At 60.0% G+C, this 55,429-nt stretch carries 53 protein-coding genes, 2 tRNA genes, 1 pseudogene and 1 riboswitch (1 of these 57 cut by a window edge); of the genes and pseudogenes, 41 read left to right on the forward strand and 15 right to left on the reverse strand.

The window, feature by feature from the left end:
- The first annotated feature begins 205 nt into the window (after window positions 1-205).
- Complete coding sequence (locus ACKXF9_RS12215; protein WP_418266382.1) at window positions 206-1,471, forward strand: plasmid recombination protein; 1,266 nt, start codon at window positions 206-208, stop codon at window positions 1,469-1,471.
- Between the two features lie 17 nt (window positions 1,472-1,488).
- The gene (locus ACKXF9_RS12220) at window positions 1,489-1,665 is read left to right on the forward strand and encodes a hypothetical protein (protein ID WP_243139235.1); all 177 of its coding nucleotides are present in this window, start codon (window positions 1,489-1,491) and stop codon (window positions 1,663-1,665) included.
- A 98-nt stretch (window positions 1,666-1,763) separates the two neighbouring features.
- Here ACKXF9_RS12220 and ACKXF9_RS12225 read toward each other — a convergent pair whose 3' ends face one another.
- Both ACKXF9_RS12225 and ACKXF9_RS12230 read right to left on the reverse strand, forming a co-directional pair.
- A complete protein-coding gene (locus ACKXF9_RS12225; RefSeq protein ID WP_418266383.1) occupies window positions 1,764-2,015 on the reverse strand; it encodes a DUF6061 family protein in 252 nt (83 codons plus the stop codon).
- A 152-nt stretch (window positions 2,016-2,167) separates the two neighbouring features.
- Window positions 2,168-2,252 (reverse strand) — tRNA-Tyr (locus tag ACKXF9_RS12230).
- A gap of 258 nt (window positions 2,253-2,510) precedes the next feature.
- A riboswitch (cobalamin riboswitch) is annotated at window positions 2,511-2,722 on the forward strand.
- Between the two features lie 164 nt (window positions 2,723-2,886).
- On the opposite strand from ACKXF9_RS12230, the gene ACKXF9_RS12235 reads away from it, so the two are divergent.
- The 22 genes and pseudogenes from ACKXF9_RS12235 (at window position 2,887) to ACKXF9_RS12340 (ending at window position 23,278) form a co-directional block, all read left to right on the forward strand.
- Window positions 2,887-4,119, forward strand: a complete 1,233-nt coding sequence (locus ACKXF9_RS12235) for a sirohydrochlorin cobaltochelatase (RefSeq protein ID WP_418266384.1) — start codon at window positions 2,887-2,889, stop codon at window positions 4,117-4,119.
- Window positions 4,120-4,236: 117 nt separating this feature from the next.
- The gene (locus ACKXF9_RS12240) at window positions 4,237-5,085 is read left to right on the forward strand and encodes an iron transporter (protein ID WP_418266385.1); all 849 of its coding nucleotides are present in this window, start codon (window positions 4,237-4,239) and stop codon (window positions 5,083-5,085) included.
- Between the two features lie 134 nt (window positions 5,086-5,219).
- Window positions 5,220-6,359, forward strand: coding sequence for an ABC transporter substrate-binding protein (locus ACKXF9_RS12245; protein WP_418266386.1), 1,140 nt, complete (start codon window positions 5,220-5,222; stop codon window positions 6,357-6,359).
- A 30-nt stretch (window positions 6,360-6,389) separates the two neighbouring features.
- On the forward strand, window positions 6,390-7,406 hold the full coding sequence (locus ACKXF9_RS12250) for a FecCD family ABC transporter permease (protein WP_418266387.1): 1,017 nt from the start codon (window positions 6,390-6,392) through the stop codon (window positions 7,404-7,406).
- Window positions 7,403-7,903: pseudogene (locus tag ACKXF9_RS12255) on the forward strand (ABC transporter ATP-binding protein); the annotation flags it as partial. The gene ACKXF9_RS12250 and the pseudogene ACKXF9_RS12255, both read left to right, overlap by 4 nt.
- A 168-nt stretch (window positions 7,904-8,071) precedes the next feature.
- Window positions 8,072-9,352, forward strand: coding sequence for a cobalt-precorrin-5B (C(1))-methyltransferase CbiD (cbiD, locus tag ACKXF9_RS12260; protein WP_418266688.1), 1,281 nt, complete (start codon window positions 8,072-8,074; stop codon window positions 9,350-9,352).
- Window positions 9,340-10,044, forward strand: a complete 705-nt coding sequence (cobI, locus tag ACKXF9_RS12265; protein WP_418266388.1) for a precorrin-2 C(20)-methyltransferase — start codon at window positions 9,340-9,342, stop codon at window positions 10,042-10,044. The genes cbiD and cobI overlap by 13 nt, the downstream gene beginning before the upstream one ends.
- A 4-nt stretch (window positions 10,045-10,048) precedes the next feature.
- Window positions 10,049-10,810: a precorrin-4 C(11)-methyltransferase gene (gene cobM, locus ACKXF9_RS12270; protein ID WP_339395781.1), complete on the forward strand. Its 762-nt coding sequence runs from the start codon at window positions 10,049-10,051 to the stop codon at window positions 10,808-10,810.
- Window positions 10,807-11,805 (forward strand): cobalt-precorrin 5A hydrolase, encoded by a 999-nt coding sequence (locus ACKXF9_RS12275; RefSeq protein WP_418266389.1) that lies wholly within the window; start codon window positions 10,807-10,809, stop codon window positions 11,803-11,805. The genes cobM and ACKXF9_RS12275 overlap by 4 nt, the downstream gene beginning before the upstream one ends.
- Window positions 11,798-12,580, forward strand: a complete 783-nt coding sequence (gene cobJ, locus ACKXF9_RS12280; RefSeq protein WP_418266390.1) for a precorrin-3B C(17)-methyltransferase — start codon at window positions 11,798-11,800, stop codon at window positions 12,578-12,580. Before ACKXF9_RS12275 ends, cobJ begins: the two co-directional genes overlap by 8 nt.
- Window positions 12,577-13,323 (forward strand): precorrin-6A reductase, encoded by a 747-nt coding sequence (cobK, locus tag ACKXF9_RS12285; protein ID WP_418266391.1) that lies wholly within the window; start codon window positions 12,577-12,579, stop codon window positions 13,321-13,323. Before cobJ ends, cobK begins: the two co-directional genes overlap by 4 nt.
- Window positions 13,311-14,507, forward strand: coding sequence for a precorrin-6y C5,15-methyltransferase (decarboxylating) subunit CbiE (gene cbiE, locus ACKXF9_RS12290; protein ID WP_418266392.1), 1,197 nt, complete (start codon window positions 13,311-13,313; stop codon window positions 14,505-14,507). Before cobK ends, cbiE begins: the two co-directional genes overlap by 13 nt.
- On the forward strand, window positions 14,504-15,850 hold the full coding sequence (locus tag ACKXF9_RS12295; protein ID WP_418266393.1) for a cobyrinate a,c-diamide synthase: 1,347 nt from the start codon (window positions 14,504-14,506) through the stop codon (window positions 15,848-15,850). Before cbiE ends, ACKXF9_RS12295 begins: the two co-directional genes overlap by 4 nt.
- Before the next feature lie 5 nt (window positions 15,851-15,855).
- Complete coding sequence (cobT, locus tag ACKXF9_RS12300; protein WP_418266394.1) at window positions 15,856-16,920, forward strand: nicotinate-nucleotide--dimethylbenzimidazole phosphoribosyltransferase; 1,065 nt, start codon at window positions 15,856-15,858, stop codon at window positions 16,918-16,920.
- Complete coding sequence (locus ACKXF9_RS12305; RefSeq protein ID WP_418266395.1) at window positions 16,914-17,435, forward strand: bifunctional adenosylcobinamide kinase/adenosylcobinamide-phosphate guanylyltransferase; 522 nt, start codon at window positions 16,914-16,916, stop codon at window positions 17,433-17,435. The genes cobT and ACKXF9_RS12305 overlap by 7 nt, the downstream gene beginning before the upstream one ends.
- Window positions 17,432-18,184, forward strand: a complete 753-nt coding sequence (locus ACKXF9_RS12310; protein ID WP_418266396.1) for an adenosylcobinamide-GDP ribazoletransferase — start codon at window positions 17,432-17,434, stop codon at window positions 18,182-18,184. Before ACKXF9_RS12305 ends, ACKXF9_RS12310 begins: the two co-directional genes overlap by 4 nt.
- The gene (locus tag ACKXF9_RS12315; RefSeq protein ID WP_418266397.1) at window positions 18,181-18,501 is read left to right on the forward strand and encodes a bifunctional adenosylcobinamide kinase/adenosylcobinamide-phosphate guanylyltransferase; all 321 of its coding nucleotides are present in this window, start codon (window positions 18,181-18,183) and stop codon (window positions 18,499-18,501) included. The genes ACKXF9_RS12310 and ACKXF9_RS12315 overlap by 4 nt, the downstream gene beginning before the upstream one ends.
- On the forward strand, window positions 18,495-19,094 hold the full coding sequence (locus tag ACKXF9_RS12320) for a histidine phosphatase family protein (protein ID WP_005943240.1): 600 nt from the start codon (window positions 18,495-18,497) through the stop codon (window positions 19,092-19,094). Before ACKXF9_RS12315 ends, ACKXF9_RS12320 begins: the two co-directional genes overlap by 7 nt.
- A complete protein-coding gene (gene cbiB / locus ACKXF9_RS12325; RefSeq protein WP_418266398.1) occupies window positions 19,091-20,044 on the forward strand; it encodes an adenosylcobinamide-phosphate synthase CbiB in 954 nt (317 codons plus the stop codon). The genes ACKXF9_RS12320 and cbiB overlap by 4 nt, the downstream gene beginning before the upstream one ends.
- Window positions 20,041-21,108 (forward strand): pyridoxal phosphate-dependent aminotransferase, encoded by a 1,068-nt coding sequence (locus ACKXF9_RS12330; protein ID WP_418266399.1) that lies wholly within the window; start codon window positions 20,041-20,043, stop codon window positions 21,106-21,108. The genes cbiB and ACKXF9_RS12330 overlap by 4 nt, the downstream gene beginning before the upstream one ends.
- Entirely contained in the window at window positions 21,105-22,607 is a 1,503-nt protein-coding gene (locus ACKXF9_RS12335) for a cobyric acid synthase (protein ID WP_418266400.1), read from the forward strand. The genes ACKXF9_RS12330 and ACKXF9_RS12335 overlap by 4 nt, the downstream gene beginning before the upstream one ends.
- Window positions 22,604-23,278 (forward strand): precorrin-8X methylmutase, encoded by a 675-nt coding sequence (locus ACKXF9_RS12340; RefSeq protein ID WP_418266401.1) that lies wholly within the window; start codon window positions 22,604-22,606, stop codon window positions 23,276-23,278. The genes ACKXF9_RS12335 and ACKXF9_RS12340 overlap by 4 nt, the downstream gene beginning before the upstream one ends.
- Before the next feature lie 173 nt (window positions 23,279-23,451).
- On the opposite strand, the gene glgP is transcribed toward ACKXF9_RS12340, so the two are convergent.
- A complete protein-coding gene (glgP, locus tag ACKXF9_RS12345; protein WP_418266402.1) occupies window positions 23,452-25,713 on the reverse strand; it encodes a glycogen/starch/alpha-glucan family phosphorylase in 2,262 nt (753 codons plus the stop codon).
- A gap of 292 nt (window positions 25,714-26,005) precedes the next feature.
- Between glgP and ACKXF9_RS12350 the strand changes: the two genes are divergently transcribed.
- On the forward strand, window positions 26,006-26,863 hold the full coding sequence (locus ACKXF9_RS12350; protein ID WP_249237267.1) for an AraC family transcriptional regulator: 858 nt from the start codon (window positions 26,006-26,008) through the stop codon (window positions 26,861-26,863).
- A 60-nt stretch (window positions 26,864-26,923) separates the two neighbouring features.
- On the opposite strand, the gene ACKXF9_RS12355 is transcribed toward ACKXF9_RS12350, so the two are convergent.
- Window positions 26,924-27,949, reverse strand: coding sequence for a LacI family DNA-binding transcriptional regulator (locus tag ACKXF9_RS12355; protein WP_418266403.1), 1,026 nt, complete (start codon window positions 27,947-27,949; stop codon window positions 26,924-26,926).
- A 286-nt stretch (window positions 27,950-28,235) separates the two neighbouring features.
- On the opposite strand from ACKXF9_RS12355, the gene ACKXF9_RS12360 reads away from it, so the two are divergent.
- From ACKXF9_RS12360 to malQ, 3 genes are read left to right on the forward strand one after another with little or no spacing between them, the layout of a single operon-like run.
- Entirely contained in the window at window positions 28,236-29,918 is a 1,683-nt protein-coding gene (locus ACKXF9_RS12360) for a PTS transporter subunit IIBC (RefSeq protein WP_418266404.1), read from the forward strand.
- 6 nt (window positions 29,919-29,924) lie between these two features.
- Window positions 29,925-30,743 (forward strand): endonuclease/exonuclease/phosphatase family protein, encoded by an 819-nt coding sequence (locus ACKXF9_RS12365; protein ID WP_418266405.1) that lies wholly within the window; start codon window positions 29,925-29,927, stop codon window positions 30,741-30,743.
- A gap of 16 nt (window positions 30,744-30,759) precedes the next feature.
- A complete protein-coding gene (gene malQ / locus ACKXF9_RS12370; RefSeq protein ID WP_418266406.1) occupies window positions 30,760-32,262 on the forward strand; it encodes a 4-alpha-glucanotransferase in 1,503 nt (500 codons plus the stop codon).
- Window positions 32,263-32,665: 403 nt separating this feature from the next.
- On the opposite strand, the gene ACKXF9_RS12375 is transcribed toward malQ, so the two are convergent.
- Together ACKXF9_RS12375 and ACKXF9_RS12380 are read right to left on the reverse strand one after the other, a co-directional pair.
- Window positions 32,666-32,905 carry a hypothetical protein gene (locus ACKXF9_RS12375; RefSeq protein ID WP_418266407.1) on the reverse strand — a complete coding sequence of 80 codons (240 nt, stop codon included), beginning with the start codon at window positions 32,903-32,905 and terminating at the stop codon, window positions 32,666-32,668.
- 152 nt (window positions 32,906-33,057) lie between these two features.
- Window positions 33,058-33,561: a CarD family transcriptional regulator gene (locus ACKXF9_RS12380; protein ID WP_418266408.1), complete on the reverse strand. Its 504-nt coding sequence runs from the start codon at window positions 33,559-33,561 to the stop codon at window positions 33,058-33,060.
- Window positions 33,562-33,866: 305 nt separating this feature from the next.
- On the opposite strand from ACKXF9_RS12380, the gene ACKXF9_RS12385 reads away from it, so the two are divergent.
- Both ACKXF9_RS12385 and ACKXF9_RS12390 read left to right on the forward strand, forming a co-directional pair.
- Complete coding sequence (locus ACKXF9_RS12385; RefSeq protein ID WP_418266409.1) at window positions 33,867-35,267, forward strand: MATE family efflux transporter; 1,401 nt, start codon at window positions 33,867-33,869, stop codon at window positions 35,265-35,267.
- Complete coding sequence (locus ACKXF9_RS12390) at window positions 35,267-35,845, forward strand: AAA family ATPase (RefSeq protein WP_418266410.1); 579 nt, start codon at window positions 35,267-35,269, stop codon at window positions 35,843-35,845. The genes ACKXF9_RS12385 and ACKXF9_RS12390 overlap by 1 nt, the downstream gene beginning before the upstream one ends.
- Before the next feature lie 362 nt (window positions 35,846-36,207).
- Here ACKXF9_RS12390 and ACKXF9_RS12395 read toward each other — a convergent pair.
- Window positions 36,208-36,294 (reverse strand) — tRNA-Leu (locus ACKXF9_RS12395).
- 340 nt (window positions 36,295-36,634) lie between these two features.
- On the opposite strand from ACKXF9_RS12395, the gene ACKXF9_RS12400 reads away from it, so the two are divergent.
- Both ACKXF9_RS12400 and ACKXF9_RS12405 read left to right on the forward strand, forming a co-directional pair.
- Window positions 36,635-37,009 carry a DUF3592 domain-containing protein gene (locus ACKXF9_RS12400; RefSeq protein WP_418266411.1) on the forward strand — a complete coding sequence of 125 codons (375 nt, stop codon included), beginning with the start codon at window positions 36,635-36,637 and terminating at the stop codon, window positions 37,007-37,009.
- Window positions 37,010-37,023: 14 nt separating this feature from the next.
- Complete coding sequence (locus ACKXF9_RS12405; RefSeq protein ID WP_418266412.1) at window positions 37,024-37,977, forward strand: FKBP-type peptidylprolyl isomerase; 954 nt, start codon at window positions 37,024-37,026, stop codon at window positions 37,975-37,977.
- A gap of 57 nt (window positions 37,978-38,034) precedes the next feature.
- On the opposite strand, the gene ACKXF9_RS12410 is transcribed toward ACKXF9_RS12405, so the two are convergent.
- Window positions 38,035-39,810, reverse strand: coding sequence for an ABC transporter ATP-binding protein (locus ACKXF9_RS12410; protein ID WP_418266413.1), 1,776 nt, complete (start codon window positions 39,808-39,810; stop codon window positions 38,035-38,037).
- The gene (locus ACKXF9_RS12415) at window positions 39,807-41,546 is read right to left on the reverse strand and encodes an ABC transporter ATP-binding protein (protein WP_418266414.1); all 1,740 of its coding nucleotides are present in this window, start codon (window positions 41,544-41,546) and stop codon (window positions 39,807-39,809) included. Before ACKXF9_RS12415 ends, ACKXF9_RS12410 begins: the two co-directional genes overlap by 4 nt.
- Window positions 41,547-41,824: 278 nt before the next feature.
- Here ACKXF9_RS12415 and ACKXF9_RS12420 point away from each other — a divergent pair, with 278 nt between their 5' ends.
- Window positions 41,825-42,925, forward strand: coding sequence for an SseB family protein (locus tag ACKXF9_RS12420; protein ID WP_249237248.1), 1,101 nt, complete (start codon window positions 41,825-41,827; stop codon window positions 42,923-42,925).
- A gap of 84 nt (window positions 42,926-43,009) precedes the next feature.
- On the forward strand, window positions 43,010-44,827 hold the full coding sequence (gene dnaK, locus ACKXF9_RS12425) for a molecular chaperone DnaK (RefSeq protein WP_418266415.1): 1,818 nt from the start codon (window positions 43,010-43,012) through the stop codon (window positions 44,825-44,827).
- A 199-nt stretch (window positions 44,828-45,026) separates the two neighbouring features.
- Here dnaK and ACKXF9_RS12430 read toward each other — a convergent pair whose 3' ends face one another.
- The 4 genes from ACKXF9_RS12430 to ACKXF9_RS12445 all read right to left on the reverse strand — a co-directional run bounded on the left by ACKXF9_RS12430 (window position 45,027) and on the right by ACKXF9_RS12445 (window position 48,305).
- Complete coding sequence (locus ACKXF9_RS12430; RefSeq protein ID WP_418266416.1) at window positions 45,027-45,791, reverse strand: amino acid ABC transporter ATP-binding protein; 765 nt, start codon at window positions 45,789-45,791, stop codon at window positions 45,027-45,029.
- Entirely contained in the window at window positions 45,781-46,545 is a 765-nt protein-coding gene (locus ACKXF9_RS12435) for an amino acid ABC transporter permease (RefSeq protein ID WP_348585018.1), read from the reverse strand. The genes ACKXF9_RS12430 and ACKXF9_RS12435 overlap by 11 nt, the downstream gene beginning before the upstream one ends.
- Window positions 46,546-46,664: 119 nt before the next feature.
- Window positions 46,665-47,501, reverse strand: coding sequence for an amino acid ABC transporter substrate-binding protein (locus ACKXF9_RS12440; protein WP_418266417.1), 837 nt, complete (start codon window positions 47,499-47,501; stop codon window positions 46,665-46,667).
- A gap of 228 nt (window positions 47,502-47,729) precedes the next feature.
- Complete coding sequence (locus ACKXF9_RS12445; RefSeq protein WP_418266418.1) at window positions 47,730-48,305, reverse strand: nitroreductase family protein; 576 nt, start codon at window positions 48,303-48,305, stop codon at window positions 47,730-47,732.
- A gap of 202 nt (window positions 48,306-48,507) precedes the next feature.
- Here ACKXF9_RS12445 and ACKXF9_RS12450 point away from each other — a divergent pair, with 202 nt between their 5' ends.
- From ACKXF9_RS12450 to ACKXF9_RS12460, 3 genes are all read left to right on the forward strand, one after another.
- A complete protein-coding gene (locus tag ACKXF9_RS12450) occupies window positions 48,508-48,633 on the forward strand; it encodes a hypothetical protein (RefSeq protein ID WP_418266419.1) in 126 nt (41 codons plus the stop codon).
- Window positions 48,634-48,877: 244 nt separating this feature from the next.
- The gene (locus tag ACKXF9_RS12455; RefSeq protein ID WP_418266420.1) at window positions 48,878-49,462 is read left to right on the forward strand and encodes a twin-arginine translocation signal domain-containing protein; all 585 of its coding nucleotides are present in this window, start codon (window positions 48,878-48,880) and stop codon (window positions 49,460-49,462) included.
- A gap of 218 nt (window positions 49,463-49,680) precedes the next feature.
- Window positions 49,681-50,037 (forward strand): twin-arginine translocation signal domain-containing protein, encoded by a 357-nt coding sequence (locus ACKXF9_RS12460; RefSeq protein WP_418266421.1) that lies wholly within the window; start codon window positions 49,681-49,683, stop codon window positions 50,035-50,037.
- A gap of 85 nt (window positions 50,038-50,122) precedes the next feature.
- Here the strand turns inward: ACKXF9_RS12460 and ACKXF9_RS12465 are convergent, their stop codons facing one another.
- The gene (locus ACKXF9_RS12465) at window positions 50,123-50,572 is read right to left on the reverse strand and encodes a threonine/serine exporter family protein (protein ID WP_418266422.1); all 450 of its coding nucleotides are present in this window, start codon (window positions 50,570-50,572) and stop codon (window positions 50,123-50,125) included.
- Complete coding sequence (locus ACKXF9_RS12470) at window positions 50,569-51,360, reverse strand: threonine/serine exporter family protein (protein WP_418266423.1); 792 nt, start codon at window positions 51,358-51,360, stop codon at window positions 50,569-50,571. The genes ACKXF9_RS12465 and ACKXF9_RS12470 overlap by 4 nt, the downstream gene beginning before the upstream one ends.
- A gap of 535 nt (window positions 51,361-51,895) precedes the next feature.
- On the opposite strand from ACKXF9_RS12470, the gene ACKXF9_RS12475 reads away from it, so the two are divergent.
- The 4 genes from ACKXF9_RS12475 to ACKXF9_RS12490 all read left to right on the forward strand — a co-directional run.
- The gene (locus ACKXF9_RS12475) at window positions 51,896-52,816 is read left to right on the forward strand and encodes a MetQ/NlpA family ABC transporter substrate-binding protein (RefSeq protein WP_249237238.1); all 921 of its coding nucleotides are present in this window, start codon (window positions 51,896-51,898) and stop codon (window positions 52,814-52,816) included.
- Window positions 52,817-53,003: 187 nt separating this feature from the next.
- Window positions 53,004-54,017 carry a methionine ABC transporter ATP-binding protein gene (locus tag ACKXF9_RS12480; protein ID WP_418266424.1) on the forward strand — a complete coding sequence of 338 codons (1,014 nt, stop codon included), beginning with the start codon at window positions 53,004-53,006 and terminating at the stop codon, window positions 54,015-54,017.
- The gene (locus ACKXF9_RS12485; protein ID WP_097773982.1) at window positions 54,014-54,670 is read left to right on the forward strand and encodes a methionine ABC transporter permease; all 657 of its coding nucleotides are present in this window, start codon (window positions 54,014-54,016) and stop codon (window positions 54,668-54,670) included. The genes ACKXF9_RS12480 and ACKXF9_RS12485 overlap by 4 nt, the downstream gene beginning before the upstream one ends.
- Window positions 54,671-54,925: 255 nt before the next feature.
- Window positions 54,926-55,429, forward strand: partial view of an O-acetylhomoserine aminocarboxypropyltransferase/cysteine synthase family protein gene (locus ACKXF9_RS12490; RefSeq protein WP_005946495.1) — the 5' portion only. 771 nt of this gene lie beyond the right edge of the window; only the first 504 of its 1,275 coding nucleotides appear in the window; its start codon is at window positions 54,926-54,928; its stop codon lies beyond the right edge, outside the window.

Consider the following 55,429-nt stretch of genomic DNA (forward strand, 5'->3'; position numbering starts at 1 on the left):
CCCCACTGGGGCTTTCATTGCTTCGCAAACGTGAACTCGATTAACTCTCCCGCAGGAGACGTTCCCCCTCGGAGAGTCCTCGAAGAGCCCACTACACTTTGCAGACCATAGGGATGAAAGTGTCATAGTGGGTTATTACACTTCCGCAGAAGTGCATCTCCGTTCCCCGTCACCTCTCGATGAACCTTGAAAGGAGGGATGCCCTTTGGCAAGAAACGATGGCGTTGACCGCACCAGTGTCCGAAATCTCGCCGTTTCGGACAAGGCCGTTGGCAACACCCAGCAGCACAATGAGCGTGAAAAGGACAGCTATCGGAACCCCGATATTATCCCCCAGCGCGCTGCATGGAACGTCCACTTCAAAAAGCCAACCGCCAGCTACACTGACCTGTTCGCCCAACTGGAAACCGCTGGTACGATTTCCACGCGCGGCCTGAAGCCGGATGCCACCCATTATTGCGAGCTTGTCTTTGATGTCAACTCGGCCTACTTTGACAACCACGGCGGCTACGAGTTCGCCAAGCAGTTCTATGAGGATGCCTACCAAGCTGCCGTTCAAATCGTGGGCGGTGAGCAGTATATCCTCTCGGCAGTCATGCACGCCGATGAGATCAACCGTGCCATGACCGAAGCATTAGGCCGTGAAGTCTACCACTATCATCTCCATGTGGTCTATGTGCCTGTGGTGGAAAAGCAGATCCTCTGGTCGAAACGCTGCAAGGACAAGGCACTGGTCGGCACCGTCAAGGAGACCGTCATGCAGGTCAGCCGGAGCAAGAAGTGGGCATCCAAGCCCCTGCTGGACGATGCCGGAAAGCCTGTTTTGCAAAAGAACGGCAAGCCAGTCCTGAAGAAGTCGTACAGCATCTTGCAGGACGATTTTTTCAACTATATGCGCGCTGCCGGGTACACCGATGTGGAGCGCGGCGAGCGTGGCAGCACCGAAGAACACCTGACCGTCACCCAGTTCAAAGTTCAACGGGAGCAGGAACGGCTGGACAGCCTGACCGCCCAGATTGACCAGAAAGAGCAGCACCTCACCCAAACCAACAAAACCCTCTCCAAGACCGAAAAGGAACTTGCTGCTGTGCAGAAAAAGGCCACGCTCACAAAAGAAGCCCTCATTCATGTGCGCGATTTGGATTATATCGGCAAGCGCACCTTTCTCGGTAACTACTCGCTGACCGAAGAAGAATTTTCCAAGCTGAAAAAGCAAGCCGACCACGGCTATATGATGGACGTGGAGAACCGTCGCTTGAAAGAAGAACTTTCCACCGCCAAGAAGGAAGCTGCTCATTGGGGTCAAAAGTATCATGAGCTCTGGTATGAAGTGAAGCCCTATCTGGACGCGCTCCACCGTGCTCCTGAACTGGTGCGCGGTTTTCTGGAAAAGATTCTTGCTCCCAAGCAGGAGCGCACCATGAATGTGCCGCAGCGAAGCCGCAAGCGTGGGCAGGATATGGAACTTTGATTTTCGGAGGATACCATTTGAACAAAAAGAAGAAGTCGAACAAATCCGGCTACCCGGATGAAGCAATCAAGACCCTTGCACGTTGCTTTTATCCCTCCATAGTTGAGTTTTTCAACAGCGAGGAAGGCCAGCGTGAATATGAGGAATGGCTGAAAGAGCAGGAAGCTCTACAAGCCTTGCCTGTTGCAGCATAAAAACAGCAGGACGCTCCCGATGAAAGGAACGCCCTGCCTTACATAGATGTATCTCACCGAGGTGTGTCCAGTTGGGCACACCTCTTATTTTTTTGTCCTTAATCTTCTAGCCCATGGCTCCCGGCTGCATTTTTCAAATATTCCTCCGGGTCACCGTTCAGAATCAAATCGGCATAGCTCAGCGGGTCATTGTAGATAAGGTAGTCCAGTTCGGTTTGCTGTGCCATGGTCACGTCCAGCGCATCCTCAACCCCGGTACAGTCGATGGAGATTTTTCTCCCATCTTGGAGAGTCAACTCCACACACCCGGTATCCATGTTAAACTTGCAAGCTCTTGCATCGTACTTCATAATCGCATCCTCCAAATCTTGTTAGTGGCTTACGGTCTATGACAAGGTATCGGAGTTTTACGCCGTCCACGGGAGCCTTCATTGTTGTACCCGAAGAAAACGAAAAATCCGAACCCTTCTCCAATCGGAAACAGGTTCGGATTTTTCTTGTTTGGTGGGCGCGGGTGGATTCGAACCACCGAAGCTGAAAGCAGCAGATTTACAGTCTGTCCCCATTGGCCACTCGGGAACACGCCCATATTCATTTTTTTGTGCGTCCGTTCGCCGGACGACTTGCTTATTTTAGCATGGGAAATGGATTTTGTCAACTGTTTTTTACTTTTTTCTTCAAAGCTTTTTTGCACCCGTCGAAGGCGGGGTGCGGCAATGCGGATGGCTTTGTGCGAAAACGGCGGACATCCGTCTTTTTTACTGCAAAAATATTTATTGAATAAGCGGCAGATCCGGCGGCTCCGGATTGCATTCTGCGCAATTCTATGTTATAATTCCGGACGAACTGAACAGAAAACAGCAGGTGCCTTCTGCCGCTTTGCGCGGTGGGAAGGGTAAAAGGGAAGCGGGTGCAGATCCCGCACGATCTCGTCACTGTGATAAGGGAGTCCGCGTCAAGGTGCTGTGCGCACCGGCCACTGGAGCATTGCTCCGGGAAGGCGGCGCCGGGCGGCGATCTTTCAGTCAGGAAACCTGCCTGCTGTTGGTACGGGGGCCTGAGCCCCAGATCACGAGGAATTGGTTGTACCAAAAAGCCCTGAAAAAATCAGAGGTCTTTTTGTCATGCCATCCGCAGGACAAAAGGGCCTCTTTTTTACCTCACTTTCCTGTACCCTTTGTTCGGTTCGGCCGCAATTTATCCACAGGAAAGGACAAGACAATGAGAAAGATCGAAACCAAGAAGCTGGCTGCAGCCGTTACGGCTCTGGCCCTGTGCGCCGGCGTGCTCACCGGCTGCGGCGGTGCTGCTTCCAGCACTGCATCCAGCACCGCTGCGTCTGCCGCTTCCAGCGAAGTGAGCAGCGAGGAGGCTGACGAAATGGCAGCAAAGAATGTGGCAGACCTGATCGATGCCATCTATGTGCAGGAGCGCAATGATGACACCGACGCTCAGTGCGAAGCCGCCAAGGCTGCATGGGATGCTTTGACCGACACCCAGAAGGAACTGGTGGAAGGCGAGAACGCTGATCCCGACTACTTTGGCCGTGACACCGGCGATGCTTCCAAGGACGATGCCCGCAATCAGGACGACATCGGCGACAACGAGCTGCTGGTGGTCTCCTTCGGCACCTCCTTCAACGACAGCCGCGTGAAGGACATCAAGGGCATCGAGGATGCTCTGCAGGCCGCATACCCGGACTGGAGCGTGCGCCGCGCCTTCACCGCACAGATCATCATCAACCATGTGCAGGCCCGTGACGGCGAAAAGATCGACAACATGCAGCAGGCCATGGACCGCGCTGTGGCAAACGGCGTGAAGAACCTTGTCATCCAGCCCACCCACCTGATGCACGGCGCTGAGTACGACGAAATGATGGAAATGATCGACACCTACCGCGACAAGTTTGAATCTGTCGCTGTGGCTGAGCCCCTGCTGGGTGAGGTCGGCTCCGATGCCACCATCATCAATCAGGATAAGGAAGACGTTGCCAAGGCTGTCACCGCTGCTGCCGTGAAGGAAGCCGGCTACGACAGTCTGGATGCCGCTGCCGCGGACAAGGTCGCCTTTGTCTTTATGGGCCACGGCACCTCGCACACCGCAAAGGTGAGCTACAGCCAGATGCAGACCACCATGCAGACTCTGGGCTATGACAATGTGTTCATTGGCACCGTTGAGGGCGAGCCGGAGGAAACTGCCTGCGAGAACGTCATCGAGGCTGTTAAGGCTGCAGGCTACACCAAGGTGATCCTGCGCCCGCTGATGGTGGTTGCCGGCGATCACGCCAACAACGACATGGCCGGTTCGGAGGATGATTCCTGGCTGAGCATGTTCAACGCTTCCGGCGCATTTGAGTCGGTTGACTGCCAGATCGCTGGTCTGGGTGAGATCGAGGATGTCCAGAAGCTGTATGTCGCCCACACCAAGGCGGCAATCGATTCTCTGAACGGTTGATTAAACGAACCCTCTCCGTTTCGCGGCCGCTTTGCGGCATCCGGTGGAGAGGGTTCATTTTTTATCCGAACAATGGTATAATAAAAGCTGATTTTTTATAATGTAGAGGTATTTCCTATGAAACGCGTTTTTTCCTGTGTTGTCGCTGCTTCTCTGGCGCTGAGCCTGCTGGCGGGCTGCGGCGCTTCTTCCACGGCATCTTCCGCGGCGTCCGGCGCTGCCAGCTCGGAGGCTGTTTCTTCCGTAGCTTCTTCTGCCGTTGAGACCGCCGCTCTCCCGGATGGTGTGTATACCGCCGAGTTTGACACCGACAGCAGCATGTTCCACGCCAACGAAGCCTGCGACGGCAAGGGCACCCTGACCGTGGAGAATGGCCAGATGACCTTCCACGTCAGTCTGGCGTCCACCCACATCGTCAACCTGTATCTGGGCAAGGCTGCCGATGCTGCCGACCACGAGGCCGACTGGCTGCAGCCTACCACTGATACCGTCACCTACTCCGACGGCACTTCTGAGGAAGTGTACGGCTTTGATATCCCGGTCTCTGCCGTGGATGCCGACTTTGATCTGGCCATTCTGGGCACCAAGGGCAAGTGGTACGATCATGTCGTCAGCGTGCGCAACGCGGTCCAACAGGCTGGCACCGCAGCTCCCGCCGATGGCACCTACACCTGTGAGGTGACGCTGGAAGGCGGCTCCGGCCGTGCCACCGTGGAGAGCCCCGCCGCCCTGACCGTGGCAGACGGAAAAATGACCGCTGCCATCGTGTGGAGCAGCCCCAACTACGACTATATGCTCGTGGACGGCGAGAAGTATCTGCCCACCAACACCGAGGGCAATTCCACCTTTGAGATCCCCGTTGCCGCGCTGGACACTGCACTGGATGTCACCGCCGACACCGTGGCCATGAGCACCCCCCACGAGATCGAGTACACGCTGACCTTTGATTCCGCAAGTCTGAAGTGACTCCTCCAGTCACCTTCGGTGACAGCCCCCTCAAAGAGGGGGCCTTTGGCAAAAAGATAAACTTTACCGTACTGCCAAAGCCTCCCTCTATGAGGGAGGTGGCACGGCGCAAGCCGTGACGGAAGGAGTTACCTATGAAGATCACTCGCAACCAATTTCTGAAACTGATCCCCGCTGCGGCGCTGACGCTGACCGGCTGCGGCAGCAAGGCTCAGCCTGCCAATACAGAAAGTCTTGTTTTCTCCCATCATTACCAGCTGGACTATGCACAGCAGTTCACGGCGGACTGCTATGAGGGCGGCTATACCATGCTGACCATCGCGGAGTCGGATACGCGGTTCCTTGTTGTGCCGGAAGATGCTGCGGAGGTGGACAGCCTGCCCGCTGATGTGACCGTGCTGCGCCAGCCGGTGGAGAATATTTATCTGGTCTCCACCTCGGTGATGGATCTGCTTTTGCATCTGGATGCACTGGACAGCGTGGCCTTTTCCGGCACCAAGGCCGAGGGCTGGTATCTGCCCGCAGTGCAGCAGGCCATGGAAGAGGGAAAAATCGCGTATGCGGGCAAGTACAGCGCCCCGGATTACGAGCAGATCCTGGCGGCGGGCTGCCGCCTTGCCATTGAGAATACCATGATCCTGCACACGCCGGAGGTAAAGGAACAGCTGGAACACTTTGGCATCCCGGTGCTGGTAGAGCGTTCCAGCTACGAGAGCGACCCGCTGGCCCGCATGGAGTGGATCAAGCTTTACGGCATCCTGCTGGGCAGGGAAGAACAGGCAGAGCGTGTGTTTTCCGCGCAGGAGACAGCCGTTCAGCCCATCCTCTCGCAGGAACCCACGGGAAAAAGCTGCGCCTTCTTCTCGCTGACCACCAACAACCTTGCCACTGTGCGCAAGGGCAGTGACTATGTGGCCCGCATGATCGAAATGGCAGGCGGCAGCTATGTCTTTGCGGACCTGACGGACAATGGCAACAGCCTTGCTACCATGAACCTGCCGCTTGAGGACTTCTATGCAGGCGCAAAGGATGCCGACGTGCTCATCTACAACAGCGCCATCGAGGGCATGATCGCATCGGTGAGCCAGCTGACCGAGCGTTTCCCGCTGCTGAACGAGTTCAAAGCGGTGCAGAACGGTCAGGTGTGGTGCACCACCCAGAGCCTGTTCCAGCAGAGCATGGAGCTGGCAGACCTGATCGTGGACATGAACCGGGTGTTTACCAAGGGCACACCTGCCGCCGGTGAACTGAAATTCCTCACCCATGTGGATTAAAGAATGGGAATTTTACAGAAAGGAAAGCCTATGACCCGTACCAGACGCCTTGCAGCCGCCTATATTGCCCTTGCGGCAGCCGTGGCTGTGCTCTTTGCGCTGAACCTGTTCTGGGGCAGCGTATCCCTTGCGCCGGGTGCAGTGCTGGCAGCGCTGCTGGGCAAGGGCGGCGATGTGCTTGCGGGGAACATCATCCTGCAGCTGCGCCTGCCCCGCGCGGTCATGGCGGCGCTGCTGGGAGCAGCCCTCAGCGCAGCGGGATACCTTCTGCAGACCTTTTTTGCAAACCCCATTGCCGGGCCCTTTGTCATGGGCGTTTCCAGCGGCGCAAAGCTGGCGGTGGCCCTGACCATGGTGGTGTTTCTGGACCGCGGGATGCTGACCAGCTCGGCCACCATGATCGCGGCTGCCTTTGCGGGGGCCATGGCTGCCATGGCCTTTGTGCTGGCGGTGGCCCGGCGGGTGCAGCGCATGAGCATTCTGGTCATCTGCGGTGTGATGATCGGCTACATCTGTTCCGCTGTCACCGATATCGTGGTGGCCTTTGCACAGGACTCCAACATCGTCAACCTGCACAACTGGTCGCAGGGCAGCTTTTCCGGCATGACATGGGCCAACGTGCAGGCGGCGGCGCTGGTGACGCTGCCGGTGCTGGCGGCTGCCTTTCTGCTCTCCAAACCCATGGCGGCCTACCAGATGGGCGAGGAGTACGCCCGCAGTGTGGGCGTGAACGTCAGGCTTTTCTCGGCGGTGCTGGTGCTGCTTTCCAGTCTGCTGGCCGCCTGCGTCACCGCCTTTGCGGGGCCGATCTCCTTTGTGGGCATCGCGGTGCCGCACCTTGTAAAGCAGCTGCTGGGCAGCGCAAAGCCGCTGCATGTGCTGCCCGGGTGCTGTCTGGGCGGTGCGGCCTTCTGCCTGTTCTGCGACCTGCTGGCCCGCAGTCTGTTTGCGCCCACGGAGCTGTCCATCAGCTCGGTCACGGCCGTGTTCGGCGCACCGGTGGTCATCTGGCTGCTGGTGCGGCGCAGTCAGGAGGGGGCACGATGAAGGAACATTTTTTGTGCGGAGCACAGGGTCTTGCCATCGGCTACGGCAAGACACCGCTGCTCTCGGATATTTGCCTCGGGGTGCAGCCGGGTCAGATCCTGACCCTCATCGGCCCCAACGGCGCAGGCAAATCCACCTTGCTGCGCACGCTGGCGGGTCAGCTGGCCCCCATGGGCGGCACGGTGCTGCTGGAAGGCAGAAGCCTTGCCGGTTACACCGGTACCCAGCGGGCGCAGAAGCTGGCCCTCATGGCCCCGCACAGCCGCCGGATGGAGCTGACCACCTGCTTCGACTTTGTTTCGGCGGGGCGCTATCCCTACACCGGACGGCTGGGCATTTTGTCTGCCGAGGACAGGCAGCAGGTGCACAGAGCCTTGGAGCTGGTGGGCGCGGCGCAGCTGGCAGACCGGGATTTTAACCGCATCAGCGACGGCCAGCGCCAGCGCATCCTGCTGGCCCGGGCCCTGTGCCAGCAGCCGGAAGTGATCCTGCTGGACGAACCGACCTCTTTTCTGGATATCAAGGGCAAAATTGAACTGCTCACTATCCTCGGAACGCTTGCACACACCCAAAAGCTGGCGGTGATCCTGAGCCTGCACGAGCTGGAGCTGGCCGAAAAAATAGCGGACACGGTGGTGTGCGTTTCGCCCGGCGGTGTTTCCGGCGTGCTGACCCCGGAACAGGCGTTTCAGCCGGAGAACATCCGCGCTTTGTACGGCCTGACCGAACAGCAGTACACGGCTCTGTTCGGTACGCCGGAGCCGGAAGCCGAAAAGGCACCCGCCGGAAAGCCGCAGTTTGAGCATTACGTCCGCAGCGGCCAGAAGCTGCTGCGCTGCGGCTACACCACCGGCACCTGTGCCGCGCTGGGGGCTGCCGGGGCGGCGCGTCTGCTGCTGACCGGCCGCGAACCGGAAACGGTGGCCCTGCGCACGCCCAAGGGCATCGTGGTGGAGGTGGCTCCCCTCTGGTGCCGCAGAACGGACACAGGTGCCGCATGTGCCATCCGCAAGGACGGCGGCGACGATGTGGACGTGACCACGGGCCTGCCGGTGATTGCATCGGTGGTGCTGGAACCGGATGCCCCCGGCGTGCGCATCTTTGGCGGCGAGGGGGTGGGCCGGGTGACGAAGCCCGGCCTTGACCAGCCCGTAGGCGAAGCCGCCATCAACCATGTGCCGCGCCAGATGATCGCCGAGGCACTGGAACGGGAAGCTGAAAATGCTGCCTACACCGGCGGCTTTGCAGTGACCATTTCCATCGAGGGCGGTGCCGAGACCGCAAAGCGAACCTTCAACCCGCACATCGGGGTGGAGGGCGGACTTTCCGTGCTGGGCACCAGCGGCATCGTGGAGCCCATGAGCCAGCAGGCGATTCTGGATACCATCCAGCTGGAAATGAATCAGGCTGCGCTGCGGGAAAAAAATGCCCCCGGTCCTCGGCGGTTGGTGCTGGCACCCGGCAACTACGGGCTGGACTATCTGGCCTCCGCTCTGCCGCAGTTCGAGCGGTTCCCGGTGGTCAAGACCTCCAACTTCATCGGGGATACGCTGGATATGGCGGCAACGGCAGGATTTGAACAGGTGCTTCTGGTGGGACACGTGGGCAAGCTCTGCAAGCTGGCGGCAGGGGTCATGAACACCCATTCCCACACGGCAGATGGCCGTGCCGAGGTGTTCTGCGCCCATGCGGCGCTGTGCGGGGCCCGGCGCGAAGTGTGCGCTGCCCTGATGGATGCCGCCACCACGGATGCCTGCCTTGACATTCTGGACGGCGCAGGGCTGCGCGGCCCGGTGCTGGAAAGCATCCTTGCGGCCATCCAGATGCATCTGGACCGACGGGCAGGCGGGGCGTTCCGGGTGGGCGCGGTGCTGTTTTCCAACCAGCACGGCCCGCTGGGCGAGACCTGTATTGCAAAGGAGCTGATGAAGGAATGGCAGAACTGAAAGGCACCTTTTACGGCGTCAGCGTAGGCCCCGGCGACCCGGAGCTGCTGACCCTGCAGGCGGTGCGGCTGATCCGGAAATGCCCGGTACTGGCTGCGCCGCAGACTTCTTCCGGCCAGATGCTGGCGCTGGACATCGCCCGCAGTGCGCTGGGAAAAGCGCTGGACGGCAAGACCATCGTCCCGCTGCACTTTGCCATGAGCCGCGACCCGGCTGTGCTGGCGGCTTCCCACAAAGCAGCAGTGCAGGCGGTGCGGCCTTATCTGGATGCCGGGCAGGACACTGCCATGCTGAACCTTGGGGACGTTTCCATCTATGCCACCTTTGGCTATCTGCAGCGCCTTCTGGAAGCAGAGGGCTATCCCACCGCCATGGCGGCGGGGGTGCCCAGCTTCTGTGCGGCGGCGGCGCGGCTGAATGTGCCGCTGACCGGCGGCATGGATGCACCGCTCACCATTGCGCCGGGCAGCTGGGCGGGCCGCATGCTGGATACGTCTGGCACCAAAGTATTGATGAAGACCGGCAGGCAATTGCCTGCCTTGTTGGATACCCTGCGGCAGGCAGATAAGCTGAAAAACAGCGCCCTTGTGTGCAACTGCGGCCTGCCGGATGAACAGGTCTGCCCGGACCTTTCCCGCGGGCAGCCGCAGGTCCAGCCGGGCTATTTTACCACCGTTCTGGTAAAGGAGTGATGTTATGATACATTTTGTAGGCGCAGGCCCCGGCGCACCGGACCTCATCACCCGGCGGGGCGCGGCCCTGCTTCAGAAAGCCGACTGCATCATCTATGCGGGCAGTCTGGTGAACCCGGCCCTGCTGGGCCTTGCAAAGGCAGACTGCGCCATTTATAACAGCGCTGAAATGACGCTGGAGCAGGTGCTGGATGTGATGCGGCAGATGGAAGCTGCGGGTAAGATCACCGTGCGCCTGCACACCGGTGACCCCTGCCTTTACGGTGCCATCCGGGAGCAGATGGATGTGCTGGATGCCGAGGGCATTCCCTACGATGATACCCCCGGTGTTTCCAGCTTCTGCGGTGCGGCAGCGGCGCTGAACGCCGAGTACACCCTGCCCACCGTGAGCCAGACCGTCATCATCACCCGTATGGAGGGCCGCACCCCGGTGCCGGAAAAGGAAAAGCTGGCAGGCCTTGCCGCCCATGGGGCCACCATGGTGATCTTTTTGTCCATCGGCCTTGTGGAAAAGGTGCAGCAGGCACTTCTGGCGGGCGGAGCCTACACGCCGGATACCCCGGCAGCGGTGGTGTACAAGGCTACATGGCCGGAAGAACGGACCGTCCGCTGCACTGTGGGCACGCTGGCGGAAAGCGTTCATGCAGCGGGCATCACCAAAACGGCGCTCATCGTGGTGGGTGATTTTTTGGGCCGGAACTACGAGCGCAGCAAGCTGTACGACCCGGCCTTTACCACTGAGTTCCGCAGGGGGACAGACCAGTGACCCGGGCCTATCTTGCCTTTACGGCAAAGGGCCTTGCGCTGGCGGAAAAGCTGGCCGCAGAATATCCCGGCAGCGTGGCCCGCTGCGGCCATGAGCCCGGGCAGCCGGGCCTTGCGGACTGGACGGCCTGGCAGTTTGCACACAGTGATGCCCTTATTTTTGTGGGTGCGGTGGGCATTGCGGTGCGGGCCATTGCGCCCCACTGCAAAAGCAAGGCGTCTGACCCGGCGGTGGTGGTGCTGGACGAGTGCGGACGCTTTGCGGTGCCCGTTCTCTCCGGCCATCTGGGCGGGGCCAACGAGCTGGCGCGGAGGCTGGCCGCTGTGTGCGGCGCGGTGCCGGTCATTACCACTGCCACGGACGCAAACGGTGTGTTTGCGGTGGATGAATGGGCCAGACACCAGAACTGTGCCGTGCTGGAGCCGGAGCGCATCAAAAAGGTCAGCGGCGCACTGCTGGCGGGCAGAACGGTGCGGTTCGCATCCGACTGGCCCATTGCAGGCAGCCCGCCTGCGGGCCTTGCAGAAGATGCAGCGGCCCCGGAGCTTGCCCTCACCCTGTGCCCGGCGGGAGATGCTTTGCATCTTGTGCCGCGCATCGGCGTGCTGGGGGTGGGGTGCAGGCACGGCACCGGCGCCGACACGCTGGCCGAAGCCTTTGCGGCCTTCTGCGCACAGGCAGGCTTTGCCCCGCAGTGCATCGCGGCGGCGGCCAGCATCGATCTGAAGCAGAACGAAGCGGGCCTTCTGGCCTTTTGCCAGAGTCGAGGCTGGCCTGTGGAGTTTTTCACGGCGGAACAGCTGCGGCAGGCCCCCGGCAGCTTTACGCCCTCGGCCTTTGTGCAGAGCGTCACCGGCGTGGATAACGTCTGCGAGCGCGCTGCGGTGCTGGCTGCAGGCGGGCCGCTGTTTTTTCACAAATTTGCCCGCACCGGCGTGACCTTTGCGCTGGCTGCGCGGCCCTTTTCCCCGGATTGGAGGTGGCAGCATGTCTGACAGGTACGAATTTGAGATGGACGGATGGGACATGGACCGGCCCGAGAATGTTGTTTACGTGGTGGGCCTTGGCCCCGGCGATGTTTTTTATCTGACCCAGGAAGCCCAGAGCGCCCTTGAACATGCGGATGCGATCTGCGGCTACAAGCTTTACATTGACCTGATCGAGCCTGAGTTCCCCTGCGAGGAATACTATGCTACCGGCATGACGCAGGAGATTGACCGCTGCCGCTGGGCGCTGGAAAAGGCCCGCACCGGCAAGCGGGTCGCGCTGGTGTGCAGCGGCGACGCAGGTGTTTACGGCATGGCCAGTCCGCTGCTGGAGCTGGCCGAGGATTACCCGGATGTTGCCGTGGAGGTGGTGCCCGGACTCACTGCCGCCCTCAGCGGCGGGGCGGTGCTGGGCGCACCGCTGGCCCACGATTTCTGCGTGATCTCGCTTTCCGACCGGCTCACCCCGTGGGAGGTCATCGAAAAGCGGCTGGCCTGCGCCGCGCAGGGCGATTTCTGCGTGGCACTGTACAATCCCTCTTCCAAGGGCAGGCCGGACTACCTGCAAAAGGCGGTGCGCATCCTGCGCGCAAACGGCAAGGGACCGGAGACGGTCTGCGGCCTTGTGCGCAACATTGGCCGCGAGGGCCAGAGCGCCCGGGTGCTGACGCTGGCCGAGCTGGAAGACACGCCGGTGGATATGTTCACCACCGTGTACATCGGCAACGGGAACACCCGCGCCCTTTCGGGCCGGATGGTCACGCCCCGGGGGTATCGCAAATGAAAACTGTCGTGTTCAGCGGCACCACCGAGGGACGCCGCTTCTCCAAAAAGCTGGCGGCACTGGGGGCTGAGGTGACCGTGTGTGTGGCCACGCCGCTGGGAGCCGAGGAACAGGGCGAGATGGCGGGCATCACGGTCCACGCCGGGCGGCTGGGACCGGATGCCATGGCGGCGCTGCTGACGGGTGCAGACCTCTGTGTGGATGCCACCCATCCGTACGCGGTGGATGTGACCCGGAACATCCGCGCTGCGGCGGCACAGGCCGGCGTGGAATACCGCCGCCTGCTGCGGGCCCGGAGCCCGCTGCCCGAGGACTGTGTGGTGTTCGGGACCGCGGCGCAGGCGGCAGAGTACCTTGCCGGAACGAAGGAAAACATCCTGCTTGCCACCGGTGCCAAGGAGCTGGCAGCGTTTGCGCCGCTGGACCCGGCGCGGCTTTATCCCCGGGTCCTGCCCACACCGGAGGGCATCGCCGCCTGCGAGGCAGCCGGGATCCCGCACCGGAACATCATTGCCATGCAGGGGCCGTTTTCCTGCCAGCTGAACAAAGCTTTGATCGAACAGTTCCACATCCGGTATCTCGTCACCAAGGACGGCGGCGCGGCGGGCGGCTTTGCCGAAAAGGTGCAGGCCGCAGCCGAGACCGGCGTACAGCTGGTGGTGCTGCGCCGTCCGGAGGAGGTCGGCGAGACCGAGGCAGGATTATTCACGCATTGTCAGGAGATTTTGAAATGGTCACACTGATCGGTATGGGAAGCGGCAGCTGGGAGGCTTTGTCGGCACAGGCGCAGGACGCTGTGCGCAGGGCGGGCCTTGTGTTTGGCGCAAAGCGGCTGCTGGCGGGCCTCCCGCCCGAGTGCACTGCCCGGCAGTTTGCCCTCTATCAGCCTGCCGAGATCCTTGAAACGCTGGCACAGGCTCCCGGGCAGGATGCTGCCGTGCTTTACAGCGGGGACACCGGGTTTTATTCCGGCGCGTCCGGCCTGCTCACGCCCCTGCGGGCGCTGGGCATCCCTGCGCGGGTGTATCCGGGCGTTTCCAGCATTCAGCTGCTGGCGGCGGCGCTGGGCCGCCCATGGCAGGACTGGAAGCTGGTGTCGGCCCACGGCTGTGCCTGCGACCCGGTGGCGCAGTGCATGACAGAGCGCTCCGTCTTTTTCCTCACCGGCGGGGCCGAAACACCCGCCACCCTCTGCCGGAAGCTGGCCGATGCCGGCATGGGCGAAGCCCACGGCGTGGTGGGCGAAAACCTTGGCACCGGGGAAGAAGCCATTCGCTACGGCTCTGCGGCGGAGCTGGCGGGACAGAGTTTTGCACCGCTCAGCGTGCTTCTGGTGGAAAACTTCGATGTCCCGCATTTCCGCACGCCGGGCTTCCCGGACGAAAGCTTCATCCGGGGCCAGGTGCCCATGACCAAGCAGGAGGTACGCGCTGCCGCACTGGCAAAGCTGGCCGTGAAGCCTGCGGATATCCTGTGGGACGTGGGGGCAGGCACAGGCAGTGTGAGCGTGGAGCTGGCACTGGCAGCGCCTAAAGGGCGTGTGTATGCCGTGGAGTGCGATCCGGACGCCTGTGCCCTGATCCGGCAGAACCGGGCAAAGTTCCAAACTTACAACCTCACCCTCATCGAGGGCCGCGCCCCGGATGCACTGGCAGACCTGCCTGCGCCGGACGCCGTGTTCATTGGCGGAACAAAAGGCGGCATGGAAGGCGTGCTGGATGCCGTACTTGCCAAAAACCCGGACGCGCGCATCTGCATTTCCGCCATTGCGCTGGAAACGCTGAGCGCTGCGGCTGCCGCCTTTACCGCCCGGGGCCTTGCCGCCGAGGTGGTGCAGCTGGCGGTCAGCCGCACAAAGCAGGCAGGCCGTCTTCACCTGCTCATGGCAAACAACCCCATCTTCCTCATTACGGGTATACGCAAATGATGCAATTCCTCATCGCCGCGCCCCGGTCCGGCAGCGGCAAGACCACCATGACCTGCGCAGTGCTGGCGGCACTGAAAAAGCGCGGGGCCGACCCCTGCGCCTTCAAAAGCGGGCCGGACTACATCGACCCCATGTTCCACCGTTCTGCTCTGCAGGTGGACAGCCATAATCTGGATCTGTTCCTCTCGGACCGGCCCACGGTGCAGGCGCTTTACGCCCGCTGCGCCTCCGGACACGGCGCTGCCGTGTGCGAGGGGGCCATGGGCTTTTACGACGGGCAGGGCCTGACCACCCGGGCCAGCGCATGGGAGCTGGCAGACACACTGGGGCTTCCGGTGCTGCTGGTGGTGCAGCCCGGAGGGACCAGCGTAACGCTGGCGGCAGAGATCCAGGGCCTTGTGCACTTCCGCAAAAACAGCCATATTTCGGGCATCCTGCTCAATAGCTGCTCCGAAAAGCTGTATAAAATGCTCAAAGACCTGCTGGAAAGGGAGACCGGCCTGCCGGTGCTGGGCTATCTGCCCAACCTGCCGCAGGCGGCGGTGGAAAGCCGTCATCTGGGCCTGAAGACCGCAGGCGAGATCACGGACATTCAGGAAAAGATCGCTCTGCTGGCAGACCGTCTGGTGATGGACTGGGAGAAGCTGGCGGCGGTGACGGAAAGGCCGTGTCCCGAGGGCGGACGCCTTTCTCCCCGGGGAACGGCTTCCGCTTCTGTCCGCATCGCCGTGGCGAGGGACGGAGCCTTCTGCTTTACCTATGCCGAAACGCTGGACGCTTTGCGGGAGGCGGGCGCGGAGCCTGTATTTTTCAGCCCGGTGCGGGATGCTGCCCTGCCGGAGGGAGTCTGCGGGCTGTATCTGCCCGGCGGCTACCCGGAGCTGTATGCGCAGGCCCTGAGCGAAAATAAAACCATGCGGGCCTCCATCCGGGAAGCTGTGAACGCCGGTCTGCCGACAGCGGCAGAGTGCGGCGGCTTTCTGTATCTCGGGCAGAGTCTGGAGGACACCGAGGGAAAGAGCTGGCCCATGGCGGGCGTCCTGCCGGGAGCAGGCGTCCGGGCGGGCAGGCTGGTGCGGTTCGGCTATGCTGTCCTGACCGCAAAGCGGGACAGTATGCTGTTCCGCGCGGGAGAAAGCCTGCCCGTCCACGAATTTCACCACTGGGATTCCACCGCAAACGGCACTGCATTTACGGCCCGTAAAAACGAGAAAATGCAGTGGGAATGCGGCTTTGCAAACGAGAATTTCTATGCGGGCTTCCCGCATTTATACTGGGCGGGCACGCCCCTGCCGGGACGCTTTGTGCGTGCGGCAGAACGATACAGCAAAACAAAAGGATGACCAAAATGACCGAAACGGAACTGAATGCACTTTTGGCGGGTATCACCCCGGCCAACGAAGCCGCCCGCGCAGCGGCACACGCCCACTGGGCCAGCCTTGCAAAGCCTCTGGGCGGGCTGGGCCGGCTGGAGACCATGCTGGAGGACGCCGCCGCCCTCACCGGCAGTGCGGAGTTTGATCTCTCCCGCCGGGCGGTGGCGGTGCTCTGCGCGGACAACGGTGTGGTGGCGCAGGGGGTGAGCCAGACCGGGCAGGAAGTGACCCGCGCCGTGGCCGAAAACCTTGCAATGCGGCGCACCAGTGTGTGCCAGATGGCCCGCGCGGCCCACTGTGATGTGGTGCCCGTGGACATGGGCATGGCAGGCGAACCGGTGCCCGGCGTGCGGAACTGCCGCATTGCTGCCGGGACGATGGACTTTACGGCAGGGCCCGCCATGAGCCGGGCTGAGGCGGTGCAGGCCATTGGGGAGGGCATCGCCCTTGCCCGGGAACTGGCAGAGGATGGCTACAGGCTCATCGCCACCGGCGAAATGGGCATTGGCAATACCACCACCTCCAGCGCGGTGGCGGCGGTGCTGCTGGGCCAGCCCGTGGAGCTTATGACCGGGCGCGGTGCGGGCCTTTCGGACGAGGGGCTTGCCCGCAAGGTGGATGCCATCTGCCGCGGCATCCTGAAGAACGAGCCGGACCCGGAGGACCCGCTGGATGTGCTTTCCAAGCTGGGCGGCTTTGACATCGCGGGCCTGTGCGGCGTCTTTCTGGGCGGGGCGCTGGCCGGGGTGCCGGTGCTGGCAGATGGCTTTATCAGCGGGGTAGCCGCGCTGTGCGCCGTGCGGCTGTGCCCGGCGGCGGCAAAGGCTGTGTTCGCCAGCCACTGCTCCGCAGAGCCTGCGGCCCGCATGGTGCTGGAAGCACTGGGCAAGGCACCCGTCATCACGGCGGGGCTGCATCTGGGCGAGGGCACCGGTGCGGTGGCAAGCATCCCGCTGTGGGATATGGCACTGGCGGTGTACGGCGGGTGCTATTCCTTTGCGGAGGGCGGCATTGAGCCGTACAAGCCCCAATGCTGACGCTGGTGCTGGGCGGCGCAGCCAGCGGCAAAAGCGAATATGCCGAGAGCCTTGTGCTCAGGACCACCGGCCCCCGCTGGTACCTTGCCACCATGCAGGTATGGGACGCCGAGTGTGCCGCCCGGGTGGAAAAGCACCGCAAAATGCGGGCCGCAAAGCAGTTTGAAACGGTGGAGTGCCCGCTGCATCTGGAAAAGCTGCGTCTGCCTGCCCGGGGCACGGCCCTGCTGGAAGACCTAGGCAACCTTGCGGCCAACGAGCTGTACGACCCCGCCGGGGCAGGGGAGGATGCCGCCGCTGCCATCCTGCGAGGGCTGGACAGCCTTTCTGCCCAGTGCGAAAACCTCATCGTGGTCTCCAACGAGGTATTCAGCGGCGGGGCTGACTATGCCGGCGATACAGACCGCTATCTGCGGGCACTGGCGCAGGTGAACAATGCCTTTGCCGCCCGGGCCGATGCAGTGGTGCGGGTGGTATGCGGCATCCCCGTGTACTATAAAGGAGTGGAAAAATGATCGTTTTGCAGACCATCGCGGTGGCTTTTGCCATGTTTTCAGCCATCCCGGTGCCGCAGTTCGACTGGAACGAAAAAAATATGCGCTACGCCATGTGCGCCTTCCCGCTCATCGGTGTGATGATTGGGGCGGCATGGTGCGTGTGCGGGGCACTGCCTCTGCCGGGCCTTGCAAAGGCGGCGGGCTTTGCGCTGGTGCCTGTGTGGGTGACGGGCGGCATCCATCTGGACGGCTACGCCGACACCTGCGACGCCCTTTCCAGCTACGGCGACCGCACGAAAAAGCTGGAAATATTAAAAGACCCCCACTGCGGCGCCTTTGCGGTCATCCGGCTGTGCAGCTACTTTCTGGCGACTTTTGCCCTGTGCACCTGCGTGCGGTTCACCCCCCGGGCGGGGGCGCTGTGGACGCTGGCGCTGGTGCTGGAACGGGCGCTTTCGGGCTATGCAGTGGCGGCATTCCCCATGGCGAAAAACACCGGTCTTGCGCACACCTTTGCCACTGCGGCAGACAAAACTGTGGTGCGTCGGGTGCTGGCGGTGCTGGCCGCAGTGCTGTGCATGGGCATGGCGGCGCTGGGCGGCTGGGCACTGGTGCTGGCAGCGCTGGCGGTGCTCTGGCGCTACCATGCCGTGAGCCGGAAGCAGTTCGGCGGCATCACCGGCGACCTTGCCGGGTGGTTTTTGCAAAAGGCCGAGCTCTGGATGCTGGCGGCGCTGTGTGCCTGCCAGTGGGGAGGACTGCTATGATCTTTATTACCGGGCCGCTCTACAGCGGCAAGCGCACCTTTGCGCAAACGCTTCCCGGCAAGGCGCTGGCCGATGTGCAGCAGCTGGCGGCAGATGCCGCCGACCTGTCTGCCTTGGCAGACAAGCTTGCCCATGAATACGATATCCTCATCGCCACCGAGGTAGGCGGCGGTGTTGTGCCGATGGACCCAAAGCAGCGTGCCGACCGCGAGGCGGCGGGCAGGCTTGCCTGCCTGCTGGCCGCACGGGCAGAGTGCGTTGTGCAGATGTTCTGCGGCATCCCAACGGTTTTGAAAGGAGAATTGTCTCAATGCTGATCTATCTTCTGCGTCATGGCCAGACGGAATACAACGCCCAGAAGCGTTATCAGGGCCAGCGCGACATCCCGCTCTCACCCGAAGGCGCTGCCCAGCTGCGCCGGGCAGATTTTGACCCCGATGTGGTCTATGTTTCCACCCTGCAGCGCACCAGCCAGACGGCGCGCATCCTGTTCCCGGAGGCAAAGCTTGTGCCGGTGGACGGCCTGAAAGAGATGTGCTTTGGCAGCTTTGAGGGCCGCAATTTCATCGAGATGGAAAAGGACCCCGAGTATCAGGCATGGGTGAAGGCCAACTGCGAAAGCCCCTGCCCGGACGGAGAGCGCAAGACGGACTTTTCGGATCGCATCTGCCGCACCGTGGCAGAGCTGATCGATAAAGCCCTTGCCGCAGGCGAAGAGCGGCTGGTCATTCTGGCCCACGGCGGCACCCAGATGGCCGCCATGGAGCGGTTTGCCGTCCCCCACAGGGACTACTACGCATGGTGCGGGCCCAACGCGGGCGGCTTTGTGCTGGATGCAAAGGACTGGACGGAAAAGCATCTGCTGTATCTCGTGAAGACCGTCCAGTACACAAAGGAGAGCAGGGCATGATCCTTCAGGCAGTTGTCGGCGGCTTTGTGCTGGACGCTCTCTTTGCAGACCCGGCGTGGCTGCCGCACCCGGTGGTGCTCATGGGCAGATGCATCTCCCGGCTGGAAAAGTTCCTGCGCGCCCGCCTGCCCGGCACCCCGCAGGGAGAGCTGCTGGGCGGTGCCATGACGGCGTTCTGCCTGCCGGTGGGCACCTTTCTGGTCACGAGCCTTGTGTGTCTGGCGGCGGCAAAGCTCAGCCCGTGGCTGGGCCTTGCCGTGCAGATGTTCTGGTGCGGGCAGGCGCTGGCAGCCAGAGGTCTTGCACAGGAGAGCACAAATGTGTATAACGAGCTGGTCCGGAACGACCTGCCCGCTGCCCGCAAAGCCGTGAGCCGCATCGTGGGCCGCGACACCCAGGACCTGACCGCCGAGGGTGTGACCAAGGCTGCGGTGGAAACCGTGGCCGAAAATGCCAGCGACGGCGTCATTGCACCGCTGCTGTATATGCTCATCGGCGGGGCACCGCTGGCGCTGACCTACAAGGCCATTAACACCATGGACAGCATGCTGGGCTACAAGAACGAGAAGTACCTTTATTTTGGCCGTGCAGCCGCGAAGCTGGACGATGTGGCCAACTACATCCCCAGCCGCCTTGCCGCCCTTTTGTGGGTGGCGGCTGCGGCCTTTACCGGAAACGATGCCAAGGGTGCATGGCGCATCTGGCGGCGGGACCGGCACTGCCACGCCAGCCCCAACAGCGCCCAGACCGAAAGCGCCTGCGCCGGTGCACTGGGCGTGCAGCTGGCCGGCCCGGCTTACTATTTTGGCGAATATTACCCCAAGCCCACCATCGGCGATGCCCTGCGCCCCATTGAGCCGCAGGACATCCTGCGCGCCAACCGCATGATGTATGTGGCAAGCGGCTTTGCGCTGGCATGGGGTGCAGCAATACGGGGGTTCCTTGCATGAAACAATTGACCCATGGCGGCGACTGGGCGGGCTATCGCGCCGAGTTTGGCCGCGACCCGCTGGATTTTTCGGCCAATGTCAGCCCGCTGGGTCTGCCCGGGGGCGTGGCAAAGGCCATTACGGCGTCCCTTGCCACGGCCGACCGCTACCCCGACCCGCTGTGCCGGGCCCTGCGTGAAAAACTGGCTGCGGCTGAGGGTGTGCCCGCCGAATGGCTGCTGTGCAGCAACGGTGCGGCAGACCTCATCTTCCGGCTGGCGCTGGCCGAAAAGCCCCGCACCGCCCTTGTGACGGCACCCACCTTTGCCGAGTACGCCACGGCACTGGGAACTGTGGACTGCAGGGTGGAGCGGCATTTTCTGCAGGAGGAAAACGATTTTGCGGTGACGGACGCCATCCTTGATGCAGTGCACCCGGGCATCGATCTGGTGTTCCTCTGTCAGCCCAACAACCCCACCGGTCAGCTGGTCCGGCCTGCCCTTGTGGAGGCCCTGCTGCGCAGATGCGAGGCCGTGGGTGCAGTGCTGGCCATGGACGAATGCTTTCTGGATTTTCTGCCGGAGGGCGAAGGCCTTTCGGCAAAGCATCTGCTGAAAAACAGCAAAAAACTGATTATTTTAAAAGCCTTCACCAAGCTTTACGGCATGGCAGGCGTGCGTCTGGGCTATTGCCTGTGCTCTGATACAGAGTTGCTTGCCCGGATGCAGGCAGCGGGCCAGCCGTGGGCGGTGTCCGGTCTGGCGCAGGCGGCAGGCATCGCCGCGCTGGACGAGACGGACTATGTGGCGCAGGTGCGTGCATTGATCGAAACACAGCGGCCTGTGCTGGCAGACGGCCTGCGGGCGCTGGGCCTGCGGGTGATCGAGGGCCGGGCCAACTATCTGCTGTTCCGGGCACCGGAAGCGCTGGGCGCTGCGCTGCGGCACAAGGGCGCAGTGCTGCGCAGCTGCGGCAACTATCCGGGTCTGGACGCAGGCTGGTACCGCACCGCCGTGCGCACAGAAAACGAGAACCGGCAGCTGCTTGCACTGCTGGCCGAAACCCTGCCGGAGGTGGCACAATGAGCAAGGCAAAATGCATTATGGTGCAGGGCACCATGAGCGGTGCGGGCAAAAGCCTGCTGTGCGCGGCGCTGTGCCGCATCTTTGCGCAGGACGGCTACCGTGTGGCACCCTTTAAAAGCCAGAACATGGCTCTGAACAGCTTCGTCACCCGCGATGGCGCGGAGATGGGCCGTGCGCAGGTGGTGCAGGCGCAGGCTGCGGGCACAGAACCGGATGTGCGGATGAACCCCATCCTGCTCAAGCCCAGCAGCGATGTGGGCAGTCAGGTCATCGTAAATGGCAGAGCCCGGGGCCAGATGTCCGCCGCCGATTATTTCAGGATGAAGCGCAGCCTTATCCCGGACATTCTGGAAGCCTACAACAGCCTTGCCGCCGAGAACGACATCATCGTGATCGAAGGCGCGGGCAGCCCGGCAGAGATCAACCTGAAGGCGGATGATATCGTCAACATGGGCCTTGCAAAGCTGGTGGATGCACCGGTGCTGCTGGCGGGCGATATCGACCGGGGCGGCGTATTCGCGCAGCTGTACGGCACCGTGGAGCTGCTGGAAGCCGACGAGCGTGCCCGCATCAGGGGGCTCATCATCAACAAGTTCCGGGGCGATGTGGAGATCCTGCGGCCCGGCCTTGCCATGCTGGAAGAAAAAACGCACCTGCCCGTAGTGGGTGTGGTGCCGTATCTGCGGGTGGAGATCGAGGACGAGGATTCTCTCTCGGACCGTCTGGAAGCAAAAAACGCCGTCAAGCCGCTGGATATCGCCATCCTGCGCCTGCCACATGTGTCCAACTTCACCGACTTTATCCCATTGGAACAGCACCCGCTGCTGGGCGTGCGGTATGTGCAGCACACCCGCCAGCTGGGCGCGCCGGATCTCGTCATCCTGCCCGGCACCAAGAACACCATGGACGACCTGCGCTGGCTGCGGGAAAGCGGACTGGAAGCGGCGGTGCTCAGGCTTTCGGCAGCCGGTACACCGGTGCTGGGTGTGTGCGGCGGCTATCAGATGCTGGGCGAACGGCTCTGCGACCCGGCAGGGGAGGAGAGCGGCACCCCCTGCACCCTGCGGGGCCTTGGCCTGCTGCCCACCACGACGGTGTTCGGCACCGAAAAGCACCTGACTCAGACCGCAGCCCGCGCTGCCGCTGCCCCCTTTGCCGGGGCAGCGCTCACGGGCTACGAGATCCACGCAGGCCGCACCGAGGTGCGGGGCGGTGCGTTCTGCACCCTTGCAGACGGCACGCCGGAGGGCTGTGTGCAGGGCAATGTGTTCGGCACCTACCTGCATGGGCTGTTCGACACCGGCGAACTGACCGAAAAACTGACCACTTTTTTGTGCAGAAAGAAGGGGATTGACCCGGCCGGGGCCGACCTCATCCCCATGGAACAATACCGTCAGCAGCAGTTTGACCTGCTGGCAGACGGCGTGCGTGCGGCGCTGGACCTGCCTGCCGTTTACGCCGCTATGGGCCTTGCCGGACCGAAAGGAGAGAACGCATGACACCGCAGCATCATCTGCCCGCCGACATTGAACGGACGAGCATCTCCATTATCACAAGGGAACTGGACGAGCTGGGCCTGACCCCGCCGCCGGAGACGGCTGCGGTGGTCAAACGGGTCATCCACACCACTGCCGATTTCGACTACGCAAAAAATCTGCGCTTTACTCCTGGCGCGGTGCAGGCCGCTGTCAGGGCCCTGCAGAGGGGTGCGGTGATCGTCACCGACACCAACATGGCGCTGGCGGGCATTTCCAGACCGGGCCTTGCAAAGCTGGGCTGTGAGGCCGTCTGCTACATGGCCGACCCCGCTGTGGCCGAAGCGGCAAAGCAGGCGGGCACCACCCGCGCCGTGGCTGCCATGCACCGCGCTGCCCGGGAGCACCCGGGGGCCATCCTTGCCGTGGGCAATGCGCCCACAGCCCTGCTGACCATCGCGGAAGAAATAGAAGCCGGGCTGCGGCCTGCGCTGGTCATCGGTGTGCCGGTGGGCTTTGTGAACGTGGTGGAAAGCAAGGAGACCCTCTTTGCGGTCTGCGAACAGCACGGCGTGCCTGCCATTGCTGCCATGGGCCGCAAGGGCGGCAGCAATGTGGCCGCAGCCATCTGCAACGCCCTTGTTTATTCTGCCGCCGAAATGCTGGACCCCTCTGCCAGAGGGTGGAAAGGATAAAGGAAAGGCCGACAGACCGCTTTCTCCGCAAACAGCGGCAATGCCGAATAGATACAGGCTCTCCCTGCTTGACAAACAGGAAGGGCCTTTTCGTTATACAAAAAGGCTGCTGCACGCTTTTTGCCGTGCAGCAGCCTTTGAGAAAATGATGGTGGAACGCAGTTCAGGAAAAATTATTTGCCCAGATGCCAGATGTCCCGGTCGTACTCGGCAATGGTGCGGTCGGAGGAGAACATGCCTGCTTTGGCAATGTTCACCAGACACTTGCGCCGCCAGCCCTTCGGGTCGCAGGCGTAATCACTGAGGGCCTGCCCCTTGCGCACGACGTAGGCGTTGAAGTCCGGCAGGGTCTGGAACCAGTCTTTATGGATCAGCTCGTTGTGCAGGCGGGTCAGGTTTTCGGCGTGACCGGCGGCCAGCATCTCCGGGCCGGTGAGGAAGTTGATGGCGCGGCGGATGTTGGCATCCCCCTCCACCCACTGGGCGGGGTCGTAGTCACCCACGGCGTAGCGGTGGATGACCTGATCGGAGGTCTGACCGAAGATATAGATGTTCTCCTCGCCCACCTGCTGGCTGATCTCCACATTGGCACCGTCCATGGTGCCCAGCGTCAGCGCGCCGTTCAGCATGAACTTCATGTTGCCGGTGCCGGAGGCTTCCTTGGAGGCAAGGCTGATCTGCTCGGACAGGTCACAGGCCGGGATCAGCTTTTCGGCGGCGGTGACGTTGTAGTTCTCCACAAAGACCACCTGCAGCCACTGGGACACCTCCGGGTCTGCGGCGATGACCTTGGACAGGGTCAGCAGCGCATGGATGATGTCCTTTGCAATGGTGTAGGCAGGTGCGGCCTTGGCACCGAAGATGCTCACCAGCGGAGCAGCGGGCAGGTGCCCGGCCTTGATCTCGTAGTACTGATGGATGAGATACAGCAGGTTCAGCTGCTGGCGCTTATACTCGTGCAGGCGCTTGGACTGGATGTCGAACACGGCATCGGTGTTCACGCTCACCTTCTGGGTGCGCAGCAGCCAGTCTGCCAGTGCTTCCTTGTTGGCCTTCTTCACGGCGGTCAGCTGGTCCAGCACAGCTTCGTCATCGGCAAAAGCCAGCAGCTTTTCCAGCTCGGCAGCGTTCTTGCGGAAGCCGGAGCCGATGTGCTGTTCCAGTGCGGCGGTCAGGCGGGGGTCGCATTCCAGCAGCCAGCGGCGGAAGGTGATGCCGTTGGTCTTGTTGTTGAACTTTTCCGGGTACAGCTCATAGAAGCCGTGCAGCTCGGAATTTTTCAAAATCTCGGTGTGCAGCGCCGCCACGCCATTGGTGGAGTGGGTGAAGTGGATGTCCATGTGGGCCATGTGCACCCGGTCGTCCTTGTCGATGATGGCAAGGCTCTCGTCCTTGGTGCGGGTGCGGGCCAGCGCGTCCAGCTTTTCGATAATGGGCATCAGCTGGGGTACAACGGCATCCAGATAGGCGCGGGGCCACTTTTCCAGTGCTTCGGCCAGAATGGTGTGGTTGGTGTAGGCGCAGGTCTTTGTGACGATCTTTACGGCTTCCTCAAATTCGATGCCCTTTTCGCCCAGCAGCCGAATCAGCTCCGGGATGACCATGCTGGGGTGGGTGTCGTTGATCTGGATGGCGGCGTAGTCGGCCAGATCGTGGTAATCGCAGCCCCGGGCGGCACACTCGGCCAGAATGAGCTGGGCACCGGCAGAGACCATCAGGTACTGCTGGTACACCCGCAGGCGGCGGCCTGCCTCATCGGAATCGTCCGGGTAGAGGAAGAGGGTCAGGTTTTTGTCGATGGCAGTTTTATCGAAGGCAATGCCGTCGTGGACGATGCTCTCATCGATGGTATCAAGGTCAAACAGGTTCAGGGTGTTGGTGCGGCCCTCGTAGCCAGTGACGGCCAGCTTGTACAGCCGGGCAGTGTACTCTTTGCCCGCCAGCTCCACCGGATAGGTGATGTCGGTCTTTTCGGCCCAGCTGTGGGCGGTGAGCCACGGGTCGGGCTTTTCGTTCTGCACGCCGTCCTCAAAGGACTGATGGAACAAGCCGAAGTGATACCGCAGGCCCACGCCGTCGCCGGGCAGGTTCAGCGTTGCCAGAGAGTCGAGGAAGCAGGCCGCCAGACGGCCCAGACCGCCGTTGCCCAGAGAGGGTTCCGGCTCCACCTCTTCGATATCGGAAAGGCTCTTGCCGGCGGCAGCCAGTGCATCCCGGGCTTCATCGTACAGTCCCAGATTGATGAGGTTGTTGGACAGCAGCTTGCCGATGAGAAATTCGGCGCTGATATAGTACAGCTTGCGGCCGGTGACCGGCTGCACACGGTCGGCGCTCTTCTGCCGGACGAGTTCCAGCAGCGCGAGATACAGCTCCTGATTCGTGCAGTCCGCCAGCGGCTTGCCCGTGAGACCCTGTAACGTTTCGGTAAAGCTCATAAATGCATCCTCCTTTGTTAGAGTGTATCTGAAAAGTCGAAAATTAGTCTGTTTCTACAAGCACAGCTGGATCTTGCGTGAAACAGCCTTGAGATCCACAAAGGATCCCTGCGGCTCTTTGCCTTAGAGCCCGCTTGTGCTTGCGGAATATTCGTCATTTTCTTTGTTTTCAAATACACCTTGCGGAAAACAGGTTTGACATCTGTACTTCCAGATATACCACATAAAACAATCAAAATCTTGCCTAAAAAGCGCAGACTGTGGTACAATCCTATCATCAGGAGGTGAAACGATGCAAAATCAGGCATCTTTGCAGGAGACCAAGCAGCACGGTGCCGTGCGGTTTCCCTTCAATCTGTATCCCTGCACCATTCCGGGGGACTTTCCGCAGGTGGCGCTCCACTGGCAGGAGAGCATGGAGCTGGTCTTTGTCAAGCGTGGCACAGGGCTGGTGCAGGTGGGCGCTGAGAGCTGCCCGGCCCGCATGGGGGACATCTTTATTTTTACGCCCGGCACCCTTCATGCCCTGCGGCAGGCCGAGGGGCAGTGCATGGAATACGAAAATATCATTTTTGAGCTGGAGCTTCTGGGCGGCGCAGAGGACCTTTGCGCCGAGAAATATCTGCTTCCGCTGCAAAGCGGGCGACTGTCACTGCCTGCGCGGCTGACCCCGAACGATTTGTGCTATCTGCAGGCCGCCGCCTGCCTGCGGGAGGTGGAGGATGCCAACCGTGCCAAGCTCCCCGGCTATGAACTGCAGGTCAAGGGGGCGCTGCTGCGGTTTCTTGCCCTGCTCCTTGCACAGGGCCGGCAGCGGCTTGCCGCCGAGACAGCCGACACCCAGCGGCTGAAAACGCTCCTGCAATGGCTCTCGGCTCATTATGCCGAGGCGCTCCGGGTCGCCGATGCCGCCGGGGTCTGCTCCTTCAGCGCCAGCCATTTTATGCGGTGGTTCCGGCAGATGACCGGACAGAGCTTTGTGGCCTTTCTGAACGAGTACCGGCTCAACACCGCCGCCGAAGCGCTGCAGGCCACGGATGAGACGGTTCTGACCATCGCTTCCCGGTGCGGGTTTGAGAACCTCTCCTATTTTAACCGGGCGTTCAAGGCACACTTCGGCATGACGCCCCGGGAGTACCGGAAAAAATAAGCAAAACGAGGCCGTTCTGCCTCTCTGGAAAAGAGAGGGAACGGCCTCGTTTTTTGCACATCAGACATCCGGCGGCGGGCAGCTGCTCTCCCGTAGGATGAGCCGGTGCGGCACAATGATCTTGGTTGCCAGAAGATTCGGGTTCTCGATGTGGTTGATGGTCTGGCTGGCCGCTTCCATGCCCAGCTGGTAGGGGTTCACGTCCACGGTGGTCAGCTGCGGGCTGGTGATGCGGGAGAACAGCGAGTTGTTGAAAGAAACGATGGAAAGGTCTTTCGGGACGTGCAGCCCCAGTTTGCCGCAGAACTGTTCCAGCACCACAGCAAGAATATCATCGCTGACCAGCATGGCGGTGGGGCGGTCCGGCGCGGTGAGCAGGGCCTTCAGCGTTTCTTCGTACGCATCGTTCAGGGTGTCGATCTCCACACAGTCCTGCTCGCGGGGGGTGATGCCATGCTTGAGCAGGGACATCTGGTAACCGCGCTTACGCTCTGCCGAAAACAGCATGGCATTGCTGACACCAAAATAGGCAATGCGGCGGTGGCCCATCTCATAGAGGTAGTCGGCGGCTTCCTCTCCGGCAAGGGCGTTGTCGTTGTCGATATAGATGGTCTGGTTGGCGGACTGCGCCGCCTTGCCCACAATGACGTGGAGCAGCCCTTCGTTGCGCAGATAGGCCGCCACAGGACAGTCCTTTTTGGAGTAGAGCAGGATGAAACCATCTGCCTGCGCGTTGGCCACCATGCTCTGGATGGCGTCCAGAACCTCTGCATCATCCTGCCCGGTGATGACCGTGTTCACATACCGCCGCTGGTTGCAGAACTGCCCGATGCCGCGGATGATCTCCAGATGGAATGCATTTTCGTAGACGTCCCGCTGGGAGGAGGGCAGAATGATGCCGATGGTCTTGGAAAAAGCTTCCACTGGTTCGGCTTCAAAGTTCGGCTCATAGCCCAGCTGTGCCATGATGCGGCGCACCCGCTCCTTGGTGTCCCGGCTGATGGAAGGGCTGTCCTTGCAGGTGCGGGACACCGTGGAGGGGGAGACCCCCGCTGCTGCGGCGACATCCTTGATGGTAACTGCCATGATCTGTTCCTCCCGAATCGATATTGCTTCTATTGTAAAGCCGTTTGCACGCAATGTCAATGTTTGCGCAAAGAGTTGCGCAAATCGTGCAATGCGTCACTCTGCGTACCTTCGACAACTTTCACAAAGAATCTTTTACTGTGTTGTGGAAAACGTAGAAAGCTTATTTTTGCTATAGAAAACTCTTGTAAAAATTGCGGAGTTGGATTATTCTTGTTGCGTAAAGTTACGCAAACATAATGCAACACTTGCGTAAAACGATGCAAAAGGAATAAGGAGGAACATCATGGCAACAACAAAAGCGGCTCCGGGCAAAAAGGGGCTCATCAACTTCGACTTTTTACAAAAGCTGGGCAAGGTGCTGATGACGGTCATCGCCGTCATGCCCGCTGCCGGTCTGATGATCAGTCTGGGCAAGCTGGTGCAGATGGGCGGCGGCGACATCGCAGCAGTCATGACCATCGGCACCACCATGGAGAATATCGGCTGGGCAGTCATCAACAACCTGCACATCCTGTTCGCCGTGGCCATCGGCGGCAGCTGGGCAAAGGAGCGTGCAGGCGGTGCCTTCGCGGCCGTGCTGGCATTTGCCCTCATCAATGTGATCACCGGCAACATCTTCGGCGTCACCAGCGCCATGCTGGCAGACCCCAATGCCGTGACCCACACCCTGTTCGGGCAGGAAATCGCCGTTAACGGCTACTTTACCTCCGTGCTGGGTGCTCCGGCCCTGAACATGGGCGTGTTTGTGGGCATCATCGCCGGTTTTGTGGGCGGTGTGGCTTACAATAAATACTACAACTTCCGCAAGCTGCCGGATGCACTGGCTTTCTTCAACGGCAAGCGCTTCGTGCCCATGGTGGTCATTGCCTACTCGGTGGTCATTTCCATCCTGCTGTCGCTGTTCTGGCCTGTGGTCCAGACCGGCATCAACAACTTCGGCATCTGGATCGCCAACTCTTCCGAGACCTCTCCCGTTCTGGCTCCGTTCATCTATGGCACGCTGGAGCGTCTGCTGCTGCCCTTTGGTCTGCACCACATGCTGACCATCCCCATGAACTACACCTCCTTCGGCGGCACCTACACCATCGCCACCGGCGTCAACGCAGGCAGTCAGGTATTTGGTCAGGACCCGCTGTGGCTGGCATGGGCCAACGACCTCATCAACTTCAAGAAGGCCGGTGACATGGCTGCATACAACAACCTGCTGGCTACTGTCACCCCCGCCCGCTTCAAGGTAGGCCAGATGATCGGCGCTACCGGTCTGCTGCTGGGCATCGCACTGGCCATGTACCGCCGTGTGGACGCCGACAAGCGCGCAAACTATAAGTCCATGTTCATCTCCACCGCACTGGCCGTGTTCCTGACCGGCGTCACCGAGCCGCTGGAATTCATGTTCATGTTCTGCGCCATGCCGCTGTACATCGTGTACGCACTGCTGCAGGGCTGTGCGTTCGCCATGGCAGGCATCATCCATCTGCGCCTGCACTCCTTCGGCAATCTGGAATTCATTACCCGCATCCCCATGTCCCTGCAGGCCGGTCTGGGCGGCGATATCATCAACTTTGTGATCTGCGTGATCGCGTTCTTTGTCATCGGCTATTTCGTGGCGTACTTCATGATCGGCAAGCTCAAGCTGGCTACGCCGGGCCGTCTGGGCAACTATACCGATGACAACGCGGACGATTCCGCTGCCGATGCAAAGACCGAGAAGAAGGCCGACAAAAAGGCCGACAACGGTCAGGCCGAGCGCATCATCGCCCTGCTGGGCGGCCGTGAGAACATCGTGCTGGTGGATGCCTGCATGACCCGTCTGCGCGTTACCGTAAAGGACCCCGCCAAGGTGGCCGACCTTGCCGCATGGAAGGCTGAGGGTGCCCTGAGCCTGCTGGTGAAGGGCGACGGCATTCAGGCTGTGTACGGCCCCAAGGCAGACGTTCTGAAATCTGATATCAACGATATTTTGTAAAAAACTATGAAACTGCTGACTTTGAATACCCACAGCCTCATCGAGCCGGACTATGAGGCCAAGCGGGAGATCTTTGTAAACTTCATCGCAGCGGAGCAGCCGGAGGTGTTCGCCCTGCAGGAGGTGAACCAGACCGCCGCCGCTCCGCTGCTGGGGGACGCTCCGGCGGGGTACTATCCCTGCCCTGGCAATAGGGTGCCGCTGAAAGCGGACAACCACGCCGCAGCGGTGGCCCGGATGCTGGAACAGCGGGGCGTGCACTACTACTGGAACTGGCTCCCGGCAAAGGTCGGCTACGATATTTACGATGAGGGCGCGGCGGTGTTCAGCCGTGCGCCCATCACCGCAGCCGAAAACCTGCTGCTGAGCAAAACAAACGATTACAGCAACTGGAAGACCCGCCGCACACTGGGCGTCTGTGCAGGAGACGTCTGGTATTATACGGTGCACATGGGCTGGTGGAAGGACGAAGAGGAGCCGTTCGCTGCCCAGTGGGAAACGCTGTCGCAGGCAGCGGGCGCAAAACAGACCGCCTTTCTGCTGGGGGACTTCAACAGTGAAGCCGACGTGCGGGGGGAAGGCTATGACCTCATCCTCCGCAGCGGCTGGCAGGACACCTATCGTCTGGCGCAGCAGCGGGATGATGGCTACACCGTTGTGCAGGCCATCGATGGCTGGCGGGATGCCCCGGACGCGGCGGCAAAAAAGCGCATCGACCAGATCTGGTGCTCCAAAGCGGTGCCTGTAAAAAGCAGCCGGGTGGTGTTCAACGGCTTGCAGGAGCCGCAGGTATCCGACCATGCAGGTATTTTGATCGAATTATAAAGGAAGGGAATCGAAGATGCAGAGAAGTGCAGGCATTTTGCTGCCCATCAGCAGTCTGCCGTCCCCTTACGGCATCGGCTGCTTTTCGCAGGAGGCATACGACTTTGTGGACTGGCTCAAGGAAGCCGGGCAGACCTACTGGCAGATCCTGCCGCTGGGTGTGACCAGCTACGGCGACAGCCCGTATCAGAGCTTTTCCGCCTTTGCGGGCAACCCCTATTTCATCAGTCTGGATGCACTGGTGGAGGAAGGGGTGCTGACCGCCGCCGAGTGCAAAAAGGCAAACTTCGGCCGCAAGGCAGACGACATTGATTACAGCCGCCTGTATACCGAGCGCGGCCGTCTGCTGCGGCTGGCGTACTCCCGCAGCGACATCGGCCACAACGAAGTGTTTACGGCATTCTGTGAGAAAAACAAGTGGTGGCTGGATGATTTTGCCCTGTTCATGGCGGTGAAGGACCGCTTTGAGGGCAAGCTGTGGATCGAGTGGGCCGAGGACATCCGTCTGCGCTGGCAGCCTGCCATGGACTATTACCGCCGGGAGCTGTATTTTGAGGTGGAGTACCACAAGTATCTCCAGTTCAAGTTCGACGAGCAGTGGCGCAGGCTGAAAGCCTACGCCAACAGCAAAGGCATCCGGATCATCGGCGATATCCCCATCTATGTGGCGCTGGACTCGGCGGACGCATGGGCAAACCCGGGGCTGTTCCAGCTGGACAAGGACAACATCCCCACGGCGGTGGCGGGCGTTCCCCCGGATGGATTTTCGCCCACCGGTCAGCTCTGGGGCAATCCGCTCTACCGCTGGGAAGCCCACCGCGAAACCGGCTATCAGTGGTGGATCACCCGCCTGTGGTACTGCTTCGAGCTGTACGATGTGGTGCGCATCGACCACTTCCGCGGCTTCGATGAGTATTTCTCCATCCCCTACGGCAGCGAGACTGCGGCAGAGGGCCACTGGGAGAAGGGTCCCGGCATCGAGCTGTTCCGCGCCGTGGAGCAGGCATTGGGCAAGCGGGAGATCATTGCAGAGGACCTTGGCTATATGAGCGAGACGGTCCGTCAGCTGGTGCGAGACAGCGGCTTCCCCGGCATGAAGGTGCTGGAATTTGCCTTTGACTCCCGGGACACCGGCAGCGCCAGCGACTACCTGCCCCACAACTACCCTGTGAACAGCGTGGCCTATACCGGCACCCACGACAACGAGACACTGGTGTCGTGGTACCAGACCATCACCGATGCCGAGCGTGCCATGGTGCGGGACTACCTGTACAACTACGCCACCCCGGAAGAGCAGCTCTATAAAAGCATGATCGCACTGATCCTGCGCAGCGCAGCGGCGACCTGCATCGTTCCCATGCAGGACTGGCTGGGGCTGGACAATTCTGCCCGCATCAATCAGCCCTCCACCGTGGGCCAGAACTGGCGCTGGCGGCTGAAAAAGACCCAGCTGACCAAGAAGCTTCAAAAGGAGATCTGCCTGTTGACCACCCGCTATGGGCGGAAAAACTGGGCGTGACCGCACACGGCATAGCGCTGCTTTGGAAAATCGCGGTCATAAAATCAAAGGGGCTGCTGCAAAATACAGCACTCTTTGGTTTGACGATATTACGCGATAATTCAAACCGAGATCTCACATAAAGAAAAGCAAGTGCAACACTTTTTCTCGAAAACCAAAATTTTTGATGGAGAGGGGATGCACTTGCTTTTTATATTTTCCGCAGATTTTTAAATGGGCTCTATCCCCTGAGCGAAGCCATGCAGACCGTGGATACGCACCAAAAAGTATATGATTAACTTTCAAAATATACGATGATAGAATAATTTAAACGTTTCTCGATCCTTTCGACCAGTGATAGATCTGCCGGACGCAAAAGACCGCCTCCGTTTTTTGAACGGAAGCGGTCTTTTCGTTGCGGAAATCAGTTGAGATAATCGCCCACAGGTGCGGCGTTGTACTGCTTGATGATCTTTATGATGATAGAGCCGTCCGGCTGCTCGGTCTGCTCCACGATCTTATACTTTGTGTGGTTGCGCTCCATGTTTTTCTTATAGGTCGCTACCTCTTCCTTGACCTGTTTGACGGCATAAAGGTGATCCAGACCGTCCTTCAGTGTAAAGTGCAGGGTCTGGCAGATGCAGGCGGATTTTACTCGTTTCATGTTCTTCTCTCCAATCCAAAAGAAGTCTTATCGCTGCAAATTACAGCATTGCAGCGTCCTATTCTTATTATAAAAAACGCAAAAAATAAATGCAAAGGCGATTCTACACAAAAAGAGCCTTTGCATTTGTTGGTAAAAATTACCATGCAGCTTTAGCGCAAAACCTCCAGAAGCCGTCTGCCTGCCTCCTGCTGCGATTCCCCAAACGCCACCGCCAGCTCCTCCCGCAGGACACGCTCTACCATCTGGTAAAAGTACGCATCCATGGCGTTGATCTTTCGGCCGCGGCTTTGCTGCTGGGTCTGCTTTTGCCCCAGTTCCTTGAACAGGGTCAGGTACTGGTAAAAATCATTGGTGTGCAGCAGCGCCTGATAGTGTTCTGCCAGCGCTGTCTGTACCCCCGCCGGGATGGGCAGCTTCTCCGCTTTGATGCGTGCAAGGTCGGCTGCTGCCTGCTGTGCCGGGGTCACCGGGCGCAACGCCGCTTCCTTTTCCGTGGGGATATAGCTGCGGTCGTGAGAATCCGAAAAATAAGGCCGGAGGGTGTAATACTCTCTGGCGGGCTCATCGCAAAAGCGCCGCAGCCCGACCCCTTCCACCTCGTGCACTCCCAGATTTCCGTAGACCACCAGCGCTCCCGCCTGAAACCGTGACATGGTATTTTCCTCTTTTCCTTATATGGAAAGGCTGCAAAAACAGACTTCCCAGCGTACTTTTGCTCTCTGTTATATTGTACCACGACTGGGCGGCTGGCTTCAAAGGGCATCTTCCACAAAGTTTGCCTCGTGCAATCTGCGCAGAATGCCCAGTACAAATCTTGTGCAAAACTGCCTTTGCAAATCCCCCGCGGGCAGGCTATAATGATTTCGTACAACGAGTAGCACTCATGCGTAAAACCGGTTGCATGAGGGCTGCCCGTTGTTTTTGTTTGCCCCAAAATGGAAAGGTAAAGGTGAATCCCATGGAAAGTTCCAATCAATTCCTCGGCACGGAGCACATCGGCAAGCTGATGCAGAAATACGCGATCCCGTGCATTATTTCGCTGCTGGTCGGCGCATTGTACAACATCGTGGATCAGATCTTTATTGCAAACGCCAGCTATCTCGGCTCTTATGGCAACGCCGCCAATACCGTCGTGTTCCCCCTGACAGTGGTAGCGCTGGCCATTGCCGTGATGATCGGTGATGGCTGCTGCGCCTTCGTCAGCATCAGCCTTGGGCAGAACGAGGTTCCCAAGGCAAAGCGGAGCGTCGGCAATGCGGTGGTGATGTGTCTTGTCAGCAGCATTGTGCTGATCATCCTCTATCTGGTTTTTGCAGACACCATTCTTGCCATGTTCGGTGGAACGGTGAACGCTGAGACCTATCACCACTCGCAGGAGTATTTCTTCTATATCACGCTTGGCGTGCCCTTTTATATGTTTGGGCAGGCCATGAACCCCATCATCCGCGCGGATGGCAACCCCCGTTTTGCCATGGTGTCCACCCTTGCGGGTGCGGCGCTGAACATCATTCTGGACCCCATCTTCATTTTCGGCTTCCGCTGGGGCATGATGGGCGCAGCGGTGGCTACCGTCATCGGTCAGCTGGTCACCGCAGCGCTGGCAGTGTGGTATCTGTTGCACATGAAGATCATTCGCCCTGAAAAGGGTGACTACCGGCTGAAGGGCTCCATCTGCGGCCGTACCCTGACCCTTGGCATGACCAGCTTTCTGTCCCAGATCAGCCTTGTGGCGGCTATGGCAGCCATCAACAACATGATCCGCAAATACGGTGCACTGGATGCCGTGTTCGGGCAGGAGCAGTACGCCCAGATCCCTATGGCAGTTGTTGGCATCGTGATGAAGTTTTTCCAGATCGTCATTTCCATCGTGGTGGGCATGGCGGCTGGCTGCATCCCCGTGGTGGGCTTCAACATGGGGGCTAAAAAGCCCGACCGTGTGAAGGAGCTGTTCACGAAACTGCTGCTGGCAGAAGCCACCGTGGGTGCCGTTGCACTGGTGCTGGTGGAGCTGCTTCCCCGGCAGCTCATCGCCCTGTTCGGTGCCGCCAACGAGAGCGTCTACTACACCGATTTTGCCGTGAAGTCCTTCCGCATCTACCTGTGCATGATCGTTCTGGCCTGTGTCAACAAGGCCTGCTTCATCTTTTTGCAGGCCATGGGCAAGGCGGCAGAATCCACCGCCCTGTCCATGGTGCGTGAGGTGGTGTTCGGCGTGGGCTTTGCCCTGCTGCTGCCCCGGTTCTTCGGGCTGGACGGCGTGCTGTACTCCATGCCCATGTCGGATATCCTCACCTTCATGATTGCAGGCTATCTGATCTGCAAGACCTACCGTGAACTGAGCACGAAAGGAGAAGTCTAATGGAAAAACGCATCATCACCATCAGCCGCGAGTTTGGCAGCGGCGGCAGAACCATCGGCAAACTGGTGGCAGAGCATCTGGGCATCCGGTGCTACGACGCCGAACTGATCCAGAAACTGGCTACCGAAAGCGGCTTTGACGAAAACTACGTCAAGGAGGCCGGAGAGTACACCCCCGGCGGCTTCCTCGCCTCCGCCTTCACCAACCGCAGCTTCGGCCCCACCAACGAGGACCTGCTTTGGAAGCTGCAATACCGGATCATCCGGGAACTGGCAGAAAAAGAGCCCTGCGTCATTGTGGGACGCTGCGCCGATTTTATCCTGCAGGACCGCACCGACTGCCTGAAGGTCTTTGTCCACGCGGACATGAAGTTCCGGGCTGACCGCATCGTGCGGGTCTACGGCGAGCGGGAGAAATCTCCCGAGGCCCGTCTGAAGGAGAAGGACAAGCGCCGCGCTACTTATTACCGCTTCTATACCAATATGAAATGGGGCGATGCCGCCAACTATCATATTGCACTGGATAGTGGGGTCATCGGCATTGAAAAGTGTGCGGAGATCATTGAAAGCCTTGCATGAGCCGTATCCGAGGCAAGTCCTACGCCAATAGAGCAAAACACCGCCCACCTGCGTTTCATTACGCAGATAGGCGGTGTTTTTTCAATTTTAGCGGCAGGCCTCCCGGTAGACATTCCTACAGGTTGGGAACCGCGGGCTAAGCAACAGCCCACCGGGCTGATTGCTTGCCCTGCTGCGCAGGGCCTGACGGGTTGCGTTTGCTGATTTTTCTGCAGCCCCTTGGCAGGGCTTTGAAAAATCAGAACGCGGCCCCAACAACTCCTCCCTGTTTCAGCCGCTGGCTGCGGTCGTCGTCGTTGCTGTTCAAGTCCTCTTCCGCACCGAAAAAGAAAAACCAGTACACATTGTGTACTGGTTTTTCTTGGTGCGGATAAGAGGACTTGAACCTCCACCGAGTTGCCCCGATTAGAACCTGAATCTAACGCGTCTGCCAATTCCGCCATATCCGCATATTCTGTTGTGTTCGTGAGCTGTGTCGCTCGGAACGATAGTTATTATACCAGATATACGAAGAATGTCAAGCATTATTTTCAGATTTTATCGACAAATTTTTGCGGCAAAATTGATGCACTCTGAATAGCCGCTGCAGGGCGAAATTTTCGCCAAAGTGTGATACAATAAACAGGACGCGCTGCGGGTGCTCCTGTATGCGCAGACTAAGAAGCTGCTTTTGCACACCGCAGCACACCGCTGCGCGGCCCGCTTGCTGCCATACCGGCAGTGGTGCGGTGTCGGCCCGGTGCGCCCCGGAGCGGGAAAGCGGCTGCCGAGAAAATGAGGGAAAACAGAATGTTCAATGTTATCATTTTCCTGCTGGGGGCAGGCATCATGTTCTTTATGGCGCTGCGCAGTGTGCTGGCACGGCGCAGGCTGTGCACGCAGGGGCAGAAGGTCACGGCCACGGTGGAGGGCACCGTGCAGAGCCGGGATGGTGGTGCCTATGTGCTGGCCTTTACCACCGCAGGCGGCAGCCATCGGCTGCACTACCCGAAGCCTGCGCGGGGCAAGAGCTTTGCGGTGGGGGATACCGTCACCTTATACTATGACCCCGACGCCCCGGAGAAGATGTACGTGGAAGGCGACCGGGCCACGCTGGGAGCCGAGGTGCTGTATGCCGTGCTGGGTGTGACCCTGCTGGTGCTGACCGTGGGCATTGCCCGCTGAAAGGGGAAGAGAGGATGAAACTGGAACATTTTGGCATGGCTGAGCCGGGCGACTGCCGTCTGGTATTCACAGCCGGTGCCGAGGAACTGGCGGCAGCCATTGCACAGGTGCAGGCAGGGCCGGACGCGCCGCAGGAAGAGGACGGTCTGCTGACTGAGGCGGTGAACCGCACCATTCTGGGCGGCTTTTCGGCGCTGTATGAGCAGCTGGTACAGGAGTACCATGTGGTGCCGGTGACCGACCCGGATTTTGAATTGCTGGCGGTGAACCGGGCCGAGGGCTTCCGGGCGGGGGCGCAGTTCTACGCGCTGCCGCCGCTGGAAGTGGGGCAGTACACCGGTTTCGTGCAGGCCGTGGAGCCGCACCCCATCCGGCAGCTGACCATTGAACTGGAGATCAACCGTCACCACGGCGACGAGGAGCGTGCAGCCGACGCCGCGGGCAAGGCTTCGATGCGCCGGCAGGTGGCCCGGGACATCTGGGCACAGCGCTGTGCCCAGGCTGAGCAGCGGGCACGCAAGGAGCTGGTGTGGCAGCTGGGCGACGCGGTAACGGGCACCCTGCCCAAACAGCTGGTGGGCGGCAACTACTTTGCCGAGCAGCGGCAGTTCAACCTGAGCCTGCAGGCCAACGGCATCAACTTTGACCAGTTTCTCAAGGTGCGCGGTCAGACCGTGGAGGAGTTCCGCGTCTGGCTGCACGCGCAGGCAGAGCGCAAGCTGCGCAGCTGGCTGGGGCTTCTGCTGGTGGCAGAAAAAGAGGGCCTTGCACCCTCGGACGCCGAGGTGGAAGCAGCCGCTGCCCACTGGGACGCGAAGCTGGACGGTGAGCGTACCTTCCCGGCCAACGATGCACGCAAGGTGCGCCAGCGTCTGGCCCGGGAGAGGGCAGAGCAGTTCATCGTGGAGCATTCCACCCTCACTCCGCCGCCCACTGAACCCATCGTGCAGAAAGTTGAAAGCAAATAATAACAAAAAGGAGAGATGCGGCACATCTCTCCTTTTTGTTATTGTTATCAGAGGCTCTCAGGTCTCCACACCTTCGAACTGGCTGTTGTAGAGCTTGGCGTAGAAGCCGCCTGCAGCCAGCAGCTGGTCGTGATCGCCCTGCTCTACGATGTGGCCGTCCTTCATCACAAGGATGACGTCTGCCTCCCGGATGGTGGAAAGGCGGTGGGCTACGATGAAGCTGGTGCGGCCCTGCATCATGCGGGCAAAGGCTTTCTGGATGCGCACCTCGGTGCGGGTATCGATGGAGGAGGTGGCCTCGTCCAGAATCAGCATCGGCGGCAGGCAGAGCATCACGCGGGCGATGCACAGCAGCTGCTTCTGGCCCTGACTGATGTTGCCGCCGTCCTCGGCGATAACGGTGTCATAGCCCTCGGGCAGGCGGCGGATGAAGCTGTCTGCGTGGGCGGCTTTGGCTGCTGCCACCACTTCTTCCAGTGTGGCGTCCGGCTTGCCGTAGGCGATGTTCTCCCGCACGGTACCGGCCCGCAGCCAGGTGTCCTGCAGCACCATGCCGTAGCTGCCGCGCAGGGAAGCGCGGGTCACATCCCGGATGTCAGTGCCGGATACTTTGATGCTGCCGCCATTCACGTCATAGAATCGCATGAGCAGGTTGATGAGGGTGGTCTTGCCGCAGCCTGTGGGGCCCACGATGGCGATGCGCTGACCGGGCTTCACGTTGAGGGAAAGGCCCTCGATCAGCGGGCGGTCGGGCAGGTAGCGGAAGGAGATGTTTTCCAGCTGCACATGGCCGTCCGGCTGCAGTACGGGGGCGTTCGCGGCTTCCGGCACCTGATCATCGGCGTCCAGCAGGTCGAACACGCGGGCCGCACAGGCCAGAGCATTCTGCAGCTCCGTCACCACGCCGGAGATCTCGTTGAAGGGTTTGGTGTACTGGTTGGCGTAGCTCAAAAACACGCTCAGCTGGCCGATGGTGATGCCGCCCCGCACGGTGTACAGCGCACCCACAAGGCCCACGCCTGCGTACACGATGTTGTTCACGAAGCGGGTGGCGGGGTTGGTCATGCTGGAAAAGAAGATGGCTTTCAGGCTCACGTCCTGCAGACGGCCGTTCACCTCGTCAAAGGCGGCAAGGCTCTCGGCTTCGTGGCCGAAGGCCTGCACCACCTTCTGGCCCTCGACCATCTCGTTGACCAGCGCGGTCTGCTCGCCGCGCACGGTGCTCTGACCCTGAAAATATTTGTAGCTGCGCTTGGCAAGGAAGCTTGCCACCACAAGGCTGAGCGGGGTGATGCACACCACCACCAGCGTGATGGGCACGTTCTCGCTGAGCATGAAAAGCAATGTACCCAGAATGGTCAGGATGCCGCTGAACAGCTGGGTGAAGCCCACCAGCAGGCCGTCCGCAAAGGTGTCCACATCTGCCACCATGCGGCTTACGATGTCGCCGGAGGGGTGGCTGTCCAGATAGGACAGCGGCAGGGTCTGGATCTTGCGCAGGGCTTCGTTGCGCAGGTCGCGGCTGACAAGGAAGGTGATGCGGTTGTTGCACACGCTCAGCAGCCATTGGGCCAGCGCGGCTGCTGCGGCCACCACCAGCACTTCGATCATAATGCGCATCACACCGCCAAAATCCACGGTGCCTTTGCCCAGCATCAGATCGATGGCGCTGCCGCACAGGATGGGGATATACAGCTGTGCACCCACACTCACGGCGGCCACCACAAGACTGCACACCACAAACAGGGAATAAGGTCTGATCTTGCCCAGAACACGGGTCAGGGTGGCCTTGCGCTGTTCAGGACTTAGCCTTTTTTTTGCTTTTGCACTCATTTCTGCGCATCCCCTTTCTTGAACTGGCTCTCGTAGATCTCCTCGTAGACGGGGCAGGTCTGGCGCAGCTGGTCGTGGGTGCCGATGCCCACCAGATGGCCGTCGTCCAGCACCAGAATCTGATCCGCGTGCTGCAGGCTGGCGGCACGCTGGCTCACGATGAACACGGTCAGGCTGCCGGGCAGAGCCGCCAGTGCCTTGCGCAGGGCGGCGTCGGTGGCGTAGTCCAGTGCGCTGGCGCTGTCGTCCAGAATGAGGATTTCCGGCCTGCCCACAAGGGCGCGGGCGATGGTCAGGCGCTGCTTCTGGCCGCCGGACAGGTTGCGGCCGCCCTGCTCCACGGGCTCGTCCAGCCCAAGAGGCTTCGCCCGGACGAATTCTGCCGCCTGTGCGGTCTCAAGGGCCTGCCACAGCTCTTCGTCCGATGCATTTTTGCGGCCCCACAGCAGGTTGGAGCGGATGGTGCCGCCGAACAGCTGGGCCTTCTGCATCACCACGGCCACCTTGCCGCGCAGTGCTTCGCGGGGGTAGCTGCGGACGTCGCGGCCCATGATCTCCACACTGCCCTCGGTGGCATCGTAGAAGCGGGGGATAAGGTTCACCAGACTGGATTTGCCGCTGCCGGTGCCGCCGATGACGCCGATGGTCTGGCCCTGCTTTGCGGTAAAGCTGATGTCGGAAAGGCTGGGTGCGCCTGCGCCCGCGTAGGTCAGGCTTACGTGGTCAAAGCGCACGGCATCGCCGGTTTTTCCAGTTGGCACCTCGCCCAGAAGCTTTTCCGGGAAGGCCATGCCGGACTGTGTGTCCAGCACAGCCTGCACACGGCCTGCGCAGGCAAGGCCCTTGCTCACCTGCACGATGAGGTTGGCCAGCTTGACCAGCTCCACCAGGATCTGGTTCATGTAGTTTACCAGAGCAATGACGTCGCCGGAGGCCATGCCGCCCACATTGATCTCGATGCTGCCCACGTACAGCAACGCCACGATGGCAATGTTGATGAGCACATAGGTCAGCGGGTTCATCAGGGCGGAAATGTGGCCCACATGCAGCTGCATCCGGGTCAGCAGGTCGTTGGCGTTCTCAAAGCGCTCCACCTCGCTGGCTTCCTTATCAAAGGCGCGCACGACACGCACACCGGTCAGGTTCTCGCGGGTCAGGCCCAGCACGCGGTCCAGACGGTTCTGCACCGTTTTATACAGGGGCCGCGTGGCTGCCATGATGCTGAACACCACCACGCTCAGCAGCGGGATGGTGACAACAAAGATCAGCGCGGCCCGGGCGTTGACCGTAAAGGCCATGACCATGGCACCGATGACCACGAACGGGCTGCGCAGGAACAGGCGCAAAAACAGGTTCAGGCCGTTCTGCACCTGATTCATGTCGCTGGTCATGCGGGTGATGAGGGTGCTGGTGCCCAGCGTGTCCATCTCGGTAAAGCTCAGGGTCTGGATATGTGCAAACAGGGCATGGCGCAGGGCCGTGGAATAGCCCACCGCTGCCTTCGCGGAAAAATACTGCGCCGTCAGGCTGCAGACAAGGCCGATGAAGGCCAGCAGCAGCAAAAGCCCGCACCGCACAAGGATATAGTGAAAATCGTGGGCGGCAATGCCGACGTTCACGATGTCCGCCATCACCAGCGGCACGAACAGGTCGAACGTAGCTTCCAGCATCTTGAAAAGGGGAGCAAGCGCAGCCACGCGCCTGTAGCCCTTCAGGTAGCTCAGCATCTTGTTCAAGGCGGTTCTCCTTCTTTCTGTACATTATTAAATAAAACCATCTTATTATAGCGCAGAAAAAGGCAAAATGCCATAGGGAAATAACCTACTTAGTCTCGCATTCGGCCGCCAAGGGGGAGTTTTCTGGTGCTTGACCGTCAGATGCATAAAAGCTCGCCCTTCGGGAGAGCTGGCAAACCCGTAGGGTTTGACTGAGAGGGCTTCAACTGTTGATTGAGAAATTGCGCAAAACCTGTTATACTGAAATAGATTACAGAAACTGGAAGAATGGTGAGCAGATGGCAAGAAGAGCAGATGGCGGCATCCGGCTGCGCCCGGTGGGCACCCACAAGCGTCGGCAGACCGCCCCGACCTACAGCCCGGCGGGGACCGGCTGCCCGGCCTTTGAGCAGGCAGTGGAAAATCTTTACAAGGGCCAGAACGAGGAAGCGTTCTGGACGCTGATGGGCGCACTGAACTATGCGCTGGAAATGGAGACCCATGTTCTGGTGCCGCTGCAGACGGCTCTGACCGTGCACAACATGCCCGCTCCATGGACGGAGCACCCGGTCCCGGCCGAAAAGGCAAAGGGCCTGCAGCTGTGGACCCTGCGCAATGACAAGGGCCGCACATGGCTGCCGCTGTTCACCTCCGGCGCTGCGGCCTGCGGCGACCGCAGCACCGCCGCCCGGCCTATGGCGGACTACACGCTGCAGGATGCCATGGAGCTGGCCCTCAGCACCCCGGGCATCGATGGCGTGGTGCTGGACCCGTGGAGCCACTCGGCTACACTGGATGGGGCACTGCTCAACGGTCTGCTGCACGCGGGCCACACCCCCGAGGAACCCGGAGACGCGGAGGCGGACGCCGGAAAGGAAGCCGCCCGCAAGGGCTGCTGGGAACAGGCGGTGGAGTGCTTTGAAAAAGCCGCCGAGCTTGGCAGCGCCATGGGACTTTCCCGGCTGGCAGACTGCATCTATAAGGGCCGCGGCACCCGGCCCGGCCGCACACAGGCCCGCCGCATGTGGAAGGAAGCCGCAGAGAGCGGCGAGGTGCTCTCCATGATCGCTTTGGGCGATGACTGCGCCGCTCGGGGTGAGACGGGCAGAGCGCTGATCTGGTACCGGAAAGCGCGGGAAGCCGCTGCCCGCATGCCGGATATCGAGTACACCCCGCAGGTGTGCCTGCGCATGGCCCAGACCGAGACCCGCTATACCAGCCGCAAAAAGGCGCTGGCGCTTGCGGCAGAAGCAAGGCAGGGTTTTGCCCTTCTGGCCCGGGAACAGGAGCCGGACGCGGCCCAGTGGCTGGCCGAGGCGGAACAGCTCATCCGGGAGCTGACCGCTGAGCCGCCTGCACAGCCTGCAGCCTATGACATGGATTCTTTACAATTGGACTAAAAAAGCGTCATACAGATACGCTACAATAAACAGAAAATGATAAAAATTCTGTGCAGAAACGGCACCGGAGAGGAAACAGACGATATGAGCAAAGTGATCGGCATTGATCTGGGCACGACCAATTCCTGTGTGGCAGTGGTGGAGGGCGGCAAGCCCGTGGTCATCACCAATGCGGAGGGCGAGCGCACCACCCCCAGCGTTGTGGCCTTTACCAAAGACGGGGAGCGTCTGGTGGGCGGCGCAGCCAAGCGCCAGATCGCCACCAACTCCGGGCGCACCATTTCCAGCATCAAGCGCCACATGGGCTCCGATTACCGGGTGCACATCGACGGCAAGGACCTGACCCCGCAGGAGATCAGCGCCATGATCTTAGCCAAGATCCGCCGCGATGCTGAGAGCTATCTGGGTGAGCCGGTGACCGAGGCGGTCATCACGGTGCCCGCCTACTTTGACGACAGCCAGCGCAAGGCCACGCAGGACGCGGGCCGCATCGCGGGCCTGAACGTGCTGCGCATCATCAACGAGCCTACTGCCGCTGCTGTGGCCTACGGTCTGGATAACGAAGCAGCGCAGAAGATCCTTGTTTATGATCTGGGCGGCGGCACCTTTGATGTGTCCATCATCGAGATCGAGGACGGGACCTTTACGGTGCTTGCCACCGGCGGCGACACCCATCTGGGCGGTGACGACTTCGACCAGCGCATCGTGGAGTATGCTGTGGCAGAGTTCAAGAAGTCTGACCGCATCGACCTCAGCCGCGACCCCGCTGCCATGGGCCGCCTGAAGGAAGAGGCCGAAAAGGCCAAGAAGGAGCTTTCCGCCGCGCCGTCCGCACAGCTGAACCTGCCGTTCATTGCGGTGGGCAAGGACGGCCCGCACCATCTGGACCTTTCGCTGTCCCGCCCGCAGTTTGAGATGATGACCGGCGACCTGCTGGCCCGCACAGTGGCTCCCGTGCAGAATGCCCTGCGGGACGCAGGCATTTCCGCCAGCCAGCTGGGTAAGGTGCTGCTGGTGGGCGGCAGCACCCGGATGCCTGCGGTGGAGCGTCAGGTGAAGGAGCTGCTGGGCTGCGAACCCAGCCACAACCTGAACCCCGACGAGTGCGTTGCCATGGGTGCTGCCGTGCAGGGCGGTCTGCTGCAGGGCGGCGGCAAGCTGGCCGGTGCCACCGGCGCAGCCGCGCAGGGCCTTGTGCTGATGGATGTGACCCCGCTGACCCTCTCCATTGAGACGCTGGGCGGCGTGGCAACCCCTCTTATTACCCGCAACAGCATGATCCCCACCCGCAAGAGCCAGATCTTCACCACCGCACGGCCCATGCAGACCAGCGTGGAGATCAACGTGCTGCAGGGTGAGCGCCACTTTGCCCGCGACAACAAGAGTCTGGGCAAATTCAAGCTCACCGGCATCCGGGCAAGCTTTTCTTCCAAGCCGCAGATCGAAGTTACCTTTGATATCGACGTGAACGGCGTGGTGAAGGTGTCTGCCAAGGACCTTGGCACCGGCCGGGAGCAGAACATCACCATCACCGGCAGCACGAATCTTTCTGAGAACGAGATCCAGCGCGCCATGGCGGACGCTGCCGCCTACGAGGCCGAGGACAGCCGCCGTAAAGAGCGCTTAGACCTGCACAATCAGGCCGAGGTGCTGGCCTACAAGGTGGACGAGGCTCTTTCCAAATGCAAAAAGGAGCTGGACAAAGACGAGAAGAACCGCATCAAAACGGATCTTGCCAACCTCCGCCGCTGCCTGCGCAAGGATAAGCCCGAAAAGATGAATGAAAACGAGGAAGCCGCCCTGCGTCAGGCAAAGACCCAGCTGGAAGAGAGCGCAAATCATCTGATGGTGCTTTATACCAGTGAGCAGGACAGCAGCGATAACGGAGAAAATAATCTGTAACTTTACCAGCAGGACGGCAGATAGTTTCCTAAGCAAATGATTCGCTGGGGTGGGACCCTGTTGCCGCAGGCAATAGGGCGGGCGATGGAATGGCCCGTTGCATTTGCGTGGAAAGCTATCTGATGGCCTGCATCATAAGAATAACAAAAAACCTCCGCTGTGTTTTGCACGGCGGAGGTTTTTGCTATGTGGAAAAATATTACAGCATCTTGGAAAGGAACGCTTTCAGTCTGGGATGCTTCGGGTTGGTGAACAGTTCCTGCGGCGGCTCGTCCTCCTGGATCTTGCCGTCGTCGATGAAGATGACGCGGTTGGACACCTCGCGGGCAAAGCCCATTTCGTGGGTGACCACCAGCATGGTGATGCCGGTGTGGGCCAGCTCCTTCATCAGTTCCAGAACCTCGCCCACCATTTCGGGGTCGAGGGCGCTGGTGGGCTCGTCGAACAGGATCACGTCCGGGTCCATGGCGAGGGCACGGGCAATGGCAATGCGCTGCTGCTGGCCGCCGGAAAGGCTCTTGGGGTAGGCGTCGGCCTTGTCGGACAGGCCCACGCGGGCCAGCAGCTCATCGGCCTTGTCGGAAATGGCCTGCTTATCCTTGAGCTTGAGCAGGGTGGGGGCCAGCTCAAGGTTCTTCTTCACGGTCAGGTGAGGGAAGAGGTTGAAGTGCTGGAACACCATGCCCATCTTCTGGCGCACAGCGTCGATGTGGTCTTCGTCCACCTCGGTGCCCTCAAATTTGATGCTGCCGGAGGAGGGGATCTCCAACCGGTTCAGGCAGCGCAGAAAGGTGGATTTGCCGCAGCCGGAGGGGCCGATCAGGCAGACCACGTCGCCGCGGTAGATGTCAATATCAATGCCCTTCAGCACGTCCAGCGTGGGGGTGGGCTGCTTTGCGCCCGGCTTTTTTTCGCCGCCGTAGGTCTTTGTCAGGCCGCGGACTTCCAGAATCTTATCGGTCACTTTGAGCAAGCCTCCTCTCAAACTTTGCCAGCAGACGGGTGAACAGCATGACCAGCACAAGGTAGATCAGCGCAACGCCCAGCAGCGGGAACATGGCCTCGTAGGTGCGGTTCATGATGCCCTGTGCGGCGTACAGCAGCTCTTTGCCGCCGATGACCGTGATCAGGGAGGTATCCTTCAGTAGGACGATGAACTCGTTGCCCAGTGCGGGCAGCACCGCACGGATGGCCTGCGGGATGATGATGACCACCATGGTGGTCATGTAGTTCAGGCCAAGGCTGCGTCCGGCCTCCATCTGGCCGGGGTCAACGGCCATCAGGCCGCCGCGGATGATCTCGGACACATAGGCACCCGAGTTGATGCCCAGTGCCAGCGCACCCACCATGGTAAAGTTGCGGCTGTTGGCAAAGATGACCATGCTCATGATGAGCAGCTGCACCATCATGGGCGTGCCGCGGATGATGGTGGTGTACACCTGACACACCGCATTGAAGAAGCCCAGCACCGGGTTTCTGCGGCCGGGGCGCTGCTGGTCGTGTGCCACACGCACCAGTGCCACCACGCTGCCCAGCACGATGCCCAGTGCCAGCGCAATGGCAGTGACCAGCAGGGTGGTGCCCACGCCGTTGATGTACTGGAGCCAGCGGTCTTTCAGGATGAACGCCTGATAAAACTTGAAAAAGAATTCCTGCTCGAAGTTGAGCGTAGTGCCGCTGTTGAGCAGCTCTTTGAGCAGTTCGTACTGTGCAGCCATTCGCATCCTCACTTTCCTGTTCTGATTTTGTTAATCTTTTGTAACCACTTATTTCCAAAAAAGGGGAGGTGCCCCAGTTGGGGGGCTGCCTCCCCGTGGCTCAGATGTCAGCCGCCGGATTATTCAGCGGTGATGTACTTGTCCACGATGGCCTGCAGGGTGCCGTCAGCCTTCAGCTCTTCCAGAACGGAGTTAACGGCGTCCTCCAGCGGAGAGTTCTTTGCCATGCCGATGGCGTAGTCTTCCTCGGCGTAGCTGGTATCCAGGATCTTCAGGCCGGGGTTGGCAGCAATGAACTCCTGGGCGGGAGCGTTGTCGATGACAACGGCATCCACCTGACCGTTGTTCAGAGCCTGCACAGCGGTCAGACCATCGTCGTAAGCCACGACGTTTTCATCGCCGAAATCATCGGAGCAGTAGATGTAGCCGGTGGTGCCGCGCTGGGTGCCGATCTTCTTGCCTGCCAGATCATCCGGGGAAGCAATGTCGGAGCCCTCGGGAACGATGATGGACTGGATGCCGGTAGCGTAGCTGTCGGAGAAGTCCATCACAGCCTTGCGCTCGTCGGTAACGGTAACGCCGGCCATAACGATGTCGGCCTTACCCTGCTGCACGCTCAGCAGAGCGGCGTCAAAGTCCATATCATCGATCTGCAGCTCCAGACCCAGCTTATCAGCGATGGCCTGAGCAGTCTCGATGTCGATACCCTCAAAATCGCCTGCATCGGTGGTCATCTCGTACGGAGGGAAGGCAGCGTTGGTGGCCATGGTCAGCTTGCCGGCCTCAACGGTGGTCAGCTCGCCAGCGGCAGCGCTGGTGGAAGCAGCTACAGAAGAAGCAGAGCTTGCCACGGAGGAAGCCACGCTGGAAGCGGAACCGCCGCAGGCGGTCAGAGCCAGAGCAGCAACGGACAGACCGGCAGCAGCCAGAAAGCTGCGACGAGAGATCTTTTTCATATTCAAACACTCCTCAAATGTACTGTATAGTTTCCGGCTCACCGGAACGATGCGATTCATCGAACAACCGGTGAACGGATTTAGTATAGATTGTACAAATTGAAAAGTCAATACTTGTGCAAAAAATCTGACGATTTGAAACCGAATTGATAACAATTATGCATTGCGGAGAAAGAAAAACTGCATATATGCAAAAACTCCTTCCGTCAGGGCAGATGCCGTTTCCCGTTACAGATACCTTGCGATCTCCTCCCTGCTCCGCTTGGGCACGCAGTAATCCCGGTTTTCGTCCAGATAATACTTCACGCCGGTCTGTTCGGTCAGCGGCACGATGCCGGCCTTGTGGGCCGGGTAGCCGAAGGCCACCATGAACGCCAGCTTCTGCGGCTCTTCAATGCCCAGCAGCCGGGTGAGCGCGGGCTTGTTGATGGCACCCATGATGCAGCTGCCCACGCCCTTGGCCCATGCGGCAAGGGTCATGTTGGCCAGTGCGATGCCGGTATCGGTGGCAAGGTCGCCGGGGATGGAGGTGTCCTGCACCACTGCCACGTACAGGGTGGGCAGCTCGTCCGCCTTGGGGGTGCCCTGCTCCGGCGGCAGATAGGCGGCCCACTTGACCAGCGGCTGTACCTTGGCCACGTCCTCGGGCCTGTTCACCACCACCAGACGCACGGCCTGACGGTTGGCCCCGCAGGAGGAAAGCCGGAGGGCCTCGATGATATCCTCCACCACGTCCTGCGGCACCGCCTTCTGCTCAAAGCGGCGGTAGGTGCGGCGGGAAGCAAGAAGCTCCATGACAGACATAAAAAATCCCTCGTTTCGCTGAAAATTTCGTAAAATCGGTGGAATACTGACAGCAGTATAGCAGATGCGGCAGGGCTGTGCAACACTGCAGCGGAAAAACCGTGCGCCCGGGCAGAAAAATTTGCGGCGCACGACAGGCTTTGACCCCATCGGACAAATAGAACGTGGTAAACTGTGAAAAACAAAGAAGGAGGAAGAAACCATGAAACTGGTGGTTGGGCTTGTGCTTTTTTTGGTGGGGATCAATGTGGGCTTTGTGACGGCAGGCCTGATGCATGCGGCAAGAGGGGAACATGAGCAGACGAAAGATGAAAACGAGACATGCTGAGGATGAATAAAAATAGCACAGAACAGAAGGGGCCGCTGCAGGGAATGATGTGCAGCGGCCCTTTTTGCCGGGCTTGACGGAACTTGCGATTTTCTCTTGGTCGCTCCTGTTTTTCTGCATCCGGCGGCAAAAGATGCCAAAACTACTTGACAAATAGTTACCGGGGGGGGGGTATTATATAGGAAAAGCAGGCTCCACAAAAAAGTGATCGGGGCATGCAGAAAAGATTGTGAGGTTGATTCTTATGTCTAACATTTCTCGTCGTAAGTTCCTCAAGGGCGCAGGTGTGGCTGCTCTGGCTGTTGCTGCTGCCGGTGTTCTGGCTGGCTGCTCTGATCAGAGCACGCCCGATACGGGCAAAAAGCGTCCGATCACGCTGAAGTACATGGTGACCAAGGGCGGAAGCATCGTCAAGGACGTGCCCATTGAAGTTCCTGCTCTGGCTGATACCGTGACTTTTGCGACCATTAAGGAAAATGTGCCTGCCGATCTGAAGGATTATGAGTTCGACAGCACTGAGGACAAGAAGATCCCCGCCGATGGCGTTGTCGTCATTAAGATGTACAAGAAGGCAGCTGCAAAGCCTACGAAGAAGGTTACGATCAAGTATACTACTGGCACCAGCGAGATCAAGGGCGGCACGGACTTTATGTTCTATGATCTGGAGGTTGATGAGAATGCAACGGCCCTCACTCAGAAGCAGCTGGATAGTCTGGCGAATGAGAACGGCAAGTATAAAGTTCTGAATGCTACTGAACTGTTCGGTGGTATGACCCAGAACGGTATCATTAAAGACGGCGTTGCAACCGTTTACGTTGCGCTGAAGTAAGCTGAACCGGATTTTTCAAAATTATTTAAATTTTTAAACTAAAAATTTAAGAAGACAACACCAACAGGGTGGCGGCCAACAAGGCCTCCGCCCTATTGGTGTTATTTTTTTTGTAAAAATTTTACTTGACAAAATATTACAGGGGAGGGTATTATATAAGAAAGCAGGCTCCACAAAAAGTGATGGGGGCATGCAAAAAGATTGTGAGGTTGATTATTATGTCTAACATTTCTCGTCGTAAGTTCCTCAAGGGCGCAGGCGTGGCTGTTCTGGCAGTTGCGGCTTCCGGTGTTCTGGCTGGCTGTTCCAGTGCTCCGGAAATGGTGGATGTTACTGTAAAGTATACCGGGTGGGTCTCCGTTACCAACCGTTATGTTCCGATTAGCAAGGGTAAGTATGACGAGACCATCAGCGTTGTGAAGGGTCAGGATACCATCGAGAAAAAACTGCTGAAGAATCTGGGTTCTGTGTGCGAAAACGCGCACTACACCGGTAAGGATGTACCGGAGAAAATTAAAATCGACTGGGAGGGCGAGACTCCGGTCGCTCAGGTCGAGCTGCGTGAGCGCTCCTGAGCACTAACATTAAGCGCAGCAGAAGAATAGAAACGAAAAGACGGTAGTCACAAGACTGCCGTCTTTTTTCTGCATTTACGCTTGCTTATCGCTTGCGTTTCGGAAGAGGGATGCTGAGCACCAGACTGATGCCGATGGCCAGCGCAACCGCTACCTTAAAGGTGCTGATGCCGTTGGAAAGGGCCAGCGCATTGTTGCCCTGTATAAAATAGTAGGCGGTGTAATAGATGCCCGCGCCGGGCACCAGCGGGAAGATGCCAGACAGCAGGAACACCGTCACCGGCATTTTGAGGGTGATGGCGAACACCCGGGTGAGGATGGTGAGGGGGATCACCGCCAGCAGGGAAGCCGCAGCACTGTCTGCTCCCAGCATCACGGCCAGCTCGTAGACGAACCAGCCCACGGCACCCACCAGCCCGCAGAAGAACAGGCTTTTGCGGGGGCACGCAAACAGGATGGCAAAGCACAGGGTGCCGACCCCTGCAATGAAGAACTGCGCCGCCAGCTCTCCGATCTGTGTACTGGTGAGCATCATGCGACCACCACCCCCGTAAAGAATGTATAAAGGCTCAGCACAAGGCCGGTGCCAATGGCAATGCTGGCCGCAATGAGCAGTGCATCGATCATGCGGATGGTGCCGGAAAGGTAGTCGCCTTGCACGAAATCCCGGATGCCCATGGTGAACGCGATGCCCGGCGTCAGGATCATCAGCGAACCGATGATGGCGTGGCTGGCGGATGTGCCCAGCAGGCTGCAGCCCAGAATGCACGCCAGCGTGATGAGTGCCGCACAGCTGATCTTGCAAAAGCCGCCGGGCAGGTCGTGCCGGCCGCACAGCAGCAGATACCCGTTGGCAAGAAAGCCTGCCAGCGCCGCCGCCAATGCGCTGCGCAGCGTGCCGCCGAAGATCAGCGCAAAGCAGAACGCGCCGCACATGCCGGAGACCAGCTGCACCCAGTCCTTGGGGAAGGGGATGCGCCGTGCCAGCACAAGGCGGCTCTCGGCCTCGTCCAGAGTCATATTGCCTTCGGCGATCTCGCGGGAGAGGGCGTTCACTGCCGCCACCCGGCTCAGATGGGTGGTGCGGTTGGGCACGTTGCGCACCTCGCTGATCTCGGCGGTGCCCGCACTGGCAAAGATGCCGTTGGTCAGCACATAAACGTGGAACTCCCGCAGATGGAACGACCGGGCCATGATCTCCATGGTCTGCTCCACCCGGAACACCTCGGCACCGTTTTCCAGCAGTGTCTGCCCCGCCGCCATGATAAAATCCATGATGCGGCGGCGCAGCTCCTCGTCCGGAAAGACCTCTCTGCCGGTCATTGCTGCACCTCCTTTATAAATAATGCTGTCTTATTCTACCATGTCCACGGCTGGCGCACAAGATAAAAAATCGCAATTCCCTACCGAAAAACTTCGTTTTGCCTGTTGACAAATCCGGCAGATGGGGTTATTATAAATGCAATATCACAAAAATGGCTGTGAAGAGAAGAGTAGGCCTTCGCATTGATCCTTACCAGAAAGCCCGGGCGATGGAAAAGGGCGGGAAACAGGAAGCTGAAAATGGTCTCGGAGCCGTGCGGGCGAGGCGCATGAGTGCTAAGTCTGCAACGGGAGCGCCCGTTACAGCGTCCGGCTGTAAGCAGCATGGCTGCCGCAGCATCGAGGCTGTGCCCGTGAGGGTACGGTAAACCAAGGTGGTACCACGGAAGTATGTTATGCTCCCGTCCTTGCTGAGCGTTATGGCGCAAAGTCAAGGACGGGAGCTTTTTTCATGCTTGCGTTCACAGGCCGCGTGCGGAACTGTGCCGTGCGGGCCGCAGTACATTTTATTAAGCAATAGAGAGGGAACAAAACTATGATTACTCGTCGTGATTTTCTGAAGGTTTCTGGCGTCGCAGCTGCTGCAGCTGCCCTGACCGCATGCGGCGGCTCTTCTTCCACCGCATCTTCCGCTGCTTCCGGCACTGCTTCTTCTGCAGCTGCTTCCACTGCAGCAAAGCTGGATAAGGTGAAGGTGGCTGTGCCCAACGATACCACCAACGAGGCACGTGCTCTGACCCTGCTGGAGAAGAACGGCTTCTTCAAGCTGAAGGCAGACGCCGGCCTGACCGCTACCAAGAACGACATCGAGGAGAACCCCCTGAATGTCACCGTCGATGAGGTGGAGGCTGCTCAGGTGCCCAACGTCCTGCAGGATGAGGACTACGCCGTTATCAACTCCAACTACGCAATTCCTGCTGGTCTGGACCCCATGACCGACGCTCTGGCAATGGAGGACGGCTCCTCTGATTACGTCAACGTGCTGGTCTGCAAGGAGGGCAACGAGAACGAGCCCAAGATCAAGGCTCTGGTGGCTGCTCTGCAGAGCCAGCAGGTCAAGGACTTCATGGATGAAAACTACAAGGGCGCTGTGGTCTCTGTTGTGGAGAACCCCACCGACGGCTACGACTCTTCCATCGACTACGATGCACTGAACGGCGAGACCGTCAGCTGCGCTGCTACCCCGGCTCCCCACTGCGAGGTGCTGGAGGTCTGCAAGGACATTCTGGCTGCCAAGGGCATCACTCTGGACATTCAGGAGTACGATGACTATGTGATCCCCAACACCATCGTTGAGGACGGCCAGTGCGACACCAACTACTTCCAGCATCAGCCGTATCTGGACAACTTCAACGAGGAAAAGGGCACCCATCTGGTGACCGTTGCCGGCATCCATGTGGAGCCCATGGGCATCTACGGCGGCAAGCAGGACAGCCTGGCACCGATCCAGGGCTAAGCAAACCCTCTCAGCCTCACTTCGTTCGGCAGCTTCCCCAAGGGGGAGCTTTATGAGCTGGTGCAGTAAAATATCACTTCTCATCAGAAGGAATCCCTTTCCGTCAGAAGCAAAAAGCTCGCCCTTCGGGAGAGCTGGCACGGCGTAAGCCGTGACTGAGAGGGCTTCCATACAAGGAGCAATTTCTGTGATCGAGATCAAACATCTTTCCAAGACCTTCCAGATGAAGGACGGCGCAGTGAATGCGCTGAAGGACATCAACCTCACCATTCCGGATGGTTCGATTTACGGCATCATTGGCATGTCCGGTGCGGGCAAATCCACGCTGGTGCGCTGCATCAATCTGCTGGAGCGCCCCACCGAGGGCAGCGTTGTCATTGACGGCACCGCGATGGAAACCCTGAACCCGGCCCAGCTGCGTGAGCGCCGCCGTGAGATCACCATGATCTTCCAGCAGTTCAACCTGCTGATGCAGCGCAGCTGCCTGAAGAACATCTGCTTCCCCATGGAGCTGGCCGGTGTAAAGAAGGCAGATGCCGAAAAGCGCGCCAGAGAGCTGCTGGAGGTGGTGGGCCTGCCGGATAAGGCCAACGCCTACCCGGCACAGCTGTCCGGCGGTCAGAAGCAGCGCATCGCCATTGCCCGCGCACTGGCAACGGACCCCAAGGTCCTGCTGTGCGACGAGGCCACCAGTGCGCTGGACCCCAACACCACCCATGCCATCCTGACCCTCATCAAGGACATCAACAAGAAGCTGGGCATCACGGTGGTGGTCATCACCCATCAGATGAGTGTTGTGGAGGAGATCTGCGATCACGTTGCCATTCTGGATGGCGGCGTCGTGGTGGAGGAGGGCTCCGTGCAGGAGATCTTCTCGAACCCCAAAACGCCCGCAGCAAAGCGTCTGGTGGCACCCAACGGCGGCAGCGCCGCACGGGATCTGTCCAGCTTTGCACCGGACGACCATGTGGTGCGCGTCACCTTCAACGGTTCGTCCACGGAAAAGCCGCTGGTGGCAAGCCTTGCCGCAGAAAAAGGCATTCTGGTGTCGGTACTCAGCGCCGACACCCGTGATCTGAGCGGCCAGTGCTACGGCTCCATGCTGCTCAAGCTGCCCACTGATGTGGAGCAGGCAAAGCAGGCTGCGGCCTATATGCGCGCCCAGCCCGGCATTACGGTAGAGGAGGTGACCGGCGAATGAGTATTGCGGATTACGGTTTTGCCATCTGGGAAACTTTTTACGTGACGGTCCTTTCCACCGCGTTTGCGTTGGTGCTGGGCCTGCCGCTGGGTGTGCTGCTGGTGGCCGGTGATAAGGACGGCATTCTGCCGCTGCCCGGCTGGCTGATGCACATTCTCAACATCGTTATCAACATCCTGCGCAGTGTTCCGTTCCTGATCCTGATGATCTGTGTATTCCCGCTTACCCGTGCCATCGTGGGCACCACGGTGGGTACCAAAGCCACCATCGTTCCGCTGGTGGTGGCAGCCTTCCCGTTCGTGGCACGTCTGGTGGAGACCAGCCTGCGCGAGCTGGACGAGGGCGTGGTGGAAGCGGCCCAGAGCATGGGCGCAACGCCGTTCCAGATCATTACCAAGGTGATGATCCCGGAATGCCTGCCCGGCCTGATCTCCAGCATGACCACCGCACTGACCACCATTCTGGGCTACTCGGCCATGTCCGGTGTCATTGGCGGCGGCGGTCTGGGCAAGATCGCTTTGTCCTACGGCTATTACCGCTACCAGACCGATATCATGATCGTGTGTGTCATTTTGCTGGTGCTGATGGTCCAGGTGTTCCAGACTTTGGGCACTGCTTGGGCCACCAGAAGCGATAAGCGGCTGCGGAAGTAACTCCTTCAGTCGCACTTCGTGCGCCTGCTCCCTCGGAGAGGGAGCCTCTGACGAAGAGGATAACTTTCCGGTATTGCCAAAGCCTCCCTCTTTGAGGGAAGTGGCAAAGCCGAAAGGCTTTGACGGAAGGCGTTCTCTCCTCATTTTGCCCCCGAACGGGAACTAAAATTTAACGTTTCAATTCCCCGCCGGAGGCTGCAGCACTCCTGCGGGGAATTGTGCTATATGGACAAACCCAGTAAAGGAGTATGTAGTATGAATCGCGATACCATCTGTGTGCAGGGCGGTTACACCCCCGGCAACGGCGAACCCCGCCAGATCCCCATTATCCAGTCCACCACCTTCAAGTATGCCACCAGCGAGGACATGGGCAAGCTGTTCGATCTGGAAGCCGACGGCTATTTCTATTCCCGTCTGCAGAACCCCACCTGCGACCTTGTGGCTAAGAAGATCTGCGAGCTGGAAGGCGGCACGGCCGCAATGCTGACCAGCAGCGGTCAGGCTGCAAACTTCTTTGCCCTGTTCAACCTCTGCGAAGCAGGCGACCATATCGTGGCATCCAGCACCATTTACGGCGGCACTTTCAATCTGATCTCGGTCACCATGAAGAAGATGGGCATTGAAGCCACCTTCGTGGACCCGCTGTGCACCGAGGAAGAGCTGAACGCCGCATTCCAGCCCAACACCAAGGTGGTGTTCGGCGAGACCATCGCAAACCCGGCTCTGACCGTGCTGGACATTGAGAAGTTTGCCAAGGCT

Origin of the sequence: Faecalibacterium sp. 9, assembly GCF_048320955.1 — a bacterium.
GTDB classification, from domain to species: domain Bacteria; phylum Bacillota; class Clostridia; order Oscillospirales; family Ruminococcaceae; genus Faecalibacterium; species Faecalibacterium wellingii.

Excerpts from the sequence above, each read along its gene's own strand:
- ACKXF9_RS12225 (WP_418266383.1), bottom strand. The coding sequence starts at position 2,015 with ATGAAGTACGATGCAAGAGCTTGCAAGTTTAACATGGATACCGGGTGT.
- ACKXF9_RS12235 (WP_418266384.1), top strand. The coding sequence starts at position 2,887 with ATGAGAAAGATCGAAACCAAGAAGCTGGCTGCAGCCGTTACGGCTCTG.
- ACKXF9_RS12240 (WP_418266385.1), top strand. The coding sequence starts at position 4,237 with ATGAAACGCGTTTTTTCCTGTGTTGTCGCTGCTTCTCTGGCGCTGAGC.
- ACKXF9_RS12245 (WP_418266386.1), top strand. The coding sequence starts at position 5,220 with ATGAAGATCACTCGCAACCAATTTCTGAAACTGATCCCCGCTGCGGCG.
- ACKXF9_RS12250 (WP_418266387.1), top strand. The coding sequence starts at position 6,390 with ATGACCCGTACCAGACGCCTTGCAGCCGCCTATATTGCCCTTGCGGCA.
- cobI (WP_418266388.1), top strand. The coding sequence starts at position 9,340 with ATGGCAGAACTGAAAGGCACCTTTTACGGCGTCAGCGTAGGCCCCGGC.
- cobM (WP_339395781.1), top strand. The coding sequence starts at position 10,049 with ATGATACATTTTGTAGGCGCAGGCCCCGGCGCACCGGACCTCATCACC.
- cobJ (WP_418266390.1), top strand. The coding sequence starts at position 11,798 with ATGTCTGACAGGTACGAATTTGAGATGGACGGATGGGACATGGACCGG.
- cobK (WP_418266391.1), top strand. The coding sequence starts at position 12,577 with ATGAAAACTGTCGTGTTCAGCGGCACCACCGAGGGACGCCGCTTCTCC.
- cbiE (WP_418266392.1), top strand. The coding sequence starts at position 13,311 with ATGGTCACACTGATCGGTATGGGAAGCGGCAGCTGGGAGGCTTTGTCG.
- ACKXF9_RS12295 (WP_418266393.1), top strand. The coding sequence starts at position 14,504 with ATGATGCAATTCCTCATCGCCGCGCCCCGGTCCGGCAGCGGCAAGACC.
- cobT (WP_418266394.1), top strand. The coding sequence starts at position 15,856 with ATGACCGAAACGGAACTGAATGCACTTTTGGCGGGTATCACCCCGGCC.
- ACKXF9_RS12305 (WP_418266395.1), top strand. The coding sequence starts at position 16,914 with ATGCTGACGCTGGTGCTGGGCGGCGCAGCCAGCGGCAAAAGCGAATAT.
- ACKXF9_RS12310 (WP_418266396.1), top strand. The coding sequence starts at position 17,432 with ATGATCGTTTTGCAGACCATCGCGGTGGCTTTTGCCATGTTTTCAGCC.
- ACKXF9_RS12315 (WP_418266397.1), top strand. The coding sequence starts at position 18,181 with ATGATCTTTATTACCGGGCCGCTCTACAGCGGCAAGCGCACCTTTGCG.
- ACKXF9_RS12320 (WP_005943240.1), top strand. The coding sequence starts at position 18,495 with ATGCTGATCTATCTTCTGCGTCATGGCCAGACGGAATACAACGCCCAG.
- cbiB (WP_418266398.1), top strand. The coding sequence starts at position 19,091 with ATGATCCTTCAGGCAGTTGTCGGCGGCTTTGTGCTGGACGCTCTCTTT.
- ACKXF9_RS12330 (WP_418266399.1), top strand. The coding sequence starts at position 20,041 with ATGAAACAATTGACCCATGGCGGCGACTGGGCGGGCTATCGCGCCGAG.
- ACKXF9_RS12335 (WP_418266400.1), top strand. The coding sequence starts at position 21,105 with ATGAGCAAGGCAAAATGCATTATGGTGCAGGGCACCATGAGCGGTGCG.
- ACKXF9_RS12340 (WP_418266401.1), top strand. The coding sequence starts at position 22,604 with ATGACACCGCAGCATCATCTGCCCGCCGACATTGAACGGACGAGCATC.
- glgP (WP_418266402.1), bottom strand. The coding sequence starts at position 25,713 with ATGAGCTTTACCGAAACGTTACAGGGTCTCACGGGCAAGCCGCTGGCG.
- ACKXF9_RS12350 (WP_249237267.1), top strand. The coding sequence starts at position 26,006 with ATGCAAAATCAGGCATCTTTGCAGGAGACCAAGCAGCACGGTGCCGTG.
- ACKXF9_RS12355 (WP_418266403.1), bottom strand. The coding sequence starts at position 27,949 with ATGGCAGTTACCATCAAGGATGTCGCCGCAGCAGCGGGGGTCTCCCCC.
- ACKXF9_RS12360 (WP_418266404.1), top strand. The coding sequence starts at position 28,236 with ATGGCAACAACAAAAGCGGCTCCGGGCAAAAAGGGGCTCATCAACTTC.
- ACKXF9_RS12365 (WP_418266405.1), top strand. The coding sequence starts at position 29,925 with ATGAAACTGCTGACTTTGAATACCCACAGCCTCATCGAGCCGGACTAT.
- malQ (WP_418266406.1), top strand. The coding sequence starts at position 30,760 with ATGCAGAGAAGTGCAGGCATTTTGCTGCCCATCAGCAGTCTGCCGTCC.
- ACKXF9_RS12375 (WP_418266407.1), bottom strand. The coding sequence starts at position 32,905 with ATGAAACGAGTAAAATCCGCCTGCATCTGCCAGACCCTGCACTTTACA.
- ACKXF9_RS12380 (WP_418266408.1), bottom strand. The coding sequence starts at position 33,561 with ATGTCACGGTTTCAGGCGGGAGCGCTGGTGGTCTACGGAAATCTGGGA.
- ACKXF9_RS12385 (WP_418266409.1), top strand. The coding sequence starts at position 33,867 with ATGGAAAGTTCCAATCAATTCCTCGGCACGGAGCACATCGGCAAGCTG.
- ACKXF9_RS12390 (WP_418266410.1), top strand. The coding sequence starts at position 35,267 with ATGGAAAAACGCATCATCACCATCAGCCGCGAGTTTGGCAGCGGCGGC.
- ACKXF9_RS12400 (WP_418266411.1), top strand. The coding sequence starts at position 36,635 with ATGTTCAATGTTATCATTTTCCTGCTGGGGGCAGGCATCATGTTCTTT.
- ACKXF9_RS12405 (WP_418266412.1), top strand. The coding sequence starts at position 37,024 with ATGAAACTGGAACATTTTGGCATGGCTGAGCCGGGCGACTGCCGTCTG.
- ACKXF9_RS12410 (WP_418266413.1), bottom strand. The coding sequence starts at position 39,810 with ATGAGTGCAAAAGCAAAAAAAAGGCTAAGTCCTGAACAGCGCAAGGCC.
- ACKXF9_RS12420 (WP_249237248.1), top strand. The coding sequence starts at position 41,825 with ATGGCAAGAAGAGCAGATGGCGGCATCCGGCTGCGCCCGGTGGGCACC.
- dnaK (WP_418266415.1), top strand. The coding sequence starts at position 43,010 with ATGAGCAAAGTGATCGGCATTGATCTGGGCACGACCAATTCCTGTGTG.
- ACKXF9_RS12435 (WP_348585018.1), bottom strand. The coding sequence starts at position 46,545 with ATGGCTGCACAGTACGAACTGCTCAAAGAGCTGCTCAACAGCGGCACT.
- ACKXF9_RS12440 (WP_418266417.1), bottom strand. The coding sequence starts at position 47,501 with ATGAAAAAGATCTCTCGTCGCAGCTTTCTGGCTGCTGCCGGTCTGTCC.
- ACKXF9_RS12445 (WP_418266418.1), bottom strand. The coding sequence starts at position 48,305 with ATGTCTGTCATGGAGCTTCTTGCTTCCCGCCGCACCTACCGCCGCTTT.
- ACKXF9_RS12450 (WP_418266419.1), top strand. The coding sequence starts at position 48,508 with ATGAAACTGGTGGTTGGGCTTGTGCTTTTTTTGGTGGGGATCAATGTG.
- ACKXF9_RS12455 (WP_418266420.1), top strand. The coding sequence starts at position 48,878 with ATGTCTAACATTTCTCGTCGTAAGTTCCTCAAGGGCGCAGGTGTGGCT.
- ACKXF9_RS12460 (WP_418266421.1), top strand. The coding sequence starts at position 49,681 with ATGTCTAACATTTCTCGTCGTAAGTTCCTCAAGGGCGCAGGCGTGGCT.
- ACKXF9_RS12465 (WP_418266422.1), bottom strand. The coding sequence starts at position 50,572 with ATGATGCTCACCAGTACACAGATCGGAGAGCTGGCGGCGCAGTTCTTC.
- ACKXF9_RS12470 (WP_418266423.1), bottom strand. The coding sequence starts at position 51,360 with ATGACCGGCAGAGAGGTCTTTCCGGACGAGGAGCTGCGCCGCCGCATC.
- ACKXF9_RS12475 (WP_249237238.1), top strand. The coding sequence starts at position 51,896 with ATGATTACTCGTCGTGATTTTCTGAAGGTTTCTGGCGTCGCAGCTGCT.
- ACKXF9_RS12485 (WP_097773982.1), top strand. The coding sequence starts at position 54,014 with ATGAGTATTGCGGATTACGGTTTTGCCATCTGGGAAACTTTTTACGTG.